We start from the raw sequence: 56,046 nt of genomic DNA, 5'->3' as shown, positions 1-56,046 counted from the left end.
CGAAGGTTGAAGGCTGCTTCCATCAAATCCTTCGTGTAATCGCTCTGTGGATTGTCGAAGACCTCGCTGGTCGGCCCTTCTTCCACGACCTTCCCGGACCGCATCACGATCGCATAGTCGGAGAGCGCCTTCACCACAGCCAGATCGTGGCTGATGAAGATGAAGGACAGGTTGTGGCTTTCCTGAATGCGCCTAAGCAGGGTGATGATCTGCTTCTGCACCGACCGGTCGAGCGCCGAGGTCGGCTCGTCCAGAACGATCACGGTGGGTTTCAGGATCACCGCGCGGGCGATGGCGATGCGCTGACGCTGACCGCCTGAAAACTCGTGTGGGAAGCGGTTGCGCATGGATGGATCGAGCCCAACCTCTTCCAGCGCCTGAATGGCGCGCCTGTCGCGCTCGCGCCCGGACAGGCTCGGCTCATGCACCAAAAGCCCCTCGGTGATGATCTCGCCCACGGTCATGCGGGGGCTGAGCGAACCATAGGGATCCTGAAACACCATCTGCAGATTGCGCCGGAACGGTCGCATGGCCGCGCGGTCAAACCCCTGAATGGACGTGCCCTGATAGACCACCCGCCCCTCGGAGGGCAGAAGCTGCAGGAGCGCCCGGCCAAGCGTGGACTTGCCCGACCCCGATTCCCCGACGATGCCGATGGTCTGGCCGGCCCGCAATGTCAGCCCGACATTCTGCACCGCCTTCACCTCGTAGCCCGGACCGGACAGGAAGCCACCCTTGATGGTGAAGGTCACGCACATATCCCTGGCATCGAGCAGGATTGGCTGGTCATCGCCCACCGGCGGCTTGTGGCCCTCCGGTTCGGCGGCCAGCAGCATCTTCGTGTAATCCTTCTGCGGCCGCTGGAAAATGTCTTCCGTCCCGCCGGTCTCGACCACGAGCCCTTTCTGCATCACATAGACGCGGTCGGCAAAGGCCTCGACGATGCCGAGATCGTGGGTGATGAAGAGGATGGCCATGCCGAGCTTCTTCTGCAGTTCGGCCAGCAGTCCGAGAATCTCGGCCTGGATGGTCACGTCAAGTGCGGTTGTCGGCTCATCGGCGATCAACAGATCCGGATCATTGGCGAGCGCCATGGCGATCATCACGCGCTGGCGCTGGCCGCCCGAAAGCTCGTGCGGATAGGACTTCAGCCGGCGTTCGGGATCGGGAATGTGGACGAGTTTAAGCAACTCCAGCGCGCGCTGGCGCGCCGCCCCGGCCGAAAGCCCGCCGTGAACCCGGATCGGCTCGCATATCTGCCGCTCGATCGTGTAGAGCGGATCAAGCGAGGTCATCGGCTCCTGGAAGATCATGGTGACCTTGGCGCCGCGGATCCTGTTGAGCTTCGCGCGCGGCAGGCCGATGAGTTCCTGCCCGCGATAGGTGACGGAGCCGGAGACGGAGCCATTGGAGGCCAGAAGCCCCATCGCCGCCATCATGATCTGGCTCTTGCCGGATCCCGATTCGCCCACGACGGCGACCGTTTCGCCGGCGTTCACATGCATATCCACGCCCCGCACCGCTTCGACTGCGCCATCGGGCGTGTCGAAGGTGACGCGGATGTCGCGGATATCGAAGATGCGTTCCTCGTTCTGCTTCATCATGTCACCGGTCCTTCGGATCGAGCGCATCGCGCAGGCCATCGCCCAGGAAGTTGAGCGCGAAGAGAAGCGCTGTGAGCGCCAGCGACGGATAAAGCAGCATGTAGGCCGCACCGCGCATGTTGCGCGCACCTTCGGAAATGAGCACGCCCAGACTGGTGAGCGGCTCCTGCACGCCAAGGCCAAGGAAGGAAAGGAAGCTCTCCAGAAGAATGACCTTGGGCACCAGCAGCGTCATGTAGATGATCACCGGGCCGAGCGTGTTGGGGATGATGTGGCGCTTCAGGATGCCACGAGAGCCCACGCCCAGCGCCTCGGCCGCCTGCACGAACTCACGCCTTCTCAGCGCGATGGTCTGCCCACGCACAATGCGCGCCATGTCCAGCCACTCGACCGCGCCGACGGCAATGAACATCAGCACCACGTTTCGCCCGAAGAACACCACCAGAAGGATGGCGAAGAAGGTGAAGGGCAGCGAGTACAATATGTCGACGATGCGCATCATGACGTTGTCGATGCGCCCGCCCAGGAAGCCGGCGGTGGCTCCGTAGATCACGCCGATCAACAGCGCCACGCCGGTGGCGAGTGCGCCGATCATCAACGAGATGCGGATGGAGATCAGCACGCGTGAAAACAGGTCGCGCCCGTTCGCATCCGTTCCGAATATGAAGCGCAGACGCTGAACGTCCGCCTCCATGACGATTGACTTGTTGTCGCCCGCCTGCTCGACCACGCGGGCGTTCGAAAACAGATCCGAGCGGTCGAGATAGCGCGTCACGCGCGGATCGATCTCGCGGCTGGATGTTGCTTCGATGCGCAGCGTGTTGCCATCAAGCTCGATGGAGCTGGTTTCAAGCCGCGCCCGCGACAGGGCGGATTCGGCCAGTGGCACGATCTCAGCCTGACGCGGATAGGGCTCGAGGCTGGCCGGCACCTTCACGAAGTCCGAATAGACGCGCGCATAGGGATGCGGCGCCAGCATCGGACCGAAAATGCCCGCAAACACGAACAGGATAAGGATGAAGAGGCTGGCCATGGCGGCGCGGTTTCTGCGCAGCCGCATGAAAGCCGTTTCCCAGAGCGAGCGGCTCCTGGTGGTCGGCAGCTCGCCCTCGGGCGGCAGTTGGCCGGTGGCGATGTCAGTCATAACGCACTCTCGGATCCAGCGCCGCATAGAGGAGGTCGACGATCAGATTGAAGACCACCACGAAGACGGCGATGATGATGACGGTGCCCATGACCAGCGTGTAATCGCGGTTCAGGGCGCCCTGAACGAAGTAACGGCCGATGCCCGGCAGGCCGAAGATGGTTTCCACCACCACGGAACCCGTCAGAAGCGCGGCTGCGGCAGGCCCCAGATAGGAAATCACCGGCAGACAGGCCGCCCGCAGCGCATGAACGACCACGATCATGCGCGTCGGCAGGCCATAGGCACGCGCGGTGCGCACATGGTCGGAGCGAAGCGCCTCGATCATAGAGCCGCGTATCAGGCGGGCGATGATTGCCACCTGCGGCAGGGCGAGCGTGATGACGGGCAGCACCATGGATTCAGGACTGTTCCAGCCGCCGGCCGGCAACAGGCTGAACCACACGCCAAAAATGAGCGACAGAAGCGGGGCGACCACGAAGTTCGGCACGGTGATGCCGAATGTGGCAACCGCGATGACCGAATAGTCGATCCATGAATTCTGGCGCAGCGCGGCAATGCTGCCGAGCACGCAGCCGATCAGCAGCGCAACGAGCAGGGCCATGCCACCGAGCTGGATGGACACGGGCAGACCATTGCCGATCAATTGCTGAACGGAGAAATCTCGATAGATGAAACTCGGCCCCAGATCGCCACGGGCGAGATTGCCGAGATAATAGAAATACTGTTCCCAGACAGGCTTATCGAGGTGGAAAACGCGGTTCAGGTTTTCCAGGACCTTCGCTTCCAGCGTGCGCTCGCGGTCGAAGGGACCGCCCGGCGCCACCCGCATCAGGAAGAAGGCGAAAGTGACGATCAGGAACAGGGTCGGAATCGCGCCGAGAAGACGGCGCACGGCATAACCGAGCATCGCTACCAACTCTCATGTCGGTTCGATGCCGCCCGGCCCTCTGTAGGACCGGGCGGGGATATCGAACGCTGTTGTTATTCGCTGATGCTCATGAAGCGCGTCCCATGGACGTTCTGAATGTTGTCTTCCCAGCCCTTGAGCTTGGGCGACACCAGAGACAGGGACGAGTAGAAGAGAAGCGGGATGTAGGGCATGTCTGCCATGAACATCGCTTCGGCTTCACGCAGGATCTCGGCGCGCTTGACCAGATCGGTCTCGGCAGCGGCCTTGTCCATCAGTGCGTCATAGTCCGGGTTCTCGTACTGGGCGTAGTTGAAGCCGGTGTTGTCGCTCTCGACCAGGAACAGGAAGTTCTGCGGGTCGGAGTAATCGCCGATCCAGCCGGCGCGCGCCACGTCGAAATCCTTCTGGTCGCGCAGGTTCGCATAGTGAGCGGACAGGTCGCGGACATTGAATTCGACATTGACGCCGAGCGGCTTCCACATGTCGGCAATCGCGACCGCCGTGTTCTTGTGGTTCTCGGAGTTGTTGTAGGCAAGCTCGACCGTGACCGGGTTGTCCGGACCGTAGCCTGCTTCCTTCATGAGTTCGATGGCCTTGTCTTCGCGGTCGAGCAGGGACATGTCCGCCCACTCTGCCTGCGAACCGCCGCCCTCATAGTTGCCGATGCCGGGCGGAACCAGCGCGTAAGCGGGCAGCATCGCGCCGGCCCAGATATCGTCGCCCAGGAACTCGCGGTCGATGACCATGGCAAGCGCCTGACGCACCTTCGGATCCGACATCACTTCGCGCTTCATATTGAGCGAGTAGTAATAGGTGCCCAGATAGGGGGAAATGCGGACCTGATCGCCCAGGCGCTCCTTCATGGACTTGATCTGCTCGGTCGGCAGATCGGAGCAGCTCATAACCTCTCCCGCTTCGAAACGGCGCACACAGTTGGCGCGGTCCTCGAACGGAATATATTCGATGCGATCAATCTGAACGCTGTCGGCATCATGGAAGTTCTCGTTCTTTTCCATGACAATCTTGTCGTTCGGCGTGAAGGAAACGAGCTTATAGGCGCCGTTGGTGACGATGTTCTCGGGCTGCACGAAATCCGTGCCATGCGCCTCGACAGCCTTCGGGTTCACCGGCAGGCCGGTCTGGTGCGTGAGAAGCTCAAGGAAGAACGGGGTCGGCTGCTCGAGCGTGATTTCGAGCGTGCGGTCGTCGACCGCCTTCACACCCATCTGATCGGGCTCCATCTCACCCTTGTTGATCGCCTCTGCGTTCTTGATCGGGTAGAGAATGTTTGCGTATTTCGCGCCCGTGTCCGGCGCCATGATGCGGCGCAGGGAGAAGACAAAATCCTCGGCCACCACCGGGTCACCATTCGACCATTTCGCGTCTTCGCGCAGGTTGAAGGTGTAGACCGTTCCGTCGTCGGAAACGCTCCATTCCTCGGCCACGCCTGGAATAATCTTGGCGCTGGCATCATAGACAACCAGGCCTTCGTAGAGATCGCGCATCAGGTGGGCTTCAGCCACCAGCGACGTCTTGTGCTGGTCCAGCGTTTCCGGATCGCCATCGTTGCCGCGCACATATGTAACGGCAGAGGCTGCCATCACCGACGACACCAGAATTGTGCCCGCGAGCAGCGGCCGTACCAGGGATTTCAACATTTCCCGCACTCCCATTTTCTTGCTTGCTTGTCATCCAACCAAAGGATGAGAGAGGCGGCATTTGGCAACGAAATGCCGTATACGTCAAACGCTTTTGGGTGCATTTCCCAAAGGTTGCAAGAAATGCGCAACAATCCCCGCGAGGATGCACTATCCTTAGAAACAAAATTACCTAAAAGCCGAGGCAATCCACCCGAAGCATCAGGGTATCCCGACGGTCGGCCATACAACGGTGTGTATGCATAGAGTGCATCGCACGCCGCGTCCCACGGCGGACTTGCGGGTGCAGAAGGACGCCAGCCGGGCCTCGCGGCGCATGCGTGCTGCGTTGACGGACGCGGCAACGCAAATCATTATCAAGCATAACAATCGCAAGCCTGCGTGGGGTCTCTTGGAAAACTCGGACACACCGCAAATCGTACGGGAGAGCACGCCGCCCAGGGAGGCGGCCAATCTGTGTCCGACGCACTTCGAGACGCTGTTCAGCCACTGCCGCCCCGAGCGCTACAGGGCAGGCGACTATCTCTTTATGCACGAAGACCCGGCAGACCGAATCTACGGCGTCGTATCGGGCACGGTGGAGATTTCCACCTATTCCATCAGCGGCCGCAAGCTCGTCGCCAATATCGAGCTTTCGCGCAGCCTCATCGGCGAGATCGGCGCGCTCGACGGCGGTGCCCGAACGGCAAGCGCCATCTGCCTGACCGATTGCGAACTGGTGTCGCTGAGCCGAACGCAGCTGATGCGAAAGCTCGCAGAAGATGCCTCGCTGGCGCTGACGATGATCGAACTCCTGTGCGCACGCCTGCGCTGGATCAGCAATGAACGCAATGACCAGGCGCTGCTCAAGGTGGAGGCGCGGCTTGCCAAACGCCTTCTCCTGCTCGGCGACAGGCTCGCCGACGAGGGCGGCTGGATCAGGATTTCCCAGTCCGAGCTCGCCGCCTTTCTCGGCGCGACGCGCGAATCCGTGAACAAGATGCTCAATGCCTGGCGCAACGAAGAGCTGATTGCCATCAGGCGCGGCGCCATCAGGCTGGTCTCGCGGGCGGGCCTGCAGGAGATCGTCCATCTGGACGACGAATGATCACAATCTGGACAGGAGATAACGCAGGCTCGACCGGCTCGGCATGAAGAAATAGCCGCCGCCGCGCGTCGTCACGAAGCCTGGCAGATCACGCAGAACCAGCCGCCCCTCATCCATCGGGATGGAAAAACGCCCCTTGCCTTCATTGGCGCCGATGGTCGGATCCTTCTCGTCCGTCAGCCCCTGAAAGAAGGATGACGACACCCAGCTCTGCTGCATGAACTCGTATTGCCGCTCGATATCGGCATTGAGACACATGAAGAGCAGCCCCGCCTCCTGACCGTTTTTATAGGTGCGGCCGCAACGCAGGATGCGATGGCGGTTGTTGATCCTGAGCTGGGTTTCGGGATCGTCCCCGAGCGAGTCTCTCGGGTTCGAGCGGCGCACATGGGAGCCAAGCGGGCAATGGAGCCCCTGTGGATCTTCGGCGGCGAAGGTGAAGTCGTTGTCGGGTTCACGGTCCGGGCGGCCATTGGGATTGCGCACCAGCGAAGTGCCGTCGTGCCAGCGCCCGACCATCTTGGCCGCGATCCACTTCGAATCGACCGCGGCGTTGCCCGTCTCGGTGCGCAGCGCCTCGGCCGCGTGCCGGCAATAGGTGTTGAAGGTCGAAACATGCTGCTCGAGCTGGCGGATCACCATGAAACTGCCATTGCGTCCGAAATCGCGCATGGTCGTCTTCCTGCCGAAGAGCGGCGCTTCATCTCCACTCTCCAGCGCCGGGAGTATGCCCTCGCTGTCCTCGGCTTCGGCGACGGTTGGAGAGGGCGGATAGAACCCGTTCTCATCCGGATAGCCAAGCACGAACTCGCCGGGTTCGATGAGGTGCATGGACGATGTGCTCCCGTTTGCACGCGGCGTGCCGCGCACGATGGGCTGGGATATGCCGTCGGCGAACCCGAAATGCTCGACCGCGTGCCTGCCTTCTCTCCTGATCTCGAGGGGGAGCTGCGCAACGCGCTGCACGCCGGCTTTGTCCGTTGCATGCAGCAGGGACTGGATGTCCGTATCGAGCGTTTCATAACTGCCCGCATAGCAGACGACAGCCACATCGACCGGCTTCTCCTGCGAGCCCCAGGCCCAGCGCTCCGGCGCGCTCTTGCCGATATCGTCGAGAACGCGGCTGCGCGCCTCAGTCGCCATGCCCTGCCGAAAGGCGGCCGGAAATCCGTCCAGACGGTCATCGCCCGGGCGTTCCCCCAGGCCCAGCCGTCTCAGCCCTTCCGGCCCAAGAAGGGTGATCATGGCCCGCTCGGGCGGAAGCTGATTGCCGAAACTGGTGCGTTCCAGCAAAAACGCCAACCACTCCCGCCGCGCAGCGCGCGGCAGGTCCGCCGGGATATGGAAGGCGAGCATTTCCGCTTTCGCGAGCGGGCCAAGGGGTCCGAAGAAGATCGACTGGATCTCTTCGGTTTCAAGTGTATCGCGCGGGCGCGGTTGCGAACCGAAGAGCCGCAGCCAGTCGCGCGCTTCGCTTTCGGTTTCCGCTTTCGCTATCCCACTGCGGATCAGCGAATTGATGCGGATGCGGCTGGTGGTGAGGCCGGGATAGGCCGCATACCAGAAGAGCGTCGGCACCTGCTGTGCCCGCGCCCAGCGCTTGAAACGGTCGCCATCGGTCGCCCCGTCACGGAACAGCATGCGCGTTTTCGGAAAGCCTGCCGTATTGCTCCAGACCCCGGTCAGGCCGGCATGGGCCTTGGTGATGAAATCCTCCAGATAACTCTCCCAGCTGCCGCCGTAATTGCTCAGGAAGACAAGCTGTTTCGTTGCCGGCAGGAGCACCCAGCGGGCGAAGTGGATCGTGTTGATGTCGGCGAGGTATCCGGGCCGGAACACCTGCCGCGCCATGATCGAGATCAGGTAGAAGGAGAGCCGGAGCGAAAGACGCCTCAGCCAGCCTCCCTTCAGTGTGGATACGGCTGTCAGGTGGTTCTGCGCCAGGTGGTTCTCGCGCTTTGCGATCTCTTCCAGAAGCGCCAGGTCCGCGTTCCGGTCGGTCGGAACATCACGTTTTTCAAGGTGCCGCAGATAGAGGATCAGAAGCCCGCCGATGAAGGCAAGCAGCATTGTGACACCGATCAGGGTGAGCACGATGGAGGTGCCGACGATCAGCAGATTGCGAAAGAAGCCGGGTGCATAGCCGAACACCAGCGAATAGGTGATGGCGAGGCAGATCAGGAGCGTGACGGTGACCGTCACCAGAACCTTCGGCGCGCGCAATGTTCGCTTCACCGCGCTGGCAACACTGCCCGCCGGCTTTTCCAGAAGCGTTTCGGCGGGCTCGAATGCCCAGTCGAAGCGCCCTTCGCCCATGAGCTTCTGCCTTACCCGATCAAGAATTGTACCAGCCTCGGCACCGTCAGGCGCCGCTGCGATTTCCGCACGTGCGGCCTCCTCCAGTTCCGCCTCTGCCCGGATGCGCTGGACCGAATGACCGGGCGTGCCCGAGAACACGAGCCCGGCATCGCTGCCGAAGGTCGGAGAGATATCCAGTGCGCTCTCACGGATCAGCACGCCGGCAGGCCGGTGCCCGGTCGTTCCACATGCCATGGCAAGGAGATCGCGCAACACGGGTTCGGTGGCGTTCACAAAGGCATCCACGACATCGCCTTTCGTGCCGTCACCCGACAGTTCAATGACCAGATGGCCGGCGCTGTTCGCCACTTCATCGTCTTGCCCGTCGATCACGGCGATGCTGGCGAAGTGAATCACGCCGCTTTCGTCCAGCGCGCTCTTCATCGACTCTCCCGCCGGATTGCCGAGCGCGTCGACCTTCGCGCGCAGGGCATCCATCGGCGTATCCCTGGCGCAGGGGATCACAGCCGTCACCATGGTGTGTTCGACCGTCCTTGAAAGCGGGGCCGGATCAAAACAGACCATGAGGCTTTCGGGATAGGCTCCGAGCCGCTTCAGGCGCCCGTCTTTCCCGCCGGCACGCTGCAGCCCGGGCTTTGAGAAGAGCGCGCGAAAGCACTCGGCAATCTGAATCCGGGCTATCGCCGCACCGATGCACTGGTGAATGCCGTGACCGAAGACCATGTAGTCCCGCGCGGGCCGCTCCATGTCGAAGCGCTCCGGTTCGCGCACCGCCGCGGGGTCGAACATGGCCGAGAGTGTCGCCGGCATGACTGTTGTGCCAGCCTTGATCTTCCGCTCCCGCCGTGTCCCTTTGGCGATCACCGCATCGCGCGCCGTGTAACGGAACGGGCCGACCCAGATGGGCTTGAAGCGCATCGCCTCAAGGATGGCGCGTTCGAGACGCGCATTGTCGCCGGCTGCGACCGCCTCTTCCACCGCCTGCCGCGCCTCGGGTCTGGAAAGCACGACATCAAGGCAATTGCCGCTCGCCAGAAGATTGGTCGGCGTGAAGCCGGCAATCATGCCCAGCATGATGGCATGGATATCGCCGAGGCTGACCTGCGGGTCTTCCGCGTCGAGCATCCCGACGAGGCGGCCAAGCGGTGTGGAACCGCCCACCGCCCCCTCGCGCACTGCCGTGATGGAACGGTCGATTGCACCCCGTACACGGTCTGCGGCAACCACCGCCAGTTCCCGCGTCACCGGGTCCGCGCCGGGATCGGCGAAGAACAGCCCGCTCAGGGCATTGGCCCAGTCGGAGAACGCGTCCTCATCATCGATCAGAATGCCGAAATAATCGCGGCAGATGCGCACCGGAACAACGCGCAAAAGCGCATCCACCGCGTCGAAACGGGGCGCGGCGCGGCGCATGATACGCTCGGCGTGCCGTGCCGCTAGCGGGCGCACCAAGCTTTCCACCTCGTCCACTGGGAAAGCGGACAGCACGGTCGACTTCATACGCCGGTAGTCCGGCCCGTCCTGCATGCCGAGAATGAAGTTCGTTCCGCCGGCGATTTCCGCCATCTCCAGGCCGTAGGGGGTCTGGAACACGTCCTGGCGCTCCAGTACCTCGCGTACGTCCTCGCTGCGCGTGACGAGAACGAAACCACCGAGTTTGAGTACGGGATGAAATCGCCGCAACAGGCCGAGCGCCCAGCGCGGGTTCTCCAGAACGTAGCTGGTGAGTTTCGCGCGCCAGCCCTTCGCACGAATCCGCTCGATATCGAACGGCGGCATGTCGGCCACCGGCCCCTGGGTGCGCTGCGCCTCGCGCACTCCGTCGAAATACTTTGTCGTCGCCATTGCGTTCCCCTCGGACGGCAAAGGCCTACGCGTGAATGCGCGGAACGTGTGTGAAGCAGTTCACGCAGGGCCGAATTCGATCGCACCTCCGTCCTGATCGGCGAGGTTGAAGTTATCAATGAGAAACGCTGTGGCGGATTTCTCCGCAAACGGGATCCATGCAACGCGTTCAAGCGAGAAATCGGGATGATAGGCGTGGAAGAGCGCCTTCTCCCGGCGCGCCTCTTCCATGCGATCACTGCGCGCCAGTGCCCCGATCTTGAGAAAACGCGCGTAGAAATAGCGCGGCGACAGGTCGAGCGACGCCTCCGCCGCTGCAATGGCGTCGTCCCAGCGCCGGTCGAAACAGCAGGCGGCGGCGAGTTCCCCGAGATTGTGGAATCCGTATATGTCAAACGGGCTCAGCCGCCGTGCCGTCCTGAACATCGGAATGGCCGTTGCCGCATCTCCGAGCAACAGATGCGCACTGCCCATCGCCGAATGGGCAAAGGCGAAGCTGGGGTTGATCTGTAGCGCCTCGTGCAGGTGCTCGATAGCCGCCTTCGGCTGCCCCCGCATGATCGCCACGGCACCAAGATGCGCGTGGGGCCGGGCATCCTGGCTGTCCATCAGAAGCGATTTGCGCGAGAAGTCCGTCACCCTGTCGAGATCGTCACCGGCGCCCGCCTGCAGCCAGCCGCGCCAGAAATACCACCACGCCAGTTCATTGAGCACCGCGCTGGCGTTGGGCGCTTTCCGGCGCGCTTCCTCGAGACAGTCGAGCGCCAGCATGGTGTCCTCACGCGTGCGACGCTGCATGTGCCAGCGGGCGCGCCGCACGAGCTGCCATGTCTCGAGGCTTTCCCAAGGCACCTGAAAGGTGCGCGCCTGCTCGACACGCTCCACCTCTTTTTCCAGCATGGAAACGATCTGACCGCCGATCTCATCATTGACCAGTGATACTTCGTCGAGCGGGCGGCGAAAGCCACGCGACCATACCAGCCGTTCATTGGCAGCGTCGGTCAGCGTGATGACGAGATCGAAATAACCGCTTCCGCGTGCAAGCCTGCCATCGACAAGATAGCGCGCGCCGAGAGCGCTGCCGGTCATGCGCGGGCCGAGCGCCTTGTCACGGAACTGGAAGCTCGATTCCCGCGCGATCACCGGCAGCCAGCGCGTGCTGCACAGACCCTGGATGATGTCTTCGGCGACACCATCGGCGACATAGTCGAATTCCTGCGCGCCCGCCTCGTTCTGGAACGGGAGTACGGCAACTGCCGGAGGGGCTGCGGGATCGGCAGCGCGTCGCGGGACTGCTTCTGCGCGCTCGCCATCACCCCGGTTTGCCACAAAAATGCGGACCGGAAGCGCGATGTTCTTGAGTTGCCGCTCTCCGAGGTCGGTGAAGCTGGCAGCAACCTTGTCCCTGACATGGTTCCAGGTCGTTTCCGAGATCGCCAGCCCGTCCGTGGGTGCAAGCTCCTGGATACGCGCGGCGATGTTGACGTCATCCCCGTAAAGGCTCGCGCCGCGAACGATCACATTGCCGGTGTTGATGCCGACCCGGAACGGCATGCGGCGGTCACCGGGCACACGACCATTCAGATCGACGATGCGCTGCTGAAAGTCGAAGGCAGCGCGCAACGCATCGATGGGCGTGCCGAACTCCGCCATGATGCTGTCCCCGGCAGCACCGAATGTGCGCCCGCCTGCAGCGTCGCAGCTTTCGGCGATGATCGACCGCCGCTCTTCGAACGCGGCCACCGCGAACTCGTCATCGATCCCCATCAGCCGGGAAAATCCGACTGCATCGATTGAAGCGATGGTCGTGACCTGTCGGGTGTATTGCCCCTCGGACATTGTTTTTCAGTTGGTGCCCCTCAATGCCCCCAGCGTATCCCTGCACACCGGATCGGGCAACCATGAAGAGCATGAAGCGGTTTGCCGGCATATTTACGGTTTCTTATGCGGCTGCAGATCGCCCGGAACATGGAGTGTAGCCAATTTCACAGAAGCCACATGCTGTCAGGATTAGTCTGGTGCCCGTTAGCAGAGCAATCTCGACGAAAAACAGCGGGTTTCGACATGACGGCCTTATCAGTTTGTACCGCATCCTCCCACGGACCGGGTGTGCCGCCAGAAGGGGCCCGCCGCAGCTCGATCGGCAGAAACTCCAGCCGCCTCCAGGCGCAGAAAGGCTCGGTGGTCCTCGTCGACAACCGCATCCTGGCACGTGAGTGCCTGCGCAGCAGCCTTGCCGCACACCCTGCCCCCTGGGATGTGGTCGCCTGCAGCACGATCGAAGAATGGCAGAATGAAGCGGACCGGCATCCTCCACTGGCCGCTGTGCTCCTCCATGTGGGATCCGCCAACATCACGGATTCCCACATGGAGGAGCTGATCAGACAGGCCATCAGGATTTCCGCATCGGCACCGCTGATCATCCTGGCAGACCGGGATGACGTGGTGCAGATCGTCAATGCACTCGATTATGGCGTGCGGGGCTATATACCTTCGTCGGTGAGTGTCGAGGTTTGTGTCGAAGCCATAAATCTCGCGCTCGCCGGCGGGGTATTCGTCCCCGCCAGTACCGTCTTTGCGATGCGCGAGGTCATCAACAGCGATCCGACGCATGACCAGCGCCTCACCGAAATGTTCACCCCGCGCCAGATTCAGGTGGCAGAGGCCATCTGGCAGGGCAAGCCCAACAAGATCATCGCCTACGAGCTGAACATGTGCGAGAGCACGGTCAAAGTGCACATCCGGAACATCATGCAGAAGCTCAAGGCGACCAACCGGACGGAGGCCGCCTATAAGGTGTCGGCCCTGTTTACAAGCAACGGTGTCGACCTTTTGTAACCCTCGTACCCTGGCGTTCGGCCGGCGCTGTGCACATGGCCGCCCCGGGAGACGGCCATGCACGATCTGGCGCTGAACCGGCTATTTCACACCGGTCTCAAGGAAGACCGCCGGCGCTTCGCCCGAAACCCCGTCAAAGGAATAGACCGTGTAGCGCGCATTCGGGTCGTATCCCATGCCGAGCGAACCCGACGGCATGCCGGGAACGGCGATACCCTTGATGTCGGGCTGCTCCTCAAGGAGTTTTTCGACAGCCTCAATCGGCACATGCCCTTCAAGGACATATTTGCGCTCACCGTCGACCACCGCCGTGTGGCAGGCTTCGAGGTCACCCGGCACGCTGGCTTGTTTCTTGATGCTCGACAGGTCTTCAAGGTCGGTCGTCGTGACCCGGTATCCGGCCTCCTTCATGGCCTCGACCCACAGCTCGCAGCAGCCGCACCATGGCGTCTTGAAAACCGTGATCGCCGTATCGGCCGGAGCGGCATGGGAAAGGCCCGAGGCCAGAAAAAATGCCAGCGCTGCGCCGGCTGTTACTCGGTTTGCGTGATTTTTCATCGTCTTTCACTTTCGATACTGGGCCCGCCGACTTTGCGCGTGACACGCTGCAGGGCAGGCAAGAATGTTGTTCGAAGCGGATCTGGAACAGATCAGGAGACGATCGGCGGGCGAAACAATCCGAAGGCCAGGGGCGGGTGGGGCGCGTAACCCGCCGGCTCGGTCAGGGGAGCAGGTGTCGGATGAACGAGCACTGCGTGGATCGGCGGAAGATAATGACAGTCCATCACACAGCCAGAAGACGCGGAGGCACTGCCATCATCCGAACCTGAACAGCAGCGCATCTGTCCCATGTCCGCTGACTGCGCTATCGCGGTGGTCGAACCATCGCCCACAGCCACCTGCATCGCGGGAATCGATCCCGCGAGGATGAAGACAGCCAGCAGCAAGAAGGTCAAAGCCGTGCGCATGGCCATGCTTTTAGCCTGCGGCGAGGAGAAAATCCATGAAAAGCGCAGACTGCCAGTGCGGCTATCTGCGCCTCCACCCAAGCCGCGCCTCGATCCTGCGTGCGCTCTTCTGGACAAGATCTTTCAGGTCGGGTTCGTCCTGATCGACCTTGTGATCGGGAACCACGATCGAGATCGTCGCCCGGCAGGCCCCTTCTCCATCAATGATAGGGGCTGCGATGCATGCGACGGAAAAGTCCGATTCTCCGGCCTGGATGGAGAGCCCCTCTTCATAGGCCCGGCGTGCGGCCTGCGAGAGGGCCGCCACATCGGTTTCCGCATTTCCGGTGGGTGACGGGCGGATCGCCGCCGAGAGCACGGCCTGACGCTCATCTTCCGGCAGATGACCGATCAGAAGACGGCCCGATGCGGACCAGTTGAGCGGTGTGCGGGAGCCGACGCGCGATGAAACCTGAAAATGGTCGGGACCATCGACCATGGCAAGAACCACCATCTGATCGCCGTCACGACCGCAGATCTGCACTGTCTCTCTGGACGCAAGCGCCAGATCCAACATCTCCTGATTGGCTGCAGAGAGCAGGTCCAGCCGGCGGGCGTAGGTCAGGCCGTAGTGATAGAAGCGCGGTCCGAACCACAGGGCGCCATTGTCCTGCCGGTCGAGGATTTCCTTGCCGACCATGTCTTCGACCAGGCCGTAAATGGTCGATGCCGGCGCGCCGACGGCGCGCGCGATCTCATAGGCAGTGGCCGGCCGGTCGGACTGCTGGAGAAAATCCAGAATCTGCAGGATTCGGTCGAGTGCGCTCGTTCGCGTGCGCTTTTCGCGCGGTCCGTCCGTGGTGGGCTGCATATTCACCGTATCGCCTGTCCCGTTGGTCAACCGGCCGTCTATAGCACCTGCTTTCAGTCCGGCCAATTCAGCAGCCCGGCCTCCAGCCGCATGGCACGCTCGGCAAAAGAACTCACCAGCGGCTCCGGCGCGGCTGCGGCATGGTCCAGCTCTTCGGCGATGCGGCGGGCAACAACGGCCTCCTCGTCCGGATGCAGGTTGCAGGGATCGAGGAAGAGATAGTTGTGCTCGGCCTCATGATCGCGGACGATGATCGGCGGATCGCCCGCCGCCAGCCGGTCTGCGAGATCCCACGCCGTAATGCGTGCAATGTTCGGGTCGATGTCGATCCGCAGGCGATCGAGCGGGTTGCCGGTCGGGTCCGGCGTGATGCGCGCAGCAATGCCGGGCCGTCCCTCAAGCGTCTTGGCCCAAAGATCAAGCGCCTTCCGCTCGCGCGCCCGAATGCCGGCATGATCGCGGTTCTCCCAGGCTTCGAGCGCGGCGATGACGCCCGCTATACCCTCCTTGCCGACCTTCATGCCACGGCCGATGCCGAGGTTCTGCAGATAGGCGGCCCGGACAAGCGCCCTGCTGCCTGCAATGATGGCGGAAGTCGGTCCGCCAAGGAACTTGTGACCCGAATAGAGCACCACATCGGCGCCGGCGGCCAGAAAGCCCGTCAGGTCATATTCCGAAGCGGCATCGACGATCACCGGAACGCCCTTTGCGTGTGCCGTGGCGATGAAGTTGGCGAGTGGAATCTGTCCGTATTCGACAACGTGATGCGACACCACATAGACGGCAGCCGCCGTGTTCTCGGTGATGGCACCGGCAAGCTGATAGGCATAGGCGCTCGTCGCCTGCCCCACCGGCACGACTTTTGCGCCGGAAAGCCGGATCGCCTGATCGATGGGCGCTCCATAGCTCACCAGATGCCCGGCCTGCACCACCACCTCGTTGCGGAGCCCGGTGGTGTCCGGCAATCGCTCGATGGCCGCAAGATCGCTTCCGGTCATGGCGGCGGCAACCGCGAGTGTGATACCCGCCGAACAGGACGCGGTGACACATCCGGCTTCAGAACCGGTCAGCCGCGCGATGGTCCTGCTCGCCATGCGCTGCAGGTCGGACATTTCCGTCCACTGACCAAGCACGGAGGCGACCGTTTCGATGGCCTGCGGCACGACGATGGAAGCGCCGAGCGAGGTCATCGTGCCCGACACGTTGATGACCGGGCGCAGGCCGAGCCTGGCGCGAATGTCGTCATTGGGCAGCATTTTCATTGTCCTCTATCGCTATAACGGCTTCGATCTCGACGGTGATCCTGCCCGGCAGCGACCCGAATCCGACAGCGGAACGCGCATGAACGCCGCGCTCGCCGAAAACATCGATGAGCAGGTCCGAACACCCGTTTATCACGGCCGGGTGCTCTGCGAACTCGGGATCGGCATTGACCATGCCAAGGAGCTTTACCACACGTCTGACGCGCGAAAGGTCTCCGAGCGCCGCCTGCATCACGGCAATAAGGTTGATGCCCGTCAGGCGCGCGTGCCGGTAGGCCTCTTCCGCAGACACGTCGGCGCCGACCTTGCCGGTGTGCTGGCTGCCATCGGGCTCTGTCGGCCCCTGGCCGGAGAGAAACAGCAGGCTCCCCTCCTGCACATGGGTCACAAAATTGGCCACTGGCGGCGGCGGAGGAGGAAGAACGATCCCCAGTGCCTCGAGACGATCGTAGGGCGTCGTTTCCGGGCGTTTGGCAAGCTCGGAAAAACTCATGCGGGAACTCCAAAGGTTCGAGTGTCTTGTTGCCCGGTCAGGGTGACTGGCGGGCGCGACGAGAAATGCAGAACAGGGTATGGTTGCCTTCAGCCTCCGCACTTTCCCGGACACTCCGATGCAGGCGGCTGCATCTCATGCAGGACAAGGCTTCAGGCCCGACATTCGTTCTCTCCTGAATATTTCATTATTATGAAATATAATTCTCTATAAAAGAAGGATAAGCGATGCGCGCACAGTGTCAAGCAGGCGCGTGTTTCCACGCGCCTGCAAACAGGGCAGTTATTTTCGGAACAGGCCGAACAGCCCGGAACGGATGTCAGAAGCCGACGATTCGCTCAGGCAGCCAGGTTGCGAGCGCAGGGAACGCCACCACCAGCAGGAGCGTCAGAACCTGCAGCAGAATGAATGGCAGAACACCGCGGCACATCTCGCCATAGGTCATGTTCGGGGGAGCAATCGACTTCAGATAGAAGATCGACGAGGCCATGGGCGGCGTCAGATAGCCTGTCTGGATGACTATGAGCACCAGCGTTGCGAACCACACCGGGTCAATGCCGGCAGCGCGGATGAACGGTGTGAACAGCGGCACGCAGATGAGCACATTGGCCGTCCAGTCGAGCACAAAGCCGAGGATGAAGACCACAGCCAGGAAGAACACAATCATGCCCGTGGGGCCGAGCCCGGCGCCGTCGATCACCTCGCGGATCAGCCGCGCCCCGCCATTGGCGGCGAAGGCGCCCATGAACATGGTGCCGGCGGCGACGATCAAAAGGATCATCGCTGAAATCCGCACGGTGATCGCCAGCGATTCCCGCAGCATTGCAATCGAAAAGCGCTGATTGACGATGCAGAGGGCGAGCGCACCGGCGGCACCCACGGCGGCTGCCTCCGTCGGCGAGGCGATGCCGGCCAGGATCGAGCCGAGGACGGCGACGATCAGGAGCACGACCGGCAGAAGGACCGTGGCCGTCAGCCGCAGTTTTTCGGCAAGCTCCACAGGCTCCTCGACCGGATCGTTGTCATCGGGTTTTGCCGGGTAGAGCAGGCCGTGGATGAAGATATAGGCGAGAAAAAGCACAACCATCAGCAGGCCGGGCAGCATCATGCCCGCCAGAAGCTTGCCCACCGACATCTGCGCAAGCGAGGCATACATGACGGCAATGACGGAGGGCGGGATCATCGTGCCCAGCGACCCGCCGGCGCAGATCGTGCCGGCAATCAGCGTGTTGCCATAGCGCGCCTTCTGCATCGCAGGAATGGCCATCATGCCGATCATCACCTCGACGGCGCCGACCACACCGGCGGCGGCTGCGAAGATCGCGCCCATCGCGATGGTTGCCAGCGCGAGCCCACCGGGCAGGCGCGAGAGCCAGAGATTCATCACCCGGAACAGGCGCTCGGCAATGCCGGAACGTTCGAGCAGCGCACCCATCAGGATGAACATCGGGATCGCCGAGAGAATGAAGTTCGTCGAGGCCGAATAGAAGGAGCCATAGAGCTGGTTGAACGCGACGGAGCCGAAGGCCGCCAGGCCCGCACCGACCGCGACGATGGTGAGCGAAAACGCGATCGGCAATCCCAGAAGGATCAGCGCGAACAGCGCCGGAAACATCAATCCTGCAATGAGCATGTCAGGTCTCGATCTTGAAGCTGTCGTCGTCGCGCGGGTCGGTGAGAGCCCGCAGCCCTTCGGCAAAGAGCTGGAGCGCCAGCGCGGAAAGCCCGATTGCCAGCGCGCTGTAGAAGGGCCACATCAAGGGCGCCCACGGGCTGACATGCTCCACCTCGCCGGTCATCCAGGCGCGCCACGCGCGCTGGCCGGCGATGGATGCAAGCCACACGAAGACCGGAAAAAGGACGACGAGAAAGGCCAGGCCATCGATCGCGCCGCGCACCCGTTTGGGCATGCGCGACGAGAGGAAATCGATGCGCACATGAGCGTCTTCGCGCAGGGCCTGCGCCGCGCCCAGAACGAAGAGCACGCCGGTGCTCATATAAGCGATGTCGAAGGCCCATAGCGTTGGCGCGCCGAATATGTAGCGCGCCACCACTTCGTAGAGCATGGAGGCGATCAGGATCAGCACCATCGCCTGCGCGACGATGTTCAGACTTGCCGAAATTCGATCCGCGACCGCGAGGACAGCACGTTTCAAGATCGCCTCCCGCCGGCTTACTTTTCGTTGCGGATCAGATAGCCGCTCTGTTCGGCCCAGCGATCCTCATAGGCGAGGTAGCCTTCAAGGATTTCGGCCATGCGGGGCTTGCCCTCGGCCTTCTGGGCTTCGGCCGTTTTCTTGATCCAGTCGCGGCCCGCATCGGACAGTTCTTTCTGGAAGGCCGCATCGAGCTCGATCACCTCGGCCTTGCTGGCGCGAAGCGTCTCCATCGCCTTCATGTCCTGATCGTAGAAGTGGACCAGAGACTGAAGCGTGGTCAGCTCGGCGGCCGCTTCGATCTTCGCCCTGAGCGCTTCGTCAAGCGCATCCCAGGTTTCCTGCTTGACCACGACTTCCCAAAGGAAGGTGGGCTGATGGACGCCCGGCACGACGATATAGGGTGCGGCCTCGTGGAAGCCCTCCGGCAGGTTGCCCGATGGCGGACCCCATTCGATGGCATCGACGCCCTTGCGCTCCAGCAGGGTGTAGATTTCACCCGGGGGCACAACGGTCGGCACCGCGTCGAAATAGTCGCGCATCACCTCGGCCCAGGGGCCGGAGGTGCGGTATTTCAGGCCCTTGAGATCGGCCGCGCTTTTGATCGGCTTGTTGGCATGCGCCATGATCTCGGAGGAGCCGATGCCCACGACGAGCGACTTCAGGCCTTCTTCCGCACGGATCTCGGCGAGCTTTTCCTTGCCGCCCTCTTCAAAGATCCAGGTGGAATAGGCTTCGGGACCCATGCCGCCGGGGAAACCGGCAAAAATCGCGTTCACCGGATCCTGATTGACCAGATAGCTCGGTGTCGAGTGACCTGCTTCGACAATGCCGTCCTTGACGCCGTCATAGACCTGCAGCGCCGGCACAAGAATGCCTGCGCCAAAGGGCTGGATTTCGACAGCGCCGTCGGTCAGGAGTTCCACATTGTCGGCAAAACGCTCGAGAAAATTGACGTAGAAAGGCGACCCCTCGGGGACCGACGTCGGTACGCGCCAGGTCACTTCCTGCGCCTGCGCGCCAAACGTCGCAAACGCCACGGCCCCGGCCAGGGCCAATCGCTTAAGGCTGAGAAACATCTCAACTCCTCCATTGTTATTTTTTAAGACCCGGTGAACCCGTCCGGGATGCACTCAAAATTTATACATCTCCAATTCTCCATGTCGACAAAAAAAATAATTAAATTTTTTAAGCGGCTTTGCACCCTTCCGCACTGTCGGATCGCTCTACCAGAAACAAGAAGGCGCGGCACACATCGCCGTGTGCCACGCCTCGCCATCGTTGCAACGGCAGGTCCTCAGGGTCAGCCCAGCGCATCCTCCGGCAAAAGGGCCGCTGGCATGTTCTGGTAGCAGACCGGGCGCAGGAAACGCCTGATGGACAGCGTCCCGACGCTGGTGGCGCCGAAATTGGTGCTGGCCGGATAGGGGCCGCCATGGACCATGGAGTCGACCACCTCGACCCCGGTCGGGAATCCGTTGACGAGCAGCCGTCCCGCCTTGCGCTCAAGAACGGGGCGAAGCGCCTGGGCCGCAGCGACGTCGCCTTCGTCTAGGTGCAGCGTCACGGTCAGCTGCCCTTCCAGAGCGCGGGCGATAGCCTCGATCTCTTCGGCAGTGCCAGCGCGCACCACCAGTCCGAGCGGACCAAAGACCTCATGATGCAATTGTGGATTTTTAAGGAACTCCGCTGCCGTGGTCTCAAAGAGCGCCGGCGAAGCCTTGCGCCCCTCCGCTTCGGCCACCATCACCGGGCGCGCAGCACCGCTTTGCGCAACCTGATCACGTCCCGCATTGAACGCCTTTGCGATTCCGTCGGTCAGCATCACCTGTGCATCCACCTGCTTCAGCCCGTGTGCCGCAGCGTCCACGAAACGGTCGGCTGCGTTGCTATCCATCACAATCGCAATGCCGGGGTTGGTGCAGAACTGTCCCGCGCCCATGGTCAAAGACGCAGCCCAGCCGCGCCCGATCTCCTCGCTCCGCGCTTCAAGAGCGTGCGTAAGAACGAACATCGGATTGACCGATCCCAGCTCTCCGAAAAAGGGGATGGGCTCCGGTCGTGCCGCACACAGGTCGAACAGCGCACGGCCGCCCGCCAGGCTGCCCGTGAAGCCAACGGCCTTGATCAGCGGGTGCTGCACCAGCGCCTGGCCCACGCTGCGGTCGCCGCCCTGGATGAGCGAGAACACACCGGCCGGCATGTCGCATTTCTCGATGGCCGCCCTGATCGCCTCGGCGACGATCTCACCGGTTCCCGGATGCGCCTCATGCCCTTTCACCACGACCGGGCAGCCAGCCGCCAGCGCGGCGGCCGTATCGCCGCCCGCCGTCGAAAATGCGAGCGGGAAATTGGATGCGCCGAAAACGGCAACCGGGCCGATTGGACGCTGCACCATCACCAGTTCGGGCCTCGGCGCGGGCTGGCGATCCGGCAGAGCCTCGTCGTGCCGGCGGTCGAGATAATCCCCCTTGCGGATGTGGGCTGCGAAGAGGCGAAGCTGGCCGGATGTGCGGCCGCGCTCTCCTTCGAGACGCGCGGCGGGGAGCCCGGTTTCCTGTGTGCCGATCTCGGTGATGTCGGCGCCACGGGCTTCAATCTCATCGGCGATGGCCTCCAGAAACGCAGCCCGTTCCTGACGCTTGCGACGCGAATAGGTCTCGAAAGCAGCTTCCGCCGCCTGAACGGCCCGATCGACAAGGTCAGGGGTGCCCATCGCAAAGCGATGCGCCGGACCATGCGCCGGGGACGATTCGAATGTGTCGTCGCCAGCGGTCCACTCGCCGGCTATCAGGTGCTTTCCGTGTGGGGTGAAGGGCATCGGTCCCCTCCTTCAATTTGAGTTTCGGATCATCTGGCGCAGGCAGGAAGCGCTGGGTTATGACTTGTGCATCTTGCATAGGCTGTCATCTGCATACAAAATGTATGCAAGATTGCAACCCGGCAACCGGAGGAAAGGATATTTTATGACCGAGACCACGCTGGCCATCGGCGACCTCGAGCACATTGTCGAGGCGATCATGCGCAAGGGAGGCCTGTCGCCGCTCCATGCGGGCGCGCTCACACGGGCAATCGTGGCGGGAGAGCGCGACGCCTGCAAATCCCACGGCGTCTACCGTGTCGAGGGCTGCCTGCGCACCATCAAGGCCGGCAAGGTCGTACCGGATGCCGAACCTGAACTGACCAGCGATGACAGCGCCATCGTGCGCGTTGCGGCAAAGGGCGGCTTCGCCAATGCCGCTTTCGAGCTCGGCGCCCCGGTGCTTGCCGAAAAGGCCCGGCAGTTCGGGCTCGCGGCCCTGGTCATCAACGACTGCACACATTTTTCGGCTCTCTGGCCCGAGATCGAGGCGCTGACCGCGCGTGGGCTTGCCGCCATGGCCATGTGCCCGAGCTATGCCAGCGTCGCCCCTTCCGGCGGCAGCGGCCCGCTTCTGGGCACCAACCCGTTCGCCTTTGGGTGGCCACGGCCCGGCAGGACCCCCTATGTGTTCGACTTCGCCACCAGCGTTGCGGCACGCGGCGAGATCGAGCTTTATCGCCGTGCCGGCAAGCCCCTGCCGGAAGGCTGGGCGATCGACACGGACGGAAAACCCACGACGGACCCGGAAGCCGCGCTCAATGGTGCGATGCTGCCCTTTGGCGGGCACAAGGGATCGGCCATCTCGACCATGATCGAGCTGCTTGCCGGGGTGATGATCGGCGATCTGACGAGCCCAGAAGCGCTGGAAGCGCTTGGCACCACCGCTCTGGCACCGGCCCATGGCGAGTTGATCCTGGCCTTCGACCCGGCCCGTTTCGCACAGGGACGGGCGGGCGACCCGATGGCGCGCGCCGAGACCCTGTTTGAAGCCATGGTGGGCCAGGGCGCGCGACTGCCCTCTCAGCGCCGGTTTGCCGCTCGGGAGAAAGCACTTGCCGAAGGCATCCGCCTCACAGCCGAGGAAATGGCGCTGCTTGAACGCCTGCGCGAGAAGGGCCTCGACGCTGTTTAAACACCGGAGCCCTCCCGATCCGGGAGGGCTCTTCGATAAGATCAGGCTGCGTATTTTGCCACAGCGCCCGGCAGCTTGCTCCAGTTCGCGTACCAGTCGCGGAACAATTTGTACTGGGCTTCGGCATAGCCACGCTGGCTCTCCGAGAGTTCATCCGTCTCATTGAAGTGCAGACGATATTCCTCGTCTCCGTTCAGCACCATCAGGTATTTGTAGTAGAGAACGAGATCCGCCCCCTCATCGAAGGAGGAGAGCACTGCAAGCGCTGCATCGAGCTCGGAAGCCCGCTGACGCGCATCCGCATCGCCGGCCGCAGCGGCCTGGCTCAGCGCGACGAGATGCAGGACTTCGCGGGGAAGCACATTGCCGATGCCGGTGATGGCACCATCGGCGCCGCAGTTGACGAAGCCGTGATAGACCGTGGTGTCGACACCGATCATCAGCTTGATGTCAGGGTCGCCGCTGGTGATGTTCTCCGCTGCATAGCGCAGATCGGCTGCGCCGCCGAACTCCTTGAAGCCGACCAGATTGGGATGCTCGGCACGCAGGGCGAAGAAGAGGTCCGCCCGGGTGGCAAACCCGTAATAGGGGCTGTTGTAGATCACCGCCGGCAGATCGGGCGCAGCCGAAAGAATGGCCTTGAAGTGGTTCCGCTGCGCGGCCGGCGAGCTGCCGCGCGACAGGACACGCGGGATGACCATGAGACCCTCGGCACCGACCTCGGCCGCATGCGCCGCATGGGCCACGGCGCTTGCCGTGTTCACCGCACCCGTGCCGACGATGACCGGCACGCCGGCCTCAACCAGCCGGGCAACACCTTCCATGCGCTGCGCGTCGGTCAGAAGCGGCCAATCGCCCATGGATCCGCAATAGACCACGGCGCGCATACCGGTATCGATCAATTCCTTCCCCTTGCGCACCAGCGCGTCGAAGTCGGGGCTGCGATCCGCCTTGCAGGGGGTCATCAGAGCGGGAATGCATCCCGAGAAAATATGATTGGTCATGCCGATCTCCTTCAAATGCCTGATCTCTTGCGCCGCAATGCATCCGCAGCCGGCCGCTCACAGTTTGGATCGCCAGCAAAATATCACTTGTATTTTTTTTGTCGACACAAATTTTCGCGCAGCGGCACTGCTGCATTTCAGGGGCGGAGCGCTTTCCTGGGTTTTGATGCTAAAGCGCGATCTTCTGGCGGTGGTCGCGGGCGATCATGTTGCGAATCTGCTCAACAATCTGGTCAGCATGTTCATTGGCCAGCGCATCGGCCTTTTCCACATTGCGCGCCTCGATGGCCGCGATCATGTCCTCGTGCTCGACGACATAGCGCTGCGGCAATTGATCGTTGAACGAGGAATAATAGAGGCGAAGGAGCCGGCGCCCCTCATCGAGCAGGCGCAGAAACAGGCTTTCATAATAGGGGTTGCGGGCCGCCGCAGCGATGGCCGCGTGAAACTCGCGATTGGTGGCGATCATCGCCAGCGCGTCCTGATCCTCGACGGCTTTGGCAAACTCGGCCTGACGGGCGCGGATCGTGACGAGATCGTCCGCCTGATGATTGAGCGCGGCGAGCCGCGTTGTCACACGATACATCAGCGTCAGCGCATCGAAGAATGTGTGCAGGTTCAGGAAGTCGATATTGGCGACCACGGTGGAGCGGTTGGGCAGGGTCGTGACCAGCCCCTCGCCCGCCAGACGCACCAGCGCCTCACGAATGGGCGTGCGCGACATGGAAAGACGCTGCGCAAGCTGGATTTCGTCGATCGGGGTACCCGGCGCCAGCGCGAGGTCCAGTATTTCGTCACGCAGCACATTGTAGACGAACTGTACGCCGGAACCGCGCTTGCGTTCGGCGGGTTTGCGCGTGGCGGCTTCGGACATGTCTGATCCTCATGTGTACAAGAAAAATACTGTTAGGAATGAAAGGGCGTGATCGTCAAGTGCGCACGAAGCCTGTCCGCTGAACTTGACCCGACAGGGCCGGGCCGGGGCCAAACCGCTCGAAAGATGCTCGGCGGTCGTCAGTCCCCGCCGACGACCGACCATCCGACCGGTCCACCCCTTTGCTCAATCGGCTTTTGCGAAATGCGCCATCTGGTCCGCATGGGCTTTTTTAAAAGCGGGCCGGTCCGTGATCCGCGTTACATAGGCTTCTGTTGCCGGGCGCTCACCGAATGACCGGACCCTGGTGATGCGCAGGGCATCAGCCATAAGCAGATCGGCGACCGTGAAGCGGTCGGCTGCCAGCCATTCCCGTTCAGCGAGTACGTTTTCCATATGGCCAAGGCGGCTTTCCAGCCAGCCGGTCAGATGATTCTGCTCTGCGCCCCTCACCTCCAGAAACCACCAGGGGACAGAAACCATTTCGACCGAATTGAGCGCGGCGACCAGCCATTGCAGGGTCTGCGCTTCCCCGGCAGGGTCTCGCGGCATCAGCTTTTCGCCTTTCCGGGCCAGATGCAGCAGGCATGCGCCGCTCTCGAACAGTTCGAGGTCACCATCGCTCAGAAACGGAACCTGACCGAAGGGCTGGTGCGCGAAATGCTCCGGTCCGCGATCTTTGAAAGGGACGGTGCGAACGGCGTAGGCCAATCCGGCCTCCTCGCATGCCCATCTCAGCCTTAAGTCGCGCACAAAACCGCGGGGACCTTCCGGAACCCAGTCATACGTCCAGACAATCAGATCACTCATGACATCCAATCCAGTTCAACCGGCGCTCCCCAGGCGGCATGGTGCCGCCGGCACGATTGCCTGATTTTCCCCGCGGATCAAGGTGCGTGGAGCAGCGCCCCGAAGGAGCGGTCGATCTGTCGGAATTTCAGAGGAAAAATGGTGGAGCCAAGGGGAGTCGAACCCCTGACCTCTTGAATGCCATTCAAGCGCTCTCCCAACTGAGCTATGGCCCCACACTCCGGCAATATGGCCGGTCGCCGTCTCCGGCGAAGAGGTCCGGAAGGCCCGCCGGGCCAACCGTGTGGGCGGCTTCTAAACCCGCCCGGCGGGAAGATCAAGCCCCGATTTGCACCCCGCGCCACTTTTGACACGGGGCCGAAGCCATTCTTCCCGCATGCGCTGAAAAATCAGCTCTCGTCGTCGTCGTCACCGACGCCGATGAAGTCCTTCACATCATCGTCATCGTCGTCTTCGTCGTCATCGAGGAACGTGTCGTCTTCATCGTCGCCGAGGTCGACATCATCGTCATCATCATCGCCGTCGAGATCCGGGATCTCTGCCTTGTCGCTGGACGATGCCTCATCGTCGGCGTCTTCAAGCGACACGACTTCCGGTGCATCTTCCTCGCCGTCCAGCTCCTTTTCCTCCACTTCGTCTTCTTCATCCATGGAGGTGTCGCCGCCGGCCTCGAAGAAGCTGCGCGGATAGGTCTGGCCCGTATAGGGCGAAACAATCGGGTCCTTGTTCAGGTCGTAGAATTTGCGGCCCGTTTCCGGGCAGACGCGTTTTGTTCCGAGTTCCGGTTTAGCCACCTTGCTGCCTCATCGTCTTGCGGTCGGCCCAGCCTGCGACGGCTCCATCGCGGCCGGCACCGGAAGCGCTTCCTGCCTTACTGAAAATTTCGGTCCCCATAACGGCAAGTCGCGCACCTGTCAAAGCCTAATACGCACCCTGGAAAGGCCTCTCCTCCCAAGGTCCACTCTCTTTACAACCCCGACAGGGGCCATCCGTCAACCGGGGGATGACCGACTATCCTCATCATGCTAGAGCGAGCAGGCAAAATCCTCGAATAATCTGCCGCCCGGCAGAACGCCTATCATCAGGGACCAGACAATGCACACGACCGAGCCGCGCCCCATGAGCGCCAGAAGATCAGACGCCCTTTCGGGACGGGCCCGCGTGCCCGGCGACAAGTCGATTTCGCACCGGGCGCTGATGTTTGGCGGCCTGGCGGCCGGCGAGACGCGCATTACCGGTCTTCTGGAGGGCGAAGACGTGCTGCGCACCGGCGAAGCCATGAAGGCCATGGGCGCGACCATCGAGAAGCGCGGCGATGAATGGATCGCCACCGGCACCGGCAACGGCGCCCTGCTCGAACCCAAAGAGCCGCTCGATTTCGGCAATGCCGGCACAGGCGTGCGGCTGACCATGGGGCTCGTCGGCTCTTATGACATGACGACGCGTTTCATCGGCGACGCCTCGCTCTCCAAGCGTCCGATGGGCCGCGTGCTCGATCCGCTGAAGGAAATGGGCCTGCAGGTGGTTTCCGCCGAGCCGGGCGACCGCCTGCCCATCACGCTGCGCGGACCGAAACACGCAGCGCCCATCTCCTACCGGGTGCCGATGCCTTCGGCGCAGGTGAAGTCGGCAGTGCTGCTCGCCGCGCTCAACACGCCGGGCGTGACCACGGTGATCGAACCCGTGGCGACCCGCGACCACACCGAGAAGATGCTGGCCGGCTTCGGCGCGTCGCTGGAAGTGGAGACCGACGCCGATGGCGTGCGCCATATCCGCATCGAGGGCCAGCCGAAGCTTACCGGCCAGACCATCGCCGTTCCCGGCGACCCGTCTTCGGCTGCCTTCCCGCTCGTGGCGGCCCTGATCGTGCCGGGCTCGGAGGTGGTCATCGAAAACATGCTCATGAACCCGACGCGCACCGGGCTCGTCACCACGCTGATGGAAATGGGTGCTGACATCGAGATCCTCGACCGCCGCAATGAAGGCGGCGAGGACGTGGCCGATCTGCGCGTGCGCGGCTCCGAACTCAAGGGCGTGACCGTTCCGGAAGACCGCGCGCCCTCCATGATCGACGAATATCCCGTGCTTGCCGTGGCGGCCTCCTTTGCCGAGGGCGACACGCTGATGCAGGGGCTGGAAGAGCTGCGCGTCAAGGAATCCGACCGGCTTTCGGCTGTCGCCGACGGGCTCAAGGCCAATGGCGTCGACTGCGAAGAGGGCGAAGCGTCGCTCAGGGTCACGGGCCGCCCGGGCGGCAAGGGGCTTGGCGGCGGCACGGTCCAGACCCATCTCGACCATCGCATCGCCATGAGCTTCCTCGTCATGGGACTGGCGACCGAAAAACCGGTCACCATCGACGATCAGGCGATGATCGCCACCAGCTTTCCCGATTTCACCGCGCTCATGACGCGGCTCGGCGCAACACTGGACTGACACCTGGACCGGAATGGGAGAGAGCAAATGACCGGACTGAAGGTAGCCATGATCATTGGCGGCGGCAGCGGCATGGGTGCCGCGGCGGTCCGCAAGCTGGCAAAAAGCGGTTTTGAAGTCGCTGTCATGTCATCCTCCGGCAAGGGCGAGGCGCTTGGCAGGGAGCTTGGCGGGGTGGGCTTCACCGGCTCCAACCTCTCGCCCGACGATCTCAAGCGCTTCACCAACGCGACGATGGAGCGTTTCGGCCGCATCGACGCGCTGGTGAACGGTGCCGGCCACGGGCCCAAGGGCGATGTGCTCGATATCTCCGACGAAGACTGGCATCAGGGCATGGAGGTCTACCTGCTTAACGTGGTGCGCGCCACACGGCTCGTCACGCCCATCATGCAGGCGCAGAAATCGGGCGCCATCGTGAACATCTCCACCTATGCCACCTTCGAGCCGGAAGCGGCCTTTCCGACCTCCGGCGTGTTCCGCGCCGGGCTTGCCGCCTTCACCAAGCTCTTCTGCGACAAATATGCGGGCGAGGGCCTGCGCATGAACAATGTGCTGCCGGGCTTCATCGATTCCCTGCCGGAAAAGGAAGACCGCCGCGCGCGCATTCCCATGGGCCGCTATGGCACGGTGGAAGAGGTGGCCGAGCTCATCGCCTTTCTTGCCGACGAGAAATCCAGCTACATCACCGGCCAGAACATCCGCATCGATGGCGGCATCACACGCTCGGTCTGACGACATGGACGGAAGATTGACCATCGCCATCGACGGGCCGGCCGCCTCCGGCAAGGGCACGCTCGCGCGCCGGCTGGCGGCGCATTATGGCCTGCGCCATCTCGACACCGGGCTCACCTATCGCGGTGTTGCAAAGGCGCTAATCGAGGCCGGCCAGCCGCTCGACGACGAGGCGATTGCCGAAAGGGCCGCGCGCGCGCTCGATCTAGGCGCGCTCGACCGGACCGTGCTTTCCGAACACGGCATCGGCGAGGCCGCCTCGAAAGTGGCGGTGATGCCATCGGTGCGCACCGCGCTTGTCGACAAGCAGCGCGCCTTTGCGAGCGCCCCGCCCGGCGCCGTGCTGGACGGGCGCGACATCGGCACGGTGGTGTGCCCCGATGCCGATGTGAAGCTCTATGTGATCGCAAGCGCCGAGGTGCGCGCCACGCGCCGATGGCGCGAGATCGAGGCCGGTGGCGGCAGCGCCGACTATGCGCAGATCCTCGCCGATATCGAGCGGCGCGACGCCCGCGACATGGGCCGGAAGGACAGTCCGTTAAGGCCGGCGGACGATGCGCACTTGCTCGATACGAGCGAAATGGATATAGAGACGGCGTTCCAGGCGGCCTGCAAACTGGTGGATGCCAGACTGGCAGCCCGGAACGAGAACTGAAAGTCTGAACTGAAAGAACCGTCTGCCACGCATTCTTTGCGCCGGATCCGCCGCTTCACGCGGCGCCAGAGCGATCCGCTCGGATGCATGACCGACAAACGCAACACAAACCACCGGCGCTTTGCCCCGACTGAAACCGAAGGGGCTTTTCAGGAGCATCAATGTCAGAACTCAATCCGTCTCGCGATGATTTCGCGAGCCTTCTCGCAGAATCCTTCACCGAACGCGACGCCGCCGAAGGCTCTGTCGTAAAGGGCCTCGTCACCGCCATCGAAAAAGACATGGCGATCGTCGATGTCGGCCTCAAGGTCGAGGGCCGTGTGCCGCTCAAGGAATTCGGCGCGAAGGGCAAGGAATCCGATCTCAAGGTCGGCGACGAAGTCGAAGTCTATGTCGAGCGCATCGAAAACGCGCTTGGCGAAGCCATGCTGAGCCGCGAGAAAGCACGCCGCGAGGAAAGCTGGGTCAAGCTGGAAGCGAAGTTCAACGCCGGCGAGCGCGTCGAGGGCTTCATCTTCAACCAGGTCAAGGGCGGCTTCACCGTCGATCTGGACGGCGCCGTGGCCTTCCTGCCGCGTTCGCAGGTCGACATCCGTCCGATCCGCGACGTCACCCCGCTCATGCACACCCCGCAGCCCTTTGAAATCCTCAAGATGGACAAGCGCCGCGGCAACATCGTCGTGTCCCGCCGCACGGTTCTCGAAGAGAGCCGCGCAGAGCAGCGCTCCGAGATCGTCCAGAACCTCGAAGAGGGTCAGGTGGTCGAAGGCGTGGTCAAGAACATCACCGATTACGGTGCGTTCGTGGACCTGGGCGGCATCGACGGCCTGCTGCACGTCACCGACATGGCATGGCGCCGTGTCAACCATCCGACCGAGATCCTCAACATCGGTCAGACGGTCAAGGTACAGATCATCCGCATCAACCAGGAAACCCACCGCATCTCGCTGGGCATGAAGCAGCTCGAGGCCGATCCGTGGGACGGCATCGGCGGCAAGTACCCGCTTGGCAAGAAAGTCATGGGCCGCGTCACCAACATCACCGACTACGGTGCGTTTGTGGAGCTGGAGCCGGGCATCGAAGGCCTGATCCACGTTTCGGAAATGTCCTGGACGAAGAAGAACGTTCATCCGGGCAAGATCCTCTCCACCACGCAGGAAGTCGAAGTGGTGGTGCTGGAAGTGGATCCGGTCAAGCGCCGCATCTCGCTCGGCCTCAAGCAGACGCTCGAGAACCCCTGGGAGGCATTCGCCCGCAACCACACCGTCGGCTCCGTTGTCGAGGGCGAGGTCAAGAACAAGACCGAGTTCGGCCTGTTCATCGGTCTCGATGGCGATGTGGACGGCATGGTTCACCTCTCCGATCTCGACTGGAACCGTCCGGGCGAGCAGGTGATCGAGGAGTACAACCGTGGCGACATGGTGAAGGCGCAGGTTCTCGACGTGGACGTCGAGAAAGAGCGCATCTCGCTCGGCATCAAGCAGCTTGGCCATGACGCCATTGGCGAGGCCGCTGCTTCCGGCGAGCTGCGCAAGGGTGCCGTGGTGACCTGTGAAGTGACCGGCGTGAAGGACGGCGGCCTTGAGGTTCGCCTTGTCGATCACGACGTCGAAAGCTTCATCAAGCGCTCCGACCTGTCGCGTGACCGCGCCGAGCAGCGCCCCGAGCGCTTCTCCGTCGGCCAGAAGGTGGACGCCCGCGTCACCGTCTTCGACAAGAAGACCCGCCGCATCAGCGTCTCGATCAAGGCTCTGGAGATCGCGGAAGAGAAGGAAGCCGTGGCACAGTTCGGTTCCACCGATTCCGGCGCCTCCCTCGGCGACATCCTCGGCGCAGCCCTGAAGAACAAGGGTGGCGACGAATAAGCCTCAGCGCTTTTTCGGACGACAATGAAAGACCCCGCCGGAGCGATCCGGCGGGGTTTTTTGATGCTTCGAAAAAATCTTATTTTATGTAAAAAATATTTTATTACGAGTTAATCAATAAAAATCATTGACAGCCTATACATGACCAATAGATACTGGATTTTATTTTATTATTTAAAGAATTTTTATTTATGATTATATCGTTGGAATTTTTTGATACCTCTCTTGCGTCGGATTTTAGCTTTGGCGGTGGCGGCGGCTCAGGCAATGAAAGAGCCGGTTCCGGCAATCCTGCAGGAGGCTATATAGGGGCCGCTATCGGCGGCCTGGTGGGCACCACGCTGGGTGCCAGCATCGGGCCTGCCGGCGCGATTGGCCTCGGCGCTGCGGCGGCCTCGATAGGTCAGGATGTCGGCGGCAGTATCGGCTCTGATCCCATGGGTGGATACGGCCCAGGTTCCGGCGTTTCTATAGGCGGACCGCAGCCTTAGCAGGGCTACTCAGCGCACATCCGATTGCTTTGTTCGCGCCGGTCACGATGAAAAATTCATATCTTTTACAAAATATACCCGAATATTCTCCATGACATACAAGATAATATTTATCGTAATATCCATTATAGCGGCGCTATACATATCGGATAATTACCACATTAGCGGCGGGTTCAGATACATCTTCATCGGCCTGGTTGCGCTGATATCCTCATTGATTGTGAGGATCGGACAGTGAATCAACGCCAGATATCAGCGCAGAACCTCATTGCCTGAAGTGCTGGACTTGGCTGGCGCCCCCGAGGGAGGCACTGCCGCCCGGAAATAGGTGGCGCCCTCCCTCACCAATGCGGCGGCTTGGTCACTGGCACATCGCCCGCCGTCTGCTCCTCCAGCTCCATGAAACGCTCCGAGAGCCGATCGAGCTTTTTCTTCAGCGCTTCTGTCTCGCGCCACTGGCGCGTGAGCTCGGCGGAAAGCTCTTCGATGGTCTTTTCCTGCTCGGCGGCCAGGATTTCCAGCTTTGTGATGCGGTCTTCGCTCATGGCGCGCTTCTTTCTGCGGTTTCGGTGCATTCTCGCCTGCGGAAATTGACAAGCAAGGCCTGATTTGTCGAGAGTGCCTGAGGTGCCTTTCGCCCGGGCTGCCTCGCGCCATGTCCTCCCGCACCGGTTGGCAGGCGGCGGGCCCGCGTGATAGGAATTTGACCAAACGATAAAAACGGGGAAGCGGGTCGCCGATGGCTGAAACGGCAATCGAGCTCAAGGGCATCAGCAAGAGCTTTGGCGCGGTTCATGCAAACCGCAACATCGATCTGAAAATCGAGGCCGGGACAATCCACGGCATTATCGGCGAAAACGGGGCCGGAAAATCGACCCTGATGTCGATCCTCTACGGCTTCTACCAGGCCGATCGCGGGCGGATCAACGTGGGTGGCAAGAAGGCCGCGATCAACACGCCGAGCGACGCCATCGCGCTGGGCATCGGCATGGTGCATCAGCACTTCATGCTGGTGCAGAATTTTTCCGTGCTGGAAAACGTGATCCTGGGGGCGGAAGGCGAGGCGCTGCTCAACACCTCCATCGCCAGGGCGCGCTCGGAGCTGGAGCGGCTGGAGCGCGACTATGGGCTGGAGGTGGACCCCGACGCCATCATCGAGGATCTGCCCGTGGGCCTGCAGCAGCGGGTGGAAATCCTCAAGGCGCTCTATCGCGGCGCGGACATTCTCATCCTCGACGAGCCGACCGGCGTCTTGACGCCGGCAGAGGCGGACCACCTTTTCCGCATTCTGGAGCAGCTCAAGGAAGAGGGAAAAACCATCATCCTTATCACCCACAAGCTGCGCGAGATCATGGCGATCACCGACAATGTCTCGGTCATGCGGCAGGGCACGATGGTGGCAACCCGCAAGACCGCCGAGACCAGCGTGGAGGAGCTGGCCGAGCTGATGGTGGGCAGGCGCGTTCTGCTTCAGGTGGAAAAGGGCGAGGCAAGCCCCGGCGAGGTGCTGCTTTCGGTGCGCAATCTCACCGTGAAGGATTCGCGCGGCGTCACCATGGTCGACAATGTGTCGCTCGACGTGCGCGCGGGCGAGATCGTCGGCATTGCCGGCGTGGCGGGCAATGGGCAATCGCAGCTTCTCGATGCCATCACCGGCGTGCGCAAGGCCGTTTCCGGCACGGTGACGCTGGATGGCGAGCCGGTGGACCTGACCGGCGCTGCAGACCCCGCAGACCTGCGCGCGCGCGGCATGGCCCATGTGCCCGAGGACCGGCATCATGTGGGGCTTGTCCTGCCGTTCGAGGAAAACGAGAACGCCATGCTGGGCTATCACCGGCAGGCGAAATATCTGAACGGACCCTTCCTCAACATGGAGGCGATCCGCGCCGATGCGCGCGAGAAGATCGAGAAATACGATATCCGCCCGCCCGACTGCCGGCTGAAGACGGCGAACTTCTCCGGCGGCAACCAGCAGAAGATCGTGCTGGCGCGCGAGATGGAGCAGGACCCGAAGGTGCTGATCGTCGGCCAGCCGACGCGCGGCGTGGATGTGGGCGCCATCGAGTTCATTCACACAAGGCTGATCGACATGCGCGATCAGGGCAAGGCGGTGCTTCTGGTCTCGGTCGAGCTCGATGAAATCCGCTCGCTCTCCGACCGCATCCTGGTCATGTTCGCCGGCCGCGTGGTGGGCGAACGCGGGCCCGAAGCCAGCGAAAGCGAGCTTGGCCTGCTCATGGCCGGCGTCGAGGAAAAGGAGGCGGCGGAATGAGTGCGCCTTATGCGAAACTGCCCGCATGGGCCGATTACGGGCTGATCCCGCTCATCAATCTCGCCGTCGCCTTTCTGGTGGCCGGGCTGGTGGTGATGCTGGTGGGGGAAAACCCCTTTCGCGCCGCCGCCATTCTGGTGGAAGGGGCGCTGGGCCGCGGGCAGAACATCGCCTACACGCTCTATTACGCGACGAGCTTCATCTTCACCGGGCTTGCCGTGGCCGTCGCCTTCCATTGCAGCCTGTTCAACATTGGCGGCGAGGGGCAGGCCTATGTGGGCGGGCTGGGCGTGGCGGTGGTGTGCCTCGCCTTCGACAGCATTCTGCCCTGGTGGGTGGTGTTTCCGCTGGCCATTGTGGGTGCGGCGCTGTTTGGCGCGGCGTGGGCCTTCATCCCGGCCTATTTCCAGGCAAAGCGCGGCTCGCACATCGTCATCACGACGATCATGTTCAATTTTATCGCCGCAAGCCTGATGGTGTATCTGCTGGTCAATGTACTGAAGCCCGCCGGCGCGCAGGCGCCCCAAACCCGCAATTTCCTTGAAGGCGGGCAATTGCCCAAGCTCAACTGGGTGCTGGAGGCGATGGGCTTTTCCATCCGCTCCGCCCCGTTCAACCTCTCCTTTCTGCTGGCGCTTCTGGCGGCGTTTTTCGTCTGGGTCCTGATCTGGCGCACGCGGCTCGGCTATGAGATCCGCATGCGCGGTTTCAGCCCCAAGGCGGCGCGCTATGCCGGTGTCAGCGAGACGAAGATCATCATCATCACCATGCTCATTTCCGGCGCGCTTGCCGGCATGATGGCGCTCAACCCGGTGATGGGCGACCAGAACCGTTTGCAGATCGACTTCGTCACCGGGGCCGGCTTCGTCGGCATCGCCGTGGCGCTGATGGGGCGCTCGCATCCGGCGGGCATCGTGCCGGCGGCCATCCTGTTCGGCATGCTCTATCAGGGCGGTGCCGAGCTCGCCTTCGAGATGCCCAACATCTCACGCGACATGATCGTCATCATTCAGGGCCTCGTCATCCTTTTTGCCGGCGCACTGGAGCACATGTTCCGGCCTTCGATACAGGCGCTTTTCGCCAGCCTAAGCCCGCGCTCTGCAGGCATCGAGGCGCAGCAGGGAGAGGGTGGCTGATATGGATTTCTTTCATTCCCTGATCCTCGTTCTGGATTCGACGGTACGGTTATCCATACCGCTGCTTCTGGCGGCACTCGCCGGGCTCTATTCGGAGCGGTCGGGCGTGTTCGACATCGGCCTTGAGGGCAAGATGCTGGCCGGCGCATTTGCTGCCGGCGCGGCGGCGGCCGTCACCGGCTCCGCCTGGGCCGGGCTCGGCGCCGCGATGCTGATCTCCATCTTCCTTGCTCTGGTGCATGGCTTCGCCTCGATCACCCATCGCGGCAACCAGATCGTCTCGGGCGTCGCGATCAATTTCATTGCCGCGGGCTCCACGATCATTCTCGGCCAGGCATGGTTCCGGCAGGGCGGACGCACCCCCTCGCTGCCGGGCGATGCCCGGTTTGGCGCCATCGAGCTGCCCTTTGCCGAGACGTTGCGCGACGTGCCGATCCTCGGCGAGGTCTATTCGGAACTCATCTCCGGTCATTCACTCCTGACTTACGCTGCCTTTCTGCTCGTGCCCTTCACGTGGTGGGTGCTGTTCCGCACGCGTTTCGGCCTCAGACTGCGGGCGGTGGGTGAAAACCCGGCAGCGGTCGACACGGCGGGCATCTCCGTCTCATGGCTGCGCTATCGCGCCGTCATCTGCACCGGCATTCTCACCGGCATGGCCGGCACCTATCTGTCGCTGGCGCAGAATGCCGGCTTTGTGAAGGACATGACGGCAGGCCGGGGCTTCATCGCGCTGGCAGCCCTCATCTTCGCCAAATGGAAGCCCGTGCCGGTGATGTTTGCCTGCCTTCTGTTCGGCTTTCTCGATGCGTTCGCAATCCGCATTCAGGGCACGCCCCTGCCGCTTGTCGGCCAGGTGCCGGTGCAGTTCATGCAGGCGCTGCCCTATATCCTCACCGTGGTGCTTCTGGCCGGCTTTATCGGCAAGGCGGTGCCGCCGCGCGCCGGTGGCGTGCCCTATGTGAAGGAGCGGTGATGAGCGCCAGAGACCTTTTTTCCGCCGCCAGTGCGGCCATGAAAAACGCCTACGCCCCCTATTCCCGCTTTCCCGTGGGGGCCGCGGTCAGGACCGAGGCGGGCGCGATCCATGCCGGCTGCAACATCGAGAACGCCTCCTATCCCGAAGGCTGGTGTGCGGAGACCACCGCGCTCGGCCATCTCGTCATGGCGGGCGGCGGGCGCGTGACGGAGATCGCCGTGGTGGCGGAGAAAATGCCGAAGATCATGCCCTGCGGCGGCTGCCGGCAGCGGCTGGCGGAATTCGCTACGGAAGATGCGGTGCTGCATCTGTGCGACACCAACGGCGTTCTGGAAACGGTGCCTTTTTCTGCGGTCTTTCCGCGCGGATTCAGCTTCGAGGATGACAAATGAAACAGGCGGTCGATCGTCTGACGGAGCGGCTCAACGGGCTTGCCCCGCAGCTTGCGCTGGTGCTGGGCTCCGGGCTCGGCGGGCTTGTCAACGATGTGGACGATGCCGTGCGCATCTCCTATTCCGAGTTACCGGGCTTTCCGCAAAGCGGCGTCACCGGCCATGCGGGCGAGATCGTCGCCGGCCGGCTTTCCGGTACACCGGTTTTGATGCTGGCGGGCCGCGCCCATTATTACGAGCACGGCGACCCGGCGGCGATGCGCCCGGCACTCGAAACCTTATGGGGCATAGGCATCACGCAGCTCATCCTCACCAATGCCGCCGGCTCTCTGCGTGAGGACATGCCGCCCGGCTCGGTCATGCTGATCGAGGATCACATCAATTTCTCGGGCGCCAACCCGCTGATCGGTGAAGGCAGCGACCGCCGGTTCGTGGGCATGAGCGAGGCCTATGACGCCGGCCTGCGCACGAGCCTTCAGAAAGCCGCGCAGAAGACGGGCACGCAATTGCACAAGGGCGTCTATATGTGGTTCTCCGGGCCGACCTTCGAAACCCCGGCGGAAATCCGCATGGCGCGCACGCTGGGTGCCGATGCGGTCGGCATGTCGACGGTTCCCGAGGTCATTCTTTCGCGCTATTTCGGGCTTCGCGTCGCAGCCTGCTCTGTCATCACCAATCTGGGTGCCGGCATGAGCGCGGGCGAGCTTTCGCATCAGGAAACGAAGGATATGGCGCCCATTGGCGGGCAGCGGCTCGCCACCATCCTCGGCCAGTTGTGCGCCGATGGCCTCCCAGCCGGCTGAGGGCGCGATGCTGCCGCAGGAGATCATCCGCAGAAAGCGCGACGGCAAGGCACTGACAGGCGAGGAAATCGCCGAGTTCGCCGGCGGGCTGGCCGATGGCACATGGAGCGAAGGGCAGATCGCCGCTCTTGCCATGGCCATTTTCCTCAACGGTATGGATGCCTCGGAAGGTGCGGCCCTCACGCTCGCCATGCGCGATTCGGGCGCCGTGCTTGACTGGTCGGACCTGCCCGGCCCAGTGACCGATAAACATTCCACCGGTGGCGTGGGCGACAATGTCTCCCTCATGCTCGCCCCCATCGTGGCGGCCTGCGGAGCTTTCGTGCCGATGATCTCCGGGCGCGGCCTCGGCCACACCGGCGGCACACTCGACAAGATGGATTCAATCCCCGGCTACACGAGCCAACCGGGCCAGCAGCGCTTTGCCGAGACCGTGCGCCAGGTGGGTTGCGCGATCATCGGGCAGACAGCGGATCTGGCGCCGGCCGACAAACGCTTCTATGCCGTGCGCGACGTCACGGGCACCGTGGAATCGATCCCGCTCATCACCGCGTCGATCCTGTCGAAGAAGCTTGCCGCTGGCCTTTCCTCGCTGGTGCTCGATGTCAAATCAGGCAACGGTGCCTTCATGGACGATGCCCGGGCGGCGCGCAAACTCGCCGAAAATCTGGTGCGTGTCGCTGGCGAAGCCGGCCTTTCGGCCACCGCACTCGTCACCGACATGAACCAGCCGCTCGCCTCGGCCGCCGGCAACGCGGTTGAAGTTCTCAATGCCGTCGACTTCCTGACCGGCAGGGGACGTGACCGGCGGCTGGAGGATGTCACACTCGCACTCGCGAGCGAAATGCTCCTTGCCACCGGGATTGCTGCAACCACGCGCGAGGCATTCGACCGGGCCTATGATGCGCTCGAGAGCGGCCGTGCTGCCGAGCGGTTCGGCAAGATGGTGTCCGCCCTCGGCGGACCGGCGGATTTTGTCGAAAGCCCGCAGAAACACCTGCCGGGTGCGAAAGTCATCCTGCCTGTTCCTGCCGAAAGGGACGGATTTGTCGGGGCGATCGATTCCCGGGCGGTCGGCATTGGCGTCATCGAGCTTGGCGGTGGGCGGCGCAAGCCCGAAGACACGATCGACCATTCGGTCGGCATGACCGGCCTTCTCCCCGTCGGGGCGGAAATGCGGCGTGGCGAGCCGATCTGCATGGTGCATGCATCATCGGAAGACGCCGCACAGCGCGCTGCGCGTTCCGTGCGCAACGCCTATGAAATTACTGAGACGAAGCCGCGCGCGCGCAAGACAATCCTGCGCCGCGTGACAGCCGAGGCCTGACAGCGCGTTCGGCTCCGCTTTGGATGTATCGCTATTGCTCGAGCACGAGAGCCCGATTTTCCACCTCAAAGCGCGAGAGGCGACCGAGAAAGCTCATGCCGATCAGCACCTTGTTCAGCGCCCGGTCGTCCAGCACAACGGCGTCGATGTTCTCGACATAGATGCGGCCGATCTGTAGGCTTTCTATCGCGGCGGCTGCAGCGCGAACCTTTCCGTTGGCCGTATTTACCTCATATTTGAAATCGGACGGGCTCAACTGGACGCCGATCCGGCGGGCCGTTTCCCGATTGATCGCCACATAGGTCGCGCCCGTATCGATCATCGCGCTCATCTCGCGGCCATTCAGCTTGAAACGCCCCACGAAGTGACCGGTGTTGTCGGCCGCTATGCTGACCTTCTTGCCAAGGAGAACAGAGGTCTCACCGCGCATCTTTGAAGCGCTGGAAGACGGGCGCGCGACTGCGAGTTCTTCTGGAGCGTCGTCCCCGCTTCCGCTCAGCGCCGCTTGCAGGAGGCCCCGGTAGAAATCCGGATTGCTCTGATAGAGGGCGGGAACGCCCGCTGCCGCGCCAACCACGACCCCCAGCATGATCATCTTGCGAAACATAGGTTCCTTCCAGCCTGCTTCCGGAAGAACCATAAGAAAAGCCGCCGATCATTCGCTTAACGGAAGCGACAACCGTCCCGGTTGGTTAAGTGCGGGTTACTTGGTGCCGTACATGCGGTCGCCGGCATCGCCGAGGCCAGGCACGATATAGCCCTTCTCGTTCAGGCACTCGTCTATCGAGGCCGTAAAGATCGGAACGTCCGGATGAGATTTCCGGAAATTGTCGATACCCTCCGGTGCGGCCAGCAGACACAGGAAGCGCAGATTGGTGGCGCCACGCTCCTTGAGCTTGTCGACCGCGGCGATGGCGGAGTTGGCAGTCGCCAACATCGGATCGACGACGATCACCAGCCGGTCGCCAAGGTCGCTCGGTGCCTTGAAGAAATACTCAACCGCTTCCAGCGTCTCGTGATCGCGATACATGCCCACATGTGCCACGCGCGCCGCCGGCACCAGGTCCAGCATGCCGTCGAGCAGTCCGTTGCCGGCGCGCAGCACCGACGCGAAGACGAGCTTCTTGCCCTCAAGCGTCGGCGAATCGATGGGTTGAAGGGGTGTTTCTATTCGCTTGGTGGTCAGCTCCAGATCGCGCGTGACCTCATAGCAGAGCAAGAGCGAAATCTCGCGCAGGAGACGCCGGAAGCCAGCCGTCGATGTCTCCTTGTCGCGCATGATGGTGAGCTTGTGCTGGACAAGCGGATGGTCGACGACTGTCACGCCCTGCATATGATGTTCCCCGGATGCTGGTTTCTCGCGGCCAATACTAGAGCATCGGACCGAAAAGTGGAATCCGGTTTTCGGATTATTCCGATGCTCCATCAATAGTTTAGATCGTCCTTTGTGCGTCCGAATGGACGCACGGCGATCTAACCGCCCCACGCGTTTCCGCATACCGCAAGCCTCATTGAGCCACAGTTTTGTCGTCAAGAATGCCGAGCAGGCGTGTGCGGGTGGTTTCATCGACGAAGGCAGCCTCTATGGCCGTGCGTGTCAGGCTACGCAAGGTCGCATCGTCAAGGCCGAAATGCTCCCGCGCCACCTGATATTCATGGCCGAGCGAGGTGTGAAAATGGGGCGGGTCATCCGAATTGAGCGTAACGCGACAACCCGCGCCGAGCAGGGCAGGCAGCGGGTGACTGGCATAGTCGGGAAAGACTTTCAGCACGATGTTGGAGACCGGACACACTTCCAGCACCACCCCTTCCTCCGCCAGCCGGCGCACCAGATCCGGGTTTTCGATGGCGCGCACGCCATGGCCGATGCGCGCGGGGCGAATGTGGTTCAGCGCTGCCTCCACACTCTCCCAGCCGCCGAATTCCCCCGCATGGACAGTCAGACCGAGCCCCGCCTCGCGGGCGATCTCGAAGGCGTTTTCGTAGTCACGCATATTGCCGAAACGCTCATCGCCGGCCATGCCGAAACCGGTCACCAGCCTATGCCCGCAGGCGGCGGTAAACCGGGCCGCATCCTCGACCGCACCCGCTCCGAAATGGCGCACGCCCGTTATAATGATCCGTCCCTCGATGCCCGTTGCCGCCCGCGCGCGCTCTATCCCCTCGCCCAGGGCATTTGTGTAGGCCATGCGGGAGAGCCCGGCGCGTTCGGCATGATCGGGCGAGGTGAATATCTCCGAGTAAACGGCTCCCTCGCGTGAAAGGCCCGTCAGATAATCCTCGGCGAGAAGCGCGTAATCCTCTTCGCTTCGGAAGAGGTTTGCCGCCGCGTCATAGGCTGCCAGGAAACTCGTGAAGTCGTACCAGTGATAGGCCCCGTCGCGCAGGAAATCCGATGTATCGACACCATATTTGCGCGCCTGGGACAGAACGAGGTCGGGCGAGGCCGCGCCCTCGATATGACAGTGAAGCTCGGCTTTGGGGACCATGTGGGCTCCGTTTTAACAAGTCCGCCGGCGCGGCTGTTCATCGCGCTTTTGACAATAGCGCCAGAAGCGGCAATGAGCTATGGTCCCGGCGATTTCGAAAGGGTGACAATGTCAGATCAGCGGACCACCGCCCATGGCGGCATGGAGACGGCCTACGGTTTTCGTCAGGTAGACGAAAACGAGAAGCAGGGTCTGGTCAACACTGTGTTCCACCGCGTTGCAAAACGCTACGACGTGATGAACGACCTGATGTCGGCAGGTCTGCACCGGGCCTGGAAGGATGCCATGATTTCTTGGCTCGCCCCTTCAAAACAGCCGGGCTATCGCGCGCTGGATGTGGCTGGCGGCACGGGTGACATCGCCTTCCGCATCGTCGAGGCATCCCGCCGCAACGCCGAGGTGACGGTTCTCGACATCAATGGCTCGATGCTGGAAGTCGGCCGCGAACGCGCCGAGAAGAAGGGCATTGCCGAAAACCTGACCTTTGTCGAAGCCAACGCTGAGGAACTGCCCTTCGAGGACAACAGTTTTGACGCCTATACGATTGCCTTTGGCATTCGCAATGTTCCGCATATCGACCGGGCGCTGGATGAGGCTTTCCGCGTTCTGAAACCCGGCGGACGCTTTCTCTGCCTCGAGTTTTCCGAAGTCGAGATGCCCCTCCTCGACAAGGTCTATGAGAACTGGTCCTTCCACGCCATTCCGCGCATCGGGCAGGCAGTGACGGGCGATGGCGAACCCTATCGCTACCTGATCGAATCCATCCGCAAGTTCCCCAACCAGCAGAATTTTGCCGCCATGATCACCGATGCGGGCTTTTCGCGCGTGACCTGGCGCAACTACACGGGCGGCATCGCCGCCCTGCACTCCGGCTGGAAGATTTGACGGCATATTCATGAGCACGGTCGGCGCATATCTGAGGCTTGCACGCGCGGGCTGGATTCTCGTTCGTGAAGGTGTGGTTGCAGCCATGCCCGGCGATCAGCTGGAAGGCATGCCGCGCTTTGGCTGGCGTGTCGCAAAGCTGATGTCGCGACGACGCTCGGCGCGGCGCGACCGCCCTGAACGCCTTGCGCAGGCCGTGAACCGGCTCGGCCCCTCCTATGTGAAGCTCGGCCAGTTCCTGGCGACGCGACCCGATGTCGTCGGTCACGACATGGCCCGCGATCTTTCCCGCCTGCAGGACCGGATGGACACGTTTCCGGAAGCCCAGGCAAGGACGGCCATTGAGAGTTCGCTCGGCCTGCCCGTCGAAGAGCTCTTCGTCGAGTTCGACGGGCCGGTTGCTGCCGCGTCGATTGCTCAGGTGCATGAAGCCCGCGTCGATGCGGGCGAAGCCGAGCCGCGAAAGGTGGCCGTCAAGGTCATTCGGCCTGGCGTCAGGCGCCGCTTCCAGAACGATCTGGAAAGCTATTTTCTGGCCGCACATCTGCAGGAGCGGTTCATGCCGTCCACGCGCCGTCTCAAGCCCGTAAAGGTGGCGGAGACGCTCGCGCAGGTGACGAAGATCGAGATGGATCTGCGACTGGAAGCCGCCGCCATTTCAGAGATACAGGAAAACACGAAGGACGATCCGGGCTTCCGCGTGCCGGCTGTCGACTGGCAGCGCACCGGCCGCGACGTGATGACGCTCGAATGGGTCAACGGCACGAAGATGTCGAACATCGACGCGCTGCGTGAGGCCGGTCACGACCTCGATGCGCTCGCCCGGACGCTGATCCAGTCCTTCCTGCGCCATACATTGCGCGACGGCTTCTTTCACGCCGACATGCATCCCGGCAACCTGTTTGTCGAGGATGACGGCACGATCGTTGCCGTCGATTTCGGCATCACCGGACGGATTGGACGCAAGGAGCGGCATTTCCTGGCCGAAATCCTCTACGGTTTCATTACCCGTGATTTCCGCCGGGTGGCGGAGGTGCATTTCGAGGCGGGCTATGTGCCGGCACATCACGATGTCGCCGCGTTCGCCCAGGCGCTGCGGGCCATCGGCGAGCCGATCCACGGCCAGTCGGCCGAGACCATCTCCATGGCGCGGCTTCTGACGCTTCTCTTCGAAGTCACCGAGCTTTTCGACATGCAGACCCGGCCCGAGCTTCTGCTGCTGCAGAAAACCATGGTCGTGGTCGAGGGCGTGGCACGCACGCTCGATCCGCATTTCAATATGTGGAAGACGGCCGAGCCCGTCGTGTCCGACTGGATTGCCGCCAATCTCGGACCGCGCGGCATGCTGAACGATGCCCGCGAGGGGGTGGGAGCGCTCGTCGCGCTCGTTCGTCAGGCCCCGGACCTGGCCGCCCGTACGGAGCGCCTCTCCCGCGAGATCGACACGATGGCCCAGAAGGGGCTGCGTTTTGATCCCGAGACGGCCGAGGCGATCGGCAGGGCGGAAGCGCGCCATTCGCGCGGCGGACGCCTAGCGCTATGGGTGATCGCCATCGCCCTTGCCGCCATCGCCTGGCAGATGTCCTGATCCAATCCAACCGACACCCATTTCCTGAAGCAGCACGTCACTGCCTTGCGCCGGCTGCCGCGAATGCGATGACAGCAATGCTAGCAAACAAGCCTTAAGATACGGATTCACTTCATTTATTCCACGCAGAAGAAGTGTGAATAATGCAATGCCGGCACTGACAGTCATGCAGTCAATGCGCTACAGCATTTCGCAGTCAGGTTTGGGCGCATCGCCAGCGCGCCCGCGGCTGAAATGGTCTCGTGCAGCAATGCTGTCACGGTGTTCAGGCAGGCAGCCCAGCGTAATGGAGTATCGATGGCGACACTGACCATTCGAAATGTGGATGAGAAGGTTCGGCGCGCCCTGAAGAAACGCGCCGCTGAAAATGACGTCTCAATGGAAGAAGAAGTGCGCCGTATCCTCGCGCGCAGCGTCCAGCCGCACACAAAAACCGCCACGCATCAAAACAGTCGCCGTGCCGAGCTCATCGGATCGATCTCGGTCAGACCCATCGGCGCGTTCGACCTGAAGGCCATCACCGACGAGATCTGGAATGGCCGTACACTGTGAAGCGAAATTCGTCGTCGACACGTCGGCGCTGATCGCCGTTCTGAACGGCGATGCGGATGCGGACATGTTTCGGCAGGCTTTCGTGCAGGCAGAGCAGATCCTTATCAGCAGCACCACCACCTTCGAGGCGCACTGCGTTGCCAGGCACATTGCGATGATCGAGGGAACCGCACGCCTCAACACGCTGCTCAAGGCTCTCGACGTGGAAACGGTCGACTTCGACGACCGGCAATTGAGCATCGCCCGCAAGGCGTACGCGATCTATGGTGCAGGCACCGGCCACCGGGCCGCGCTCAACATCGGAGACTGCTTCGCTTACGCGCTCGCCCGCAGCGCTAACCTGCCGCTTCTTTTCAAGGGCGACGATTTCGTTCATACCGATATCGAGCCAGCCATGAAGCCGTCGTAAGAGAGCCTGCATCGATGACAGCCCCGCAGCAGACCCTTCGCAAAACGCGCATCCTGCTTTTGATCGGCGGGGGTATCGCAGCCTATAAATGCCTCGACCTGATCCGCCGCCTGCGCGAGCGTGGGGCAAGCGTGCGCTGTGTGATGACAAGGGCCGCACAGGAGTTCATCACGCCGCTTTCCGTGGGCGCACTCTCGGCGGACCATGTCTTCACCGATCTGTTCGACCGTCAGGACGAACACGATGTCGGCCATATCCGTCTTTCGCGGGAGGCCGATCTTCTCGTCGTCGCGCCCGCGACCGCCGACCTGATGGCAAAGCTCGCCACCGGCCAGGCCAATGACCTCGCATCCACGGTGCTGCTTGCCACCGACAAGCCCGTTCTCATGGCGCCGGCCATGAACCCCCATATGTGGGAACACCCGGCCACGCAGCGCAATGCCAGAACGCTCCGGGAAGACGGGGTGCATTTCGTCGGTCCCAATCGGGGGGAGATGGCCGAAAGCGGCGAAGCAGGCGAAGGCCGCATGGCCGAGCCGATGGAGATCGTGGCAGCCATAGAGGCCCTGCTCGACACCGGCGAAAAGCCGCTTGCGGGGCGCAAGGTGATCGTTACCTCAGGACCGACCCATGAGGTGATCGACCCGGTTCGCTATATTGCCAACCGGTCTTCGGGCAAACAGGGACACGCCATCGCTGCGGCGCTTGCCCACCTCGGGGCTTCGGTTCACCTCGTTTCGGGCCCCGTCTCCATTCCGGACCCGCAGGGTGTAACCACCACCCATGTGGAAACGGCACGCCAGATGCGCGAAGCGGTGGAAGCCGCACTTCCGGCAGATGCCGGTGTCTTCGTCGCTGCTGTCGCCGACTGGCGTCCGGCTGTCGAGACCGCGGAAAAAATCAAGAAGAAACAGGGCGAAGGCGCGCCGACGCTGGAGCTCACCGAGAACCCGGACATTCTTGCCGGTGTCGGCCACCATGAGAAGCGCCCTGCGCTCGTCATCGGCTTCGCTGCCGAAACGCAGGACCTGTTCAAGAATGCACGCGCAAAGCTGAACAAGAAGGGTGCCGACATCATCGTCGCCAACGACGTCTCGCATGACAGCGGCGTCGGCCCCGGTGGTGTGATGGGCGGCGACCGCAACAGCGTGGTGATCGTCAGCCAGGACGGACACGACGAATGGCCGGAGATGGGCAAGGACGATGTTGCCGAACGTCTGGCACAGTTGATAGCCGATCGGCTCGGACCAAAAGAATGACCCTGCAGACTCCGGTTCTCGAAACAGAGCGCCTCGTGCTTCGTGCACACTCCATCGCCGATTTCGATGCCTTCGCCCGCCTCTGGTCGCTGCCTGAAGCCACGCGCTTTACCTCGGGCAAGCCGCTCACCGGCGAAGATGCCTGGCGCCGTCTCGCCATGCATCGCGGCATGTGGGACCTGATGGGTTTCGGCTATTTTGCCGTGACGGAGAAGGCGACTGGCGCATTTCTGGGCGACGCCGGCGTTCAGGAAGCGCGGCGCGTCATCACTCCCTCGCTGGAAGACACACTCGAAGCCGGATGGGTTTTCCTCCCGGAAGTCCACGGCAGGGGATATGCGAGAGAAGCCATGGAAGCCGTGTTTTCCTGGTGCTCGCGGGCACACCGAGACAAGGCCATCACCTGCATCATCGATGAGGAGAACGCTCCGTCGCGCAAGCTCGCGGGGCGCCTCGGCTTTGTTGAAAAGGCGCGCACCGAGTACAAGGACCGCCCGACAATCGTGTTCTGGCGTGACGAGAGCATTGGATCACCCGCAGCGTCATCGCCGCCGATTGTCTCCAATATGTGAACAGCATGTCTTCGCTGTTGCGGATGCGATGACCGCACGCACAGCCTATCTTGGCTGCAAGCAACAGATGGAGAGACGATCATGTCCATTCGTCCCGTAAAGCAGATTTCGCAGGCGCAGCCCACGATGGAAGGCGCAGGTGTTCGGCTTGACCGAGCGTTCGGCTTTGGCGATCCGAAGCTGGCCGACCCCTTCCTGCTACTCGATGATTTCCGCAATGATCGGCCGGAAGACTATCAGGCCGGCTTCCCCTGGCATCCGCATCGCGGCATCGAAACGATCACCTATGTGCTGGCGGGCAGTGTCGATCACGCCGACAGTCTCGGCAATGCCGGCTCGCTCGGCGCTGGCGACGTGCAATGGATGACGGCCGGCAGCGGTATCCTTCATCAGGAGATGCCGCATGGCGACAGGCATGGCCGTATGCACGGCTTCCAGCTCTGGGCCAACCTGCCCTCAAGCGAGAAGATGACGACGCCACGCTATCAGGACGTGAAGGCCGGCGACATTCCCGAAGTGATCGACGATGACGGCACTCGGGTTCGTGTCGTGGTCGGTGAGTTCTGGGGCAAGCGCGGTCCCGTCGATGGTATTGCGGCCGATCCGCAATATCTCGATGTCTGGGTGCCACCGGGGCGCCGCAAGGTCCTGCCGGTCGACACCTATCGCAGCGCTTTCGCCTATATCTTCGAAGGCTCCGGCACGTTCCGCGATGCCTCGAAACCATTCGGGGTGCTGGTCGAAAAGGAGGTCGCAGGCGAGGAATTGCATCTGCGCGACATGAGCGGTGACCGCACGCTCGTGGTTTTCGACACGGGCGACGAGGTGGTGGTGCAGGCCGGCGAACGAGGCATCCGCTTTCTGCTCGTTTCGGGCAAGCCCATCCAGGAGCCCGTCGCCTGGCATGGTCCCATCGTCATGAACACGCGCCAGGAACTGGTGCAGGCGTTCAACGAACTGAATGCCGGCACGTTCATCCGCGAAGGCGCGAAGTTCTGACGTCAGACTGAATGGAGGGCGGACGCCTTGTGTCCGCCCTTTCTTCTCAAGATGCCTCGAACATCTGAACGAGGTTGCCGCACGTATCCTCGAACACCGCTATGGTCGGCATCCCCTCCATCCGGGTCGGCTCTCCACGAAACACCACGCCGCGCGCTTTCAGTCGCTCATACTCTGCCTGCACGTCCTCGCTGGCAAAGGTCGTGCAGGGTATGCCGGCATCATAAAGCGCCTTCTGGTAGGTGCGCGCGAAGTCGTATCCCATGGGTTCCAGCAGCAACTCGGTGCCGTTCTCTGTTCCCGGTGTCACCACCGTCAGCCAGCGGGCACCGCCGGCCGGAAAGTCCTGCTTCTTCCGGAAACCAAGCACATCCGTGTAAAATGCCTCAGCCTTGTCCTGATCATCCACAAGGATGCTCGTCAGTGCGATCCTGAGCATGTCTCCTCCTCACCAGGTGCCGGATTTATGGTCGACAAGATGGATGATCTGCGCGGGGCTCGATATCCAGAACCCGTCGAAACTCTCGCCCAGCGGTTCGATCTCGTCGCAGCGCACGATGCCCGCCGCTTCGAGCCGCGCGGCGGCAGCCTTCGTGTCATCGGTCACGATTTCGAGCCAGAGTTCCGACTGGCTCATGCCCGGCGTCTTGTCGATCCAGAGCTGGTTGGCTCCGAAGCGGAAGCCGACAGCGGGCAGAAGCTCCTCGATCTGCTCCATGCCGAGTACGTCCCGGTAGAAGCGTACCGTCTCGTCATACTGATGCGGCGGCACCTTCATCGCGATGTTGCGCCCGCCGGCGAGCTTCGGTGCGGTATCGGGCTGGGCGCCAGCCTTGGGCGGCGTAGCGGAAACGTTCATGTCATGCTCCTTGGTGCCAATAGCGAAAGGGGTCTCACCGTTCGTTGAAGCGTGCAGTGTATGCGGCTTCCAGCGCCTTAATCTGCGACCAGAATGGCGGCGCCTTCTCGCCCGAAAGCACCGCTTCCAGAACTGCGAGATGCGCGTGCCAGCCACCAGAGACATTGATCATCTCGTCCCGGTCAGCGAGGCGTTTGTGGGTCACGACAAGGAGAACCCTGTCGCCCTCGGGAAAGAGCTCGAACTCCACCTGGCTATCGGCACCGTCTCCCGGCCAGGTCATGGCCAGATGTCGCGGTGGATCCCAGGCAATGATCCGCCCCTCGGAGAGAAATCCCTTCTCGTTCATTTCCCTATAGACCTCAGGCGGGTCCTCGTCGGTGAATTCGGAATGGCGGAACAGGAGTTTTGCGGAACCGCCTGCACGCGGCTCCATCTCTCCGCCCGCCAGCCATTGCCGGCGCTTATCCGCCTCGGTCAGATAGGCCCAAACGCGTTCGACAGGGCCCGGGAGAGATCGTTCGAAGCGAACCTCATTGGGTGCCGTAGCGACGCCATAATCACTTTCCTCGATCTGTCTCATCATCTTCCTCTCAAAGGTTGAGGTGGCTGAGCGGGCGGGACGTCAGTCTCTCCCGGCGGAACTCTCCCGATCCTCCGCTTCCAGGATCGCCTGCAGCGCGTCGAGCCGGTTGGACCAGAAGCGTTCGTAGTAGCGGAACCACGCCTGTGCTTCGGCAAGCCGCGCTGCCTCCAGCCGGCAATAGTGGGTGCGGCCGTCCACGCGCCGGCTGACGAGGCCCGCCCCTTCAAGAACCTTCACATGTTTGGAGGCGCCGGCCAGCGACATGTCGAAGGGCTGCGCCAGTTGCGAGACACTTTGCTCACCGCCGGAAAGACGGTGCAGCATGGCCCGCCTGGTCGGGTCCGACAGGGCGTGGAAAACGGCATCGAGATGGGGTGACTGATATTCAACCATATGGTTTAGCTATCAGCCGCAAAGCAGTTAGTCAACCTAATGGTTTACTTTTTAACGCCGGTCAGGTCAGTTCTTTGCGGTGCAGGACACCGGCTCCGCGTCCTCACCCTTCATCAGATCGTAGAGATCGGCATCGTCACCTTTGGTCCACCAGACATAGGGACCGCCGGCATATTTGACACCCGAGGCGGCAAGGACGCTGCTCATCACCACCGGGCCGCCGTCGATCGTGACCACTGCAAGCGAATTGTCTTCAGCATTATAATAAGTGGCGTCGATATCGCCGTCCGGGCACGCATAGGTTACCGCGACGGTCTCCACGCTTTCCGCATCGGGCAGATCGATCTCAAGCGTTGCCGCATGGGTCGGGGAACCGATTGCGAGGAGGGCGATCAGTGACAGAGCGGGGTGGCGCATGGCGGGCTCCTGTAACGGTTTCACACAGAATCATGAGACCGTGACAGCGTGTCGATTTGAAGACAAGGCCGGGCCTGGCGCGCAAATGAAGAGCCCCGGAAGCAGCGGGCTTCCGGGGCCGATGTTCCTGATACCTGTCCTGCTAAATGATCAGCCCGCAGGCTGTTTGGTCTTGCGCAGATAGGGCAGGATCGTCTCGAACGAACCGAAGCGCTTTTCGGCGTCCTCGTTGGAAACGGCGGGTGTGATGATCACATCCTCGCCCTGCTGCCAATTGGCGGGCGTCGCCACCTGATGCTTGGCGGTCAACTGGATGGAATCGATCGCGCGCAGGATTTCTGCAAAATTGCGGCCCGTGGTCATGGGATATGTGAGCACAAGCTTGACCTTCTTGTCGGGTCCCACAACGTAGACCGAGCGCACGGTCTGGTTGTCCGCAGCCGTACGACCGTCGGAGCTGTCGCCCGCATCGGCCGGCAGCATACCGTAGAGCTTTGCGACCTTGAGGTCGCTGTCGCCGATCATCGGATATTCGACAGCCTGGCCGGTCGCCTTCTTGATGTCTTCCTTCCAGCGCACGTGGTCCTCGACCGGATCGACGGAAATGCCAATGATCTTGGTGTTGCGCTTCTTGAACTCATCCTCGAGGCCGGCCATCGTGCCAAGCTCGGTCGTGCAGACAGGCGTGAAATCCTTGGGGTGACTGAAGAGCACGGCCCAGCCGTCGCCAACCCAGTCATGGAAGTTGATCGTGCCGTGGGTGGTCTCGGCGCTGAAATCCGGCGCCGCGTCATTGATGCGAAGGCTCATCGTTCTCTCCTCCTGAGGTGAGATAAAGCGTTGGGTGTTCCTGCCGCAGCAGGATAACAACCCAAACACAGGTTAATGAACCTCATCTAGGTGTAAATCGACGCAGTTGCTTGGAATCTCATTCCCAAGATGGGCCTGAGTGGAAAATTTACATCCCCCGCCTGGTTTGCCTGGCGAATCCGTTCGCTCAGGCCGCCTTGCGCGTCTGGTAATCCTTCACCGTGGCGAAGCGCACGGCCTTCCAGCGGTCGGCCTCGTAGTTCAGGCCGAACTCGTGCGGTGCCAGGAAAACCGGATCATCGTCGAGATCACGTGCGATGTCGCCGCGATGGCTGGCGATGAAGCGGTCCACTTCACCGGGTTCGTCGGACGAAATCCAGCGGCACACGCTGAAACGCGCCATCTCGAAATCCACAGGAAGCGAATATTCGATCTTCAGCCGCTCCTTGAGCACATCGAGCTGCAGCGCGCCAACCACACCGACAATGGCGGGTGAGCCATCTTCGGGTGTGAAGAGCTGCACGACCCCCTCTTCGGCCATCTGCTGCAGGGCTTCCTTCAGCTTCTTGGCTTTCATGGCGTCGCCAAGCCGGACGCGGCGCAGGATTTCCGGCGCGAAATTGGGCACGCCCCGGAACAGAAGCTCCTCGCCCTCGGTCAGCGTGTCGCCGATGCGCAGCGTGCCGTGGTTGGGGATGCCCACCACATCGCCGGCAAAGGCCTCGTCGGCGGTGATGCGGCTCTTGGCGAAGAAGAATTGCGGTGCCGACAGGCTGATCGGCTTGCCGGTGCGCACCAGCTTGGCCTTCATCCCGCGCTGCAACTTGCCGGAGCACACGCGCACGAAGGCAATGCGATCGCGATGGTTTGGGTCCATATTCGCCTGAATCTTGAAAACGAAGGAGGTCATCTTTTCCTCCGTCGCTTCCACCCTGCGCGAATCCGCATCCTGAGCGCGCGGCGCGGGACCGAAGCTGCCAAGCGCCTCGATCAGGTCGCGCACGCCGAAATTGCGCAGCGCCGAGCCGAAATAGACTGGCGTCAGATGCCCCTCGCGAAAAGCCTGCATATCGAACGGACGGCAGGCCTCCTTGCCGAGCAGCATTTCCTCGACCAGCATCTCGCGCTCGTGCTCGGGCAAGAGCCCGGCAACCGCATCGGATTCCGGCCCGTTGACGGCGATGGGCTCCACATCGTCATCCGAGCGGCGCATCGTGTTGTTGGCAAGATTGTAGGTGCCGACGAAGCTCTTGCCCCGACCGATGGGCCAGGTGACGGGTGCGGTGTCCAGCGCCAGCTTCTGTTCGATCTCGTCCAGGATCTCGAACGGATCGCGGCTTTCCCTGTCGAGCTTGTTGACGAAGGTGACGATCGGGATGTCGCGCAGGCGGCATACTTCGAACAGCTTCAGCGTGCGTGGCTCGATGCCCTTGGCCGCGTCGATCACCATGATGGCGCTGTCGACCGCTGTCAGCGTGCGATAGGTGTCGTCGGCGAAGTCTTCGTGGCCCGGCGTGTCGAGCAGGTTGAAAACGTGGTCGCCATACTCGAACGTCATCACCGATGTGACGACGGAGATGCCGCGCTCGCGCTCGATGTTCATCCAGTCCGAACGCGTCTGGACGCGGTTCTTCTTTGCCTTCACCTCGCCGGCAAGCTGGATGGCGCCGCCGAAAAGAAGAAGCTTCTCGGTCAGCGTGGTCTTACCGGCGTCCGGGTGCGAAATGATTGCAAATGTACGGCGGCGCGACACCGCATCGGCGATTTTGTCGGTCATCTTGATCTGGTTTTCCTGAAGCCGGGCGCTTGTAACAAGCGGCACGGCGCGTGTCGAACGGAAAGTGGACGCCTCCCGTTCCACATAATGGTGAAGAGATGCGCCTGCCAGCCACGCCGCGGTTGAATTCATCGGCAAAACGGGCCAGACGGAAAGGGTCGTGATCACCGCCCCCGGATTGCAGCGCACAGGATCAAACCATGTCCAACACCGTTTCCTCCATGCCCGTCATCGGCCCCACCGCCGGCATCGTCCGCCTGCCGCATGGAGAAGGACTTCCTTTGCCGGCTTATGAAACCGCAGCCGCCGCCGGCATGGACCTGCGCGCCGCCGTGCCGGAAGACCGCCGCATCGTGCTTCTGCCGGGCAAGCGGGTGCTGGTTCCGACCGGCTTCATCCTCGAGCTGCCCGAAGGGTTTGAAGGGCAGGTTCGTCCGCGCTCCGGCCTTGCGCTCAAGCATGGCATCACCTGCCTCAACGCACCCGGCACCATCGACGCGGACTATCGTGGTGAGGTTCAGGTTCTGCTTATCAACCATGGCGAAGACGACTTCGCCATCACGCGCGGCCTCAGGATAGCCCAGCTTGTGATTGCTCCGGTGGTGCAGGCCAGGCTGGAAGAGCGCAGCCATGCCAGCGAGACCCTGCGCGGCGGCGGCGGGTTCGGCTCGACCGGCATCGCCTGACGCCACTCCTCTCCGCTTGCCCCCTATACTTTGGTATAAGACGCGCAGGCTCTTTGCGAAGCCGAAGGGGGTTGCGCGCGGTTTTTTGTCCGATTATCGGCTTTCACAGGCCGTTCGCCCCCTTGCCAGTCGCTTTCCTGTTGGCAAGCGCGCGCGGTTGTCTACAGTCATGGGCAGCGCAGGCGGTGATGCCTGCGGAGCAGCTACATTGCGGAGGAGACATGATGTTACATGCAAGCAGGAAGTATCTCGCAGCCGGTGCTGTGGCGTTGTCGCTGGGCCTTGCACCCGCCGGCGCCGTGGCGCAGGACTTCATCAACGTGCTGACCGGCGGCACTTCGGGCGTCTACTATCCGCTCGGCTCGCAGCTTTCCAAAATCTATGGCGAGAACATTGAAGGCGTGCGCACGCAGGTGCAGTCGACCAAGGCATCGGTGGAAAACCTCAACCTTCTTCAGCAGGGCCGTGGCGAAATCGCGTTTGCACTTGGTGATTCCGTCAAGTCGGCCTGGGAAGGCGATGCCGAAGCCGGCTTCGACCAGAAGCTCGACAAGTTGCGCGCCATCGCCGCGATCTATCCCAACTACATTCAGATCGTCGCTTCGCAGGAATCCGGCATCAAGGAATTCGGCGACCTGAAGGGCAAGGGCCTTTCCGTCGGGGCGCCGAAATCCGGCACCGAGCTCAACGCCCAGCGCATCTTCGGCGCCATGGACATGAGCTATGACGATCTCGGCAAGACCGAGTATCTTCCATTCGGCGAATCCGTCGAGCTGATCAAGAACCGCCAGCTTGATGCGACCCTCCAGTCGGCCGGCCTTGGCGTTGCTTCGATCAAGGACCTCGCGCTTTCGCTTCCGGTGACCATCGTGTCGGTGCCCAACAGCGTGGCCGAGACGCTTGGTGCGCCGTTCATCGCCGCAACCATTCCCGCCGGCACCTATGAGGGCCAGAGCGAGGACGTGCCGACGCTGGCCATCACCAACATCCTCGTCACCCATTCGGATGTGTCCGATGAGGTCGCGTATCAGATGACCAAACAGCTCTTCGAGAACCTCGACGACATGGTGGCCGCCCACGCCGCTGCCAAGGCCATCTCAGCCGAGAATGGCCCCAAGGGCCTGCCGCTGCCGCTGCACCCCGGCGCAGAGCGCTATTACAAGGAAAAGGGCCTGCTCTAGGCCAGTCCTGCGAGGCCCCGTCCAGCGACGGGGCCTTCCTGTCACATCCCGGGGCGGGGCGTGACAGGAAGGCCCGAAATGCCGAGCCCTCGCGCGTGCCATGCACCCGAGCGGACAATCGGCAAGGCCCTGACGCACAGCATGGGAAGCGGAGCGCCCGATGACGAATACAGAGACTGGCCAGGCCGCGAGCCCGGCCGAGGCTGAATTGCACGACCACACGCATGGTGAGTTCGGGACCGATCGCATCGGCCGGCTGCTCTTCTGGATCGCGGTGGTGTTCTCGCTGTACCAGATTGCCACCGCCGCGCATGTGATCAGCCTGCCGAGCCAGGTCGCCCGCGCCTTCCACGTCGGTTTCCTGACGCTGCTGGTTTTCCCGCTGGTGGCGCAGGCGCGTGACAGCGCTCCCATGATCAAGGCGCTTGCCTGGACACTGGCGCTCGCCGGCGTTGCCGTCGCGCTCTATCAATACATCGAATACAAGCCGTTGCTCCTGCGCGCAGGCGATCCCTTGCCGCTCGACATTGTGTTCGGCGTGATCGCGCTCGTCACCGTCTTTGCCGCCGCCTATGTGCTGATGGGCCCGGCCCTGCCGATCATCTCCGGCGCGTTTCTCGCCTACTGCCTGTTCGGCCAGTATCTGCCCTCGCCGCTGAACCATCGCGGCTATGATTTCAGCCAGGTCATCGACCACATGGCCTATGGCACGGAAGGTATTTACGGCATCCCGATCTACGTTTCGGCCACCTACATCTTCCTGTTCATCCTGTTCGGCTCGTTCCTCGAACGCGCCGGCATGATCAAGCTCTTCACCGATGTGTCGCTCGGCCTTGTGGGTCATGCGCGCGGCGGCGCGGCCAAGGTGTCGGTCATCTCATCCGGCCTGATGGGCACGATCTCCGGTTCGGGCGTCGCCAATGTGGTGACCACCGGACAGTTCACCATCCCGCTCATGAAACGCTTCGGCTATCGCGCGGCCTTTGCCGGCGGTGTGGAGTCGACCGCTTCCATGGGCGGGCAGATCATGCCGCCCGTGATGGGCGCGGTGGCCTTCATCATGGCCGAGACGCTGGGCATCGAATATTACGAGGTGGTCAAGGCGGCGATCATTCCCGCCGTGCTCTACTTCGCCTCGGCCTTCTGGATGGTGCATCTGGAAGCCGGCAAATACGGCCTGCACGGCCTGCCGCGCTCGGAGCTCCCTTCCGCGCGCAATGCGCTGCGCAAGGGCTGGTATCTCATCCTGCCGCTGGCCGTGCTCGTCTATCTCCTCTTCTCCGGCTACACGCCGCTCTTCGCCGGCACGATCGGCCTGTCGCTGACAGTGCTGCTGATCCTTGGCGGCTCGGTCGCGCTCGGTCTTCCCGGGCAGGTCCTGCGGGTGATCTTCTGGGTCGGTCTCGGCCTCGTTGCGGCAAGCTTCTTCAGCTACGGCATCACGGCAATCCTGATCGCCGCGCTGGTGCTGATCGTCGCCAATCTTTTCGTCGATGGCGGCCGCAGGACGCTGGTGGTCTGCCGGGATTCCCTTGCCGAGGGAGCCAAGACTGCGCTTCCCGTGGGCGTGGCCTGCGCCGTGGTCGGCATCATTATCGGAACCATGACCCTGACCGGCGTTGCCAACACGTTTGGTCAGTTCATCGTCTCCGTGGGCGAGACCAGCCTGTTCCTTTCGCTCG

54 protein-coding genes and 1 tRNA gene (2 of these 55 only partly in view) are annotated in these 56,046 nt (G+C 62.4%); 24 read left to right on the top strand and 31 right to left on the bottom strand.

The window, feature by feature from the left end; genetic code table 11:
• The 4 genes from KUG85_RS15150 to KUG85_RS15135 form a co-directional block, all read right to left on the bottom strand.
• Positions 1 to 1,604, bottom strand: partial view of an ABC transporter ATP-binding protein gene (locus KUG85_RS15150; protein ID WP_083212980.1) — the 5' portion only. 37 nt of this gene lie to the left of the window's left edge; only the first 1,604 of its 1,641 coding nucleotides appear in the window; the start codon lies at positions 1,602 to 1,604; its stop codon lies off the left edge, out of view.
• A 1-nt stretch (position 1,605) separates the two neighbouring features.
• Positions 1,606 to 2,748, bottom strand: coding sequence for an ABC transporter permease (locus KUG85_RS15145; protein WP_065816616.1), 1,143 nt, complete (start codon positions 2,746 to 2,748; stop codon positions 1,606 to 1,608).
• Positions 2,741 to 3,658 (bottom strand): oligopeptide ABC transporter permease OppB, encoded by a 918-nt coding sequence (gene oppB / locus KUG85_RS15140; RefSeq protein ID WP_223005789.1) that lies wholly within the window; start codon positions 3,656 to 3,658, stop codon positions 2,741 to 2,743. Before oppB ends, KUG85_RS15145 begins: the two co-directional genes overlap by 8 nt.
• A gap of 74 nt (positions 3,659 to 3,732) precedes the next feature.
• Positions 3,733 to 5,319: a peptide ABC transporter substrate-binding protein gene (locus tag KUG85_RS15135; RefSeq protein ID WP_065816618.1), complete on the bottom strand. Its 1,587-nt coding sequence runs from the start codon at positions 5,317 to 5,319 to the stop codon at positions 3,733 to 3,735.
• A 391-nt stretch (positions 5,320 to 5,710) separates the two neighbouring features.
• Here KUG85_RS15135 and KUG85_RS15130 point away from each other — a divergent pair, with 391 nt between their 5' ends.
• Complete coding sequence (locus tag KUG85_RS15130) at positions 5,711 to 6,406, top strand: Crp/Fnr family transcriptional regulator (RefSeq protein WP_407673673.1); 696 nt, start codon at positions 5,711 to 5,713, stop codon at positions 6,404 to 6,406.
• Here KUG85_RS15130 and KUG85_RS15125 read toward each other — a convergent pair whose 3' ends face one another.
• On the bottom strand, positions 6,407 to 10,570 hold the full coding sequence (locus KUG85_RS15125; protein ID WP_223005787.1) for a cytochrome P450: 4,164 nt from the start codon (positions 10,568 to 10,570) through the stop codon (positions 6,407 to 6,409).
• A 60-nt stretch (positions 10,571 to 10,630) separates the two neighbouring features.
• A complete protein-coding gene (locus tag KUG85_RS15120) occupies positions 10,631 to 12,409 on the bottom strand; it encodes an adenylate/guanylate cyclase domain-containing protein (protein ID WP_223005786.1) in 1,779 nt (592 codons plus the stop codon).
• 105 nt (positions 12,410 to 12,514) lie between these two features.
• Here KUG85_RS15120 and KUG85_RS15115 point away from each other — a divergent pair, with 105 nt between their 5' ends.
• Entirely contained in the window at positions 12,515 to 13,408 is an 894-nt protein-coding gene (locus KUG85_RS15115; RefSeq protein WP_255606420.1) for a LuxR C-terminal-related transcriptional regulator, read from the top strand.
• An 81-nt stretch (positions 13,409 to 13,489) separates the two neighbouring features.
• On the opposite strand, the gene KUG85_RS15110 is transcribed toward KUG85_RS15115, so the two are convergent.
• From KUG85_RS15110 to KUG85_RS15070, 9 genes are all read right to left on the bottom strand, one after another.
• Positions 13,490 to 13,966, bottom strand: a complete 477-nt coding sequence (locus KUG85_RS15110) for a DUF411 domain-containing protein (RefSeq protein ID WP_223005785.1) — start codon at positions 13,964 to 13,966, stop codon at positions 13,490 to 13,492.
• Between the two features lie 92 nt (positions 13,967 to 14,058).
• Positions 14,059 to 14,382: a hypothetical protein gene (locus tag KUG85_RS15105; protein ID WP_223005784.1), complete on the bottom strand. Its 324-nt coding sequence runs from the start codon at positions 14,380 to 14,382 to the stop codon at positions 14,059 to 14,061.
• A gap of 55 nt (positions 14,383 to 14,437) precedes the next feature.
• Positions 14,438 to 15,256 carry an IclR family transcriptional regulator gene (locus KUG85_RS15100; RefSeq protein WP_007008532.1) on the bottom strand — a complete coding sequence of 273 codons (819 nt, stop codon included), beginning with the start codon at positions 15,254 to 15,256 and terminating at the stop codon, positions 14,438 to 14,440.
• Positions 15,257 to 15,279: 23 nt separating this feature from the next.
• On the bottom strand, positions 15,280 to 16,482 hold the full coding sequence (locus KUG85_RS15095; RefSeq protein WP_223005783.1) for an aminotransferase class V-fold PLP-dependent enzyme: 1,203 nt from the start codon (positions 16,480 to 16,482) through the stop codon (positions 15,280 to 15,282).
• Positions 16,469 to 16,981, bottom strand: a complete 513-nt coding sequence (locus tag KUG85_RS15090) for a RidA family protein (protein WP_223005782.1) — start codon at positions 16,979 to 16,981, stop codon at positions 16,469 to 16,471. The genes KUG85_RS15095 and KUG85_RS15090 overlap by 14 nt, the downstream gene beginning before the upstream one ends.
• A 319-nt stretch (positions 16,982 to 17,300) precedes the next feature.
• Positions 17,301 to 18,614 carry a TRAP transporter large permease gene (locus tag KUG85_RS15085; protein ID WP_223005781.1) on the bottom strand — a complete coding sequence of 438 codons (1,314 nt, stop codon included), beginning with the start codon at positions 18,612 to 18,614 and terminating at the stop codon, positions 17,301 to 17,303.
• A 1-nt stretch (position 18,615) separates the two neighbouring features.
• Complete coding sequence (locus KUG85_RS15080) at positions 18,616 to 19,137, bottom strand: TRAP transporter small permease subunit (RefSeq protein WP_223005780.1); 522 nt, start codon at positions 19,135 to 19,137, stop codon at positions 18,616 to 18,618.
• A gap of 17 nt (positions 19,138 to 19,154) precedes the next feature.
• Positions 19,155 to 20,216: a TRAP transporter substrate-binding protein DctP gene (gene dctP, locus KUG85_RS15075; protein ID WP_223005779.1), complete on the bottom strand. Its 1,062-nt coding sequence runs from the start codon at positions 20,214 to 20,216 to the stop codon at positions 19,155 to 19,157.
• A 224-nt stretch (positions 20,217 to 20,440) separates the two neighbouring features.
• Positions 20,441 to 21,958, bottom strand: coding sequence for an aldehyde dehydrogenase (NADP(+)) (locus tag KUG85_RS15070; RefSeq protein WP_223005778.1), 1,518 nt, complete (start codon positions 21,956 to 21,958; stop codon positions 20,441 to 20,443).
• Positions 21,959 to 22,103: 145 nt separating this feature from the next.
• Here KUG85_RS15070 and KUG85_RS15065 point away from each other — a divergent pair, with 145 nt between their 5' ends.
• A complete protein-coding gene (locus tag KUG85_RS15065; protein WP_223005777.1) occupies positions 22,104 to 23,132 on the top strand; it encodes an Ldh family oxidoreductase in 1,029 nt (342 codons plus the stop codon).
• 41 nt (positions 23,133 to 23,173) lie between these two features.
• Here KUG85_RS15065 and KUG85_RS15060 read toward each other — a convergent pair whose 3' ends face one another.
• From KUG85_RS15060 to KUG85_RS15040, 5 genes are all read right to left on the bottom strand, one after another.
• On the bottom strand, positions 23,174 to 24,136 hold the full coding sequence (locus KUG85_RS15060) for a dihydrodipicolinate synthase family protein (protein ID WP_065817070.1): 963 nt from the start codon (positions 24,134 to 24,136) through the stop codon (positions 23,174 to 23,176).
• Positions 24,137 to 24,305: 169 nt separating this feature from the next.
• On the bottom strand, positions 24,306 to 25,010 hold the full coding sequence (locus KUG85_RS15055) for a GntR family transcriptional regulator (RefSeq protein WP_223005776.1): 705 nt from the start codon (positions 25,008 to 25,010) through the stop codon (positions 24,306 to 24,308).
• A gap of 186 nt (positions 25,011 to 25,196) precedes the next feature.
• Entirely contained in the window at positions 25,197 to 25,820 is a 624-nt protein-coding gene (locus tag KUG85_RS15050) for a glutathione S-transferase family protein (RefSeq protein WP_223005775.1), read from the bottom strand.
• 139 nt (positions 25,821 to 25,959) lie between these two features.
• Positions 25,960 to 26,035, bottom strand: a tRNA-Ala gene (locus tag KUG85_RS15045).
• A gap of 174 nt (positions 26,036 to 26,209) precedes the next feature.
• Positions 26,210 to 26,614, bottom strand: a complete 405-nt coding sequence (locus KUG85_RS15040) for a TIGR02300 family protein (RefSeq protein ID WP_223005774.1) — start codon at positions 26,612 to 26,614, stop codon at positions 26,210 to 26,212.
• Between the two features lie 301 nt (positions 26,615 to 26,915).
• On the opposite strand from KUG85_RS15040, the gene aroA reads away from it, so the two are divergent.
• The 5 genes from aroA (at position 26,916) to KUG85_RS15015 (ending at position 31,996) form a co-directional block, all read left to right on the top strand.
• Positions 26,916 to 28,253, top strand: a complete 1,338-nt coding sequence (gene aroA, locus KUG85_RS15035; protein WP_223005773.1) for a 3-phosphoshikimate 1-carboxyvinyltransferase — start codon at positions 26,916 to 26,918, stop codon at positions 28,251 to 28,253.
• A 27-nt stretch (positions 28,254 to 28,280) separates the two neighbouring features.
• Positions 28,281 to 28,985 carry an SDR family oxidoreductase gene (locus KUG85_RS15030; protein WP_223005772.1) on the top strand — a complete coding sequence of 235 codons (705 nt, stop codon included), beginning with the start codon at positions 28,281 to 28,283 and terminating at the stop codon, positions 28,983 to 28,985.
• Positions 28,986 to 28,989: 4 nt separating this feature from the next.
• Positions 28,990 to 29,640: a (d)CMP kinase gene (gene cmk / locus KUG85_RS15025; protein ID WP_223005771.1), complete on the top strand. Its 651-nt coding sequence runs from the start codon at positions 28,990 to 28,992 to the stop codon at positions 29,638 to 29,640.
• 161 nt (positions 29,641 to 29,801) lie between these two features.
• Positions 29,802 to 31,505, top strand: a complete 1,704-nt coding sequence (rpsA, locus tag KUG85_RS15020) for a 30S ribosomal protein S1 (protein WP_223005770.1) — start codon at positions 29,802 to 29,804, stop codon at positions 31,503 to 31,505.
• Positions 31,506 to 31,708: 203 nt separating this feature from the next.
• Positions 31,709 to 31,996, top strand: a complete 288-nt coding sequence (locus KUG85_RS15015; RefSeq protein ID WP_223005769.1) for a hypothetical protein — start codon at positions 31,709 to 31,711, stop codon at positions 31,994 to 31,996.
• A 341-nt stretch (positions 31,997 to 32,337) separates the two neighbouring features.
• Here KUG85_RS15015 and KUG85_RS15010 read toward each other — a convergent pair whose 3' ends face one another.
• The gene (locus KUG85_RS15010; protein ID WP_007008515.1) at positions 32,338 to 32,541 is read right to left on the bottom strand and encodes a SlyX family protein; all 204 of its coding nucleotides are present in this window, start codon (positions 32,539 to 32,541) and stop codon (positions 32,338 to 32,340) included.
• Positions 32,542 to 32,735: 194 nt separating this feature from the next.
• Between KUG85_RS15010 and KUG85_RS15005 the strand changes: the two genes are divergently transcribed.
• The 6 genes from KUG85_RS15005 to deoA are packed head-to-tail and all read left to right on the top strand — an operon-like array spanning position 32,736 to position 38,902.
• Positions 32,736 to 34,268 (top strand): ABC transporter ATP-binding protein, encoded by a 1,533-nt coding sequence (locus KUG85_RS15005; RefSeq protein WP_223005768.1) that lies wholly within the window; start codon positions 32,736 to 32,738, stop codon positions 34,266 to 34,268.
• Positions 34,265 to 35,404 (top strand): ABC transporter permease, encoded by a 1,140-nt coding sequence (locus KUG85_RS15000; protein WP_223005767.1) that lies wholly within the window; start codon positions 34,265 to 34,267, stop codon positions 35,402 to 35,404. Before KUG85_RS15005 ends, KUG85_RS15000 begins: the two co-directional genes overlap by 4 nt.
• 1 nt (position 35,405) lies before the next feature.
• Positions 35,406 to 36,377 (top strand): ABC transporter permease, encoded by a 972-nt coding sequence (locus tag KUG85_RS14995; protein ID WP_223005766.1) that lies wholly within the window; start codon positions 35,406 to 35,408, stop codon positions 36,375 to 36,377.
• Positions 36,377 to 36,772, top strand: coding sequence for a cytidine deaminase (locus KUG85_RS14990; protein ID WP_223005765.1), 396 nt, complete (start codon positions 36,377 to 36,379; stop codon positions 36,770 to 36,772). Before KUG85_RS14995 ends, KUG85_RS14990 begins: the two co-directional genes overlap by 1 nt.
• Positions 36,769 to 37,575 (top strand): purine-nucleoside phosphorylase, encoded by an 807-nt coding sequence (locus KUG85_RS14985; RefSeq protein ID WP_223005764.1) that lies wholly within the window; start codon positions 36,769 to 36,771, stop codon positions 37,573 to 37,575. Before KUG85_RS14990 ends, KUG85_RS14985 begins: the two co-directional genes overlap by 4 nt.
• A gap of 7 nt (positions 37,576 to 37,582) precedes the next feature.
• Positions 37,583 to 38,902, top strand: a complete 1,320-nt coding sequence (deoA, locus tag KUG85_RS14980; protein ID WP_223005871.1) for a thymidine phosphorylase — start codon at positions 37,583 to 37,585, stop codon at positions 38,900 to 38,902.
• Positions 38,903 to 38,933: 31 nt separating this feature from the next.
• Here the strand turns inward: deoA and KUG85_RS14975 are convergent, their stop codons facing one another.
• The 3 genes from KUG85_RS14975 to KUG85_RS14965 all read right to left on the bottom strand — a co-directional run bounded on the left by KUG85_RS14975 (position 38,934) and on the right by KUG85_RS14965 (position 41,391).
• Entirely contained in the window at positions 38,934 to 39,509 is a 576-nt protein-coding gene (locus KUG85_RS14975) for a retropepsin-like aspartic protease family protein (RefSeq protein WP_223005763.1), read from the bottom strand.
• A 96-nt stretch (positions 39,510 to 39,605) separates the two neighbouring features.
• Positions 39,606 to 40,235, bottom strand: coding sequence for a uracil phosphoribosyltransferase (gene upp / locus KUG85_RS14970; protein WP_065816646.1), 630 nt, complete (start codon positions 40,233 to 40,235; stop codon positions 39,606 to 39,608).
• Between the two features lie 175 nt (positions 40,236 to 40,410).
• Entirely contained in the window at positions 40,411 to 41,391 is a 981-nt protein-coding gene (locus tag KUG85_RS14965) for an adenosine deaminase (protein WP_223005762.1), read from the bottom strand.
• Positions 41,392 to 41,499: 108 nt separating this feature from the next.
• Between KUG85_RS14965 and ubiE the strand changes: the two genes are divergently transcribed.
• The 7 genes from ubiE (at position 41,500) to KUG85_RS14930 (ending at position 47,655) form a co-directional block, all read left to right on the top strand.
• Complete coding sequence (gene ubiE, locus KUG85_RS14960) at positions 41,500 to 42,276, top strand: bifunctional demethylmenaquinone methyltransferase/2-methoxy-6-polyprenyl-1,4-benzoquinol methylase UbiE (RefSeq protein WP_223005761.1); 777 nt, start codon at positions 41,500 to 41,502, stop codon at positions 42,274 to 42,276.
• A gap of 10 nt (positions 42,277 to 42,286) precedes the next feature.
• Positions 42,287 to 43,864 (top strand): 2-polyprenylphenol 6-hydroxylase, encoded by a 1,578-nt coding sequence (gene ubiB, locus KUG85_RS14955; RefSeq protein WP_223005760.1) that lies wholly within the window; start codon positions 42,287 to 42,289, stop codon positions 43,862 to 43,864.
• Between the two features lie 297 nt (positions 43,865 to 44,161).
• Entirely contained in the window at positions 44,162 to 44,416 is a 255-nt protein-coding gene (locus KUG85_RS14950) for a FitA-like ribbon-helix-helix domain-containing protein (RefSeq protein ID WP_065816649.1), read from the top strand.
• Entirely contained in the window at positions 44,400 to 44,825 is a 426-nt protein-coding gene (locus tag KUG85_RS14945) for a type II toxin-antitoxin system VapC family toxin (protein ID WP_065816650.1), read from the top strand. The genes KUG85_RS14950 and KUG85_RS14945 overlap by 17 nt, the downstream gene beginning before the upstream one ends.
• A 14-nt stretch (positions 44,826 to 44,839) precedes the next feature.
• Entirely contained in the window at positions 44,840 to 46,084 is a 1,245-nt protein-coding gene (coaBC, locus tag KUG85_RS14940) for a bifunctional phosphopantothenoylcysteine decarboxylase/phosphopantothenate--cysteine ligase CoaBC (protein WP_223005759.1), read from the top strand.
• Positions 46,081 to 46,656: a GNAT family N-acetyltransferase gene (locus KUG85_RS14935; protein ID WP_223005758.1), complete on the top strand. Its 576-nt coding sequence runs from the start codon at positions 46,081 to 46,083 to the stop codon at positions 46,654 to 46,656. The genes coaBC and KUG85_RS14935 overlap by 4 nt, the downstream gene beginning before the upstream one ends.
• A gap of 81 nt (positions 46,657 to 46,737) precedes the next feature.
• Complete coding sequence (locus tag KUG85_RS14930; RefSeq protein ID WP_223005757.1) at positions 46,738 to 47,655, top strand: pirin family protein; 918 nt, start codon at positions 46,738 to 46,740, stop codon at positions 47,653 to 47,655.
• A gap of 46 nt (positions 47,656 to 47,701) precedes the next feature.
• Here KUG85_RS14930 and KUG85_RS14925 read toward each other — a convergent pair whose 3' ends face one another.
• From KUG85_RS14925 to KUG85_RS14895, 7 genes are all read right to left on the bottom strand, one after another.
• Positions 47,702 to 48,094: a VOC family protein gene (locus tag KUG85_RS14925; protein WP_223005756.1), complete on the bottom strand. Its 393-nt coding sequence runs from the start codon at positions 48,092 to 48,094 to the stop codon at positions 47,702 to 47,704.
• 9 nt (positions 48,095 to 48,103) lie between these two features.
• The gene (locus KUG85_RS14920; protein WP_223005755.1) at positions 48,104 to 48,514 is read right to left on the bottom strand and encodes a VOC family protein; all 411 of its coding nucleotides are present in this window, start codon (positions 48,512 to 48,514) and stop codon (positions 48,104 to 48,106) included.
• A gap of 34 nt (positions 48,515 to 48,548) precedes the next feature.
• On the bottom strand, positions 48,549 to 49,097 hold the full coding sequence (locus KUG85_RS14915; RefSeq protein WP_223005754.1) for an SRPBCC family protein: 549 nt from the start codon (positions 49,095 to 49,097) through the stop codon (positions 48,549 to 48,551).
• Between the two features lie 42 nt (positions 49,098 to 49,139).
• Complete coding sequence (locus tag KUG85_RS14910) at positions 49,140 to 49,493, bottom strand: ArsR/SmtB family transcription factor (RefSeq protein ID WP_223005753.1); 354 nt, start codon at positions 49,491 to 49,493, stop codon at positions 49,140 to 49,142.
• A 66-nt stretch (positions 49,494 to 49,559) separates the two neighbouring features.
• Positions 49,560 to 49,910 (bottom strand): MliC family protein, encoded by a 351-nt coding sequence (locus tag KUG85_RS14905; protein ID WP_223005752.1) that lies wholly within the window; start codon positions 49,908 to 49,910, stop codon positions 49,560 to 49,562.
• Between the two features lie 150 nt (positions 49,911 to 50,060).
• Positions 50,061 to 50,720 (bottom strand): peroxiredoxin, encoded by a 660-nt coding sequence (locus KUG85_RS14900; RefSeq protein ID WP_223005751.1) that lies wholly within the window; start codon positions 50,718 to 50,720, stop codon positions 50,061 to 50,063.
• Positions 50,721 to 50,907: 187 nt separating this feature from the next.
• Positions 50,908 to 52,497, bottom strand: a complete 1,590-nt coding sequence (locus tag KUG85_RS14895; protein WP_223005870.1) for a peptide chain release factor 3 — start codon at positions 52,495 to 52,497, stop codon at positions 50,908 to 50,910.
• A 200-nt stretch (positions 52,498 to 52,697) separates the two neighbouring features.
• On the opposite strand from KUG85_RS14895, the gene dut reads away from it, so the two are divergent.
• From dut to KUG85_RS14880, 3 genes are all read left to right on the top strand, one after another.
• On the top strand, positions 52,698 to 53,183 hold the full coding sequence (gene dut / locus KUG85_RS14890; RefSeq protein WP_065816657.1) for a dUTP diphosphatase: 486 nt from the start codon (positions 52,698 to 52,700) through the stop codon (positions 53,181 to 53,183).
• 224 nt (positions 53,184 to 53,407) lie between these two features.
• Entirely contained in the window at positions 53,408 to 54,364 is a 957-nt protein-coding gene (locus KUG85_RS14885; protein WP_065817077.1) for a TAXI family TRAP transporter solute-binding subunit, read from the top strand.
• Positions 54,365 to 54,524: 160 nt separating this feature from the next.
• Positions 54,525 to 56,046: the 5' portion of a TRAP transporter permease gene (locus KUG85_RS14880; protein WP_223005750.1), read on the top strand. Its footprint extends 596 nt past the window's final position; 1,522 of the gene's 2,118 nt are visible here — the first part of the coding sequence; its start codon is at positions 54,525 to 54,527; its stop codon lies off the right edge, out of view.

Origin of the sequence: Nitratireductor rhodophyticola, assembly GCF_019891355.1 — a bacterium.
GTDB classification, from domain to species: Bacteria; Pseudomonadota; Alphaproteobacteria; order Rhizobiales; family Rhizobiaceae; genus Nitratireductor; species Nitratireductor rhodophyticola.
Note: the sequence above shows the minus strand (reverse complement) of the source record. Positions and strands in the feature narration are given on the sequence as shown.

What these genes read in the sequence shown, in the direction of transcription:
- KUG85_RS15145 (WP_065816616.1), bottom strand. Translation starts at nt 2,748, where the DNA reads ATGACTGACATCGCCACCGGCCAACTGCCGCCCGAGGGCGAGCTGCCG.
- oppB (WP_223005789.1), bottom strand. Translation starts at nt 3,658, where the DNA reads ATGCTCGGTTATGCCGTGCGCCGTCTTCTCGGCGCGATTCCGACCCTG.
- KUG85_RS15135 (WP_065816618.1), bottom strand. Translation starts at nt 5,319, where the DNA reads ATGTTGAAATCCCTGGTACGGCCGCTGCTCGCGGGCACAATTCTGGTG.
- KUG85_RS15125 (WP_223005787.1), bottom strand. Translation starts at nt 10,570, where the DNA reads ATGGCGACGACAAAGTATTTCGACGGAGTGCGCGAGGCGCAGCGCACC.
- KUG85_RS15120 (WP_223005786.1), bottom strand. Translation starts at nt 12,409, where the DNA reads ATGTCCGAGGGGCAATACACCCGACAGGTCACGACCATCGCTTCAATC.
- KUG85_RS15115 (WP_255606420.1), top strand. Translation starts at nt 12,515, where the DNA reads ATGCGGCTGCAGATCGCCCGGAACATGGAGTGTAGCCAATTTCACAGA.
- KUG85_RS15110 (WP_223005785.1), bottom strand. Translation starts at nt 13,966, where the DNA reads ATGAAAAATCACGCAAACCGAGTAACAGCCGGCGCAGCGCTGGCATTT.
- KUG85_RS15105 (WP_223005784.1), bottom strand. Translation starts at nt 14,382, where the DNA reads ATGGCCATGCGCACGGCTTTGACCTTCTTGCTGCTGGCTGTCTTCATC.
- KUG85_RS15095 (WP_223005783.1), bottom strand. Translation starts at nt 16,482, where the DNA reads ATGCTGCCCAATGACGACATTCGCGCCAGGCTCGGCCTGCGCCCGGTC.
- KUG85_RS15090 (WP_223005782.1), bottom strand. Translation starts at nt 16,981, where the DNA reads ATGAGTTTTTCCGAGCTTGCCAAACGCCCGGAAACGACGCCCTACGAT.
- KUG85_RS15085 (WP_223005781.1), bottom strand. Translation starts at nt 18,614, where the DNA reads ATGCTCATTGCAGGATTGATGTTTCCGGCGCTGTTCGCGCTGATCCTT.
- dctP (WP_223005779.1), bottom strand. Translation starts at nt 20,216, where the DNA reads ATGTTTCTCAGCCTTAAGCGATTGGCCCTGGCCGGGGCCGTGGCGTTT.
- KUG85_RS15070 (WP_223005778.1), bottom strand. Translation starts at nt 21,958, where the DNA reads ATGCCCTTCACCCCACACGGAAAGCACCTGATAGCCGGCGAGTGGACC.
- KUG85_RS15065 (WP_223005777.1), top strand. Translation starts at nt 22,104, where the DNA reads ATGACCGAGACCACGCTGGCCATCGGCGACCTCGAGCACATTGTCGAG.
- KUG85_RS15060 (WP_065817070.1), bottom strand. Translation starts at nt 24,136, where the DNA reads ATGACCAATCATATTTTCTCGGGATGCATTCCCGCTCTGATGACCCCC.
- KUG85_RS15055 (WP_223005776.1), bottom strand. Translation starts at nt 25,010, where the DNA reads ATGTCCGAAGCCGCCACGCGCAAACCCGCCGAACGCAAGCGCGGTTCC.
- KUG85_RS15050 (WP_223005775.1), bottom strand. Translation starts at nt 25,820, where the DNA reads ATGAGTGATCTGATTGTCTGGACGTATGACTGGGTTCCGGAAGGTCCC.
- aroA (WP_223005773.1), top strand. Translation starts at nt 26,916, where the DNA reads ATGCACACGACCGAGCCGCGCCCCATGAGCGCCAGAAGATCAGACGCC.
- KUG85_RS15030 (WP_223005772.1), top strand. Translation starts at nt 28,281, where the DNA reads ATGACCGGACTGAAGGTAGCCATGATCATTGGCGGCGGCAGCGGCATG.
- cmk (WP_223005771.1), top strand. Translation starts at nt 28,990, where the DNA reads ATGGACGGAAGATTGACCATCGCCATCGACGGGCCGGCCGCCTCCGGC.
- rpsA (WP_223005770.1), top strand. Translation starts at nt 29,802, where the DNA reads ATGTCAGAACTCAATCCGTCTCGCGATGATTTCGCGAGCCTTCTCGCA.
- KUG85_RS15010 (WP_007008515.1), bottom strand. Translation starts at nt 32,541, where the DNA reads ATGAGCGAAGACCGCATCACAAAGCTGGAAATCCTGGCCGCCGAGCAG.
- KUG85_RS15005 (WP_223005768.1), top strand. Translation starts at nt 32,736, where the DNA reads ATGGCTGAAACGGCAATCGAGCTCAAGGGCATCAGCAAGAGCTTTGGC.
- KUG85_RS15000 (WP_223005767.1), top strand. Translation starts at nt 34,265, where the DNA reads ATGAGTGCGCCTTATGCGAAACTGCCCGCATGGGCCGATTACGGGCTG.
- KUG85_RS14995 (WP_223005766.1), top strand. Translation starts at nt 35,406, where the DNA reads ATGGATTTCTTTCATTCCCTGATCCTCGTTCTGGATTCGACGGTACGG.
- KUG85_RS14990 (WP_223005765.1), top strand. Translation starts at nt 36,377, where the DNA reads ATGAGCGCCAGAGACCTTTTTTCCGCCGCCAGTGCGGCCATGAAAAAC.
- KUG85_RS14985 (WP_223005764.1), top strand. Translation starts at nt 36,769, where the DNA reads ATGAAACAGGCGGTCGATCGTCTGACGGAGCGGCTCAACGGGCTTGCC.
- deoA (WP_223005871.1), top strand. Translation starts at nt 37,583, where the DNA reads ATGCTGCCGCAGGAGATCATCCGCAGAAAGCGCGACGGCAAGGCACTG.
- KUG85_RS14975 (WP_223005763.1), bottom strand. Translation starts at nt 39,509, where the DNA reads ATGTTTCGCAAGATGATCATGCTGGGGGTCGTGGTTGGCGCGGCAGCG.
- upp (WP_065816646.1), bottom strand. Translation starts at nt 40,235, where the DNA reads ATGCAGGGCGTGACAGTCGTCGACCATCCGCTTGTCCAGCACAAGCTC.
- KUG85_RS14965 (WP_223005762.1), bottom strand. Translation starts at nt 41,391, where the DNA reads ATGGTCCCCAAAGCCGAGCTTCACTGTCATATCGAGGGCGCGGCCTCG.
- ubiE (WP_223005761.1), top strand. Translation starts at nt 41,500, where the DNA reads ATGTCAGATCAGCGGACCACCGCCCATGGCGGCATGGAGACGGCCTAC.
- ubiB (WP_223005760.1), top strand. Translation starts at nt 42,287, where the DNA reads ATGAGCACGGTCGGCGCATATCTGAGGCTTGCACGCGCGGGCTGGATT.
- KUG85_RS14950 (WP_065816649.1), top strand. Translation starts at nt 44,162, where the DNA reads ATGGCGACACTGACCATTCGAAATGTGGATGAGAAGGTTCGGCGCGCC.
- KUG85_RS14945 (WP_065816650.1), top strand. Translation starts at nt 44,400, where the DNA reads ATGGCCGTACACTGTGAAGCGAAATTCGTCGTCGACACGTCGGCGCTG.
- coaBC (WP_223005759.1), top strand. Translation starts at nt 44,840, where the DNA reads ATGACAGCCCCGCAGCAGACCCTTCGCAAAACGCGCATCCTGCTTTTG.
- KUG85_RS14935 (WP_223005758.1), top strand. Translation starts at nt 46,081, where the DNA reads ATGACCCTGCAGACTCCGGTTCTCGAAACAGAGCGCCTCGTGCTTCGT.
- KUG85_RS14930 (WP_223005757.1), top strand. Translation starts at nt 46,738, where the DNA reads ATGTCCATTCGTCCCGTAAAGCAGATTTCGCAGGCGCAGCCCACGATG.
- KUG85_RS14925 (WP_223005756.1), bottom strand. Translation starts at nt 48,094, where the DNA reads ATGCTCAGGATCGCACTGACGAGCATCCTTGTGGATGATCAGGACAAG.
- KUG85_RS14920 (WP_223005755.1), bottom strand. Translation starts at nt 48,514, where the DNA reads ATGAACGTTTCCGCTACGCCGCCCAAGGCTGGCGCCCAGCCCGATACC.
- KUG85_RS14915 (WP_223005754.1), bottom strand. Translation starts at nt 49,097, where the DNA reads ATGAGACAGATCGAGGAAAGTGATTATGGCGTCGCTACGGCACCCAAT.
- KUG85_RS14910 (WP_223005753.1), bottom strand. Translation starts at nt 49,493, where the DNA reads ATGGTTGAATATCAGTCACCCCATCTCGATGCCGTTTTCCACGCCCTG.
- KUG85_RS14905 (WP_223005752.1), bottom strand. Translation starts at nt 49,910, where the DNA reads ATGCGCCACCCCGCTCTGTCACTGATCGCCCTCCTCGCAATCGGTTCC.
- KUG85_RS14900 (WP_223005751.1), bottom strand. Translation starts at nt 50,720, where the DNA reads ATGAGCCTTCGCATCAATGACGCGGCGCCGGATTTCAGCGCCGAGACC.
- KUG85_RS14895 (WP_223005870.1), bottom strand. Translation starts at nt 52,497, where the DNA reads ATGACCGACAAAATCGCCGATGCGGTGTCGCGCCGCCGTACATTTGCA.
- dut (WP_065816657.1), top strand. Translation starts at nt 52,698, where the DNA reads ATGTCCAACACCGTTTCCTCCATGCCCGTCATCGGCCCCACCGCCGGC.
- KUG85_RS14885 (WP_065817077.1), top strand. Translation starts at nt 53,408, where the DNA reads ATGTTACATGCAAGCAGGAAGTATCTCGCAGCCGGTGCTGTGGCGTTG.